Genomic DNA, 56,726 nt, shown 5'->3' with positions numbered 1-56,726 from the left:
ACTCGAGCACCGCGACACCGACGGAATCCGGCACCCCGACGCCGACGGATTCGGCCACCGCGACCCCAACCGAATCCGGCACCGCGACGCCCACCGAGACGAGCACGTCCACCAGCACCCGGACCCCGACACCCGTCGAGGACGGGACGCCGACCTCCGGGAGCTGACGCCGCTGTCGGCCGGGGCCTCGGCCGCGATTCTCCCGGAACCGCCGGACTGACGCTTCTCTCGCGATGGACGTGCCGAACACAAGACGTTTGCCGGGAGGTCCTGAACGACCGCTCATGGCCCCCGAACGACGCGATGTCCTCCGCGCGAGTGGCGGACTCGCAGCCCTCCTGACCGGCCTCGCCGGCTGTACCGAACAGCTCTCCGACGTGACCGACGGCGGTAGTGGCTCCGACGCCCCAGCGTACGCCACGGCCCTGTTCGACCCCGCTGCCGTCTTCGACGTGCAGACGCGGTCGTTCGTCTCGGTCGACGCCAGCGCGTACCGCCAGCAGAAGGCCGCGCTCCCCGAGTCCTTCCGGAAGGGTGTCGAGGACACCGCCGGCGACGTGGAGGGAGCGGCGCCGTCCGACGCCGACCGACTCAGCGGCGTCATCGGGACGGACCGCGGCGAGCCCAGGAAGTATCAGGACGACCGGAGCGTCTACGCCGGCTACCTGACCGGCGACTTCGATGCCGAACGCATCCGCTCGCAGCTCGCCGAGAACGAGCAGTTCACCGAGCGCGGCGAGTACGAGGGCTTCACGCTCTACGGCGGCGCGGCCGAGTACGACAAGACCCGGACGGTCGCCGCGGCGATATCGGCCGACGCGGTCGCCGGCGCGACGGTCGACGTGGCGTACCCCGGCGAGACCCCGACCTCCGGCGGCGACTACCGGGGCGGCGGCGAACTGACGGCCACCCCCTCGGGCGTGCCGACGGCACTGGACGCCGTCAAGACGCAGGTCGACACCGCAGGCGGTGGCGGCAGCCCGCTCGCGGACGACGACCTCGGGGGCGAGATACTGACCGACCTCGGCGACGAGCCGTTCCTCGCCGGCACGCTCGCCAGCGGCGAGACGGTCCGGTCGATGTACTTCGGCGACGGGCAGGGCGGCACCCGGGAGCCGGAGGACGAACTCGCGCGGGACGTGAAGGCGCTCACGCAGGGCATTGTCGGCGTCGGCGGGAGCGGCACGGCACCGGAGTCCACCTCCGGCGAGGTGACCGTCCGCCTCTACTACGACGACGAGGGCGTCGTGAGCGACCGGGCGGAGACGCTCCGCTCGGCCATCGAGACCGCCAAATCACGTTCCGAGGACGTGACCCCGCCGGAGACGGAGGTCACGGCCGACGGCCGGGCCGTGGTGCTCACCGTCACGGGCGACCCGCAGCGCCTGGCCGACGAGTTCGGCTTCGGCGAGGCCAGCGGGGGCGGGAGCGACCGCGGCACTCCCGCGGAGGCCCCGCAGGTCGCCTTCGGCTTCGAGCAGAACGCCGAGGGGACCGTGACCATCCAGCACGAGGGTGGCGACACGGTGAACGGAGACCTCCGGGTCCGGTACACGAGCGACGGCGAGACCAGGGTCGACACCTGGACCGCCGGCGAGGACGGCGTCGCCGCCGGCGACAGCTTCACGACGCGTGCGACGGTCGACTCCGGGAGCGAGGTGACGGTCATCTGGGAGGTCGACGGCGCGGCCGCGGTGCTGGCGCAGTTCGTGGCTCCCTGACCGGGCCACCACCCGGCTCGTTGCCGAACGTTTGATACCCCCTGCGGTCCCCGGTCCGGACATGCAGGTCGAACTCCTCGATTGCACGCCGACCCCCGAGGAACTCGTCTGTCGCGCGGCTCGCGGTGACTACTCCTCGGACTGGGTCGGGAGCGACGTACCGTTCGCCGAGGTGATGGAGCCGGTCGAGGGCGACACCATCGACGAGAAGAAACAGACACTGATGGACCATCTGATGCGCTCGGGTCACTGGGGCCCGTTCGAGCATCCGTCCGCAACGTTCGCGGTCCGCGGGGTCAGCCGCTCGTGTATGGCACAGATTACCCGCCACCGCCACGCCTCCTTCGACGTGATGAGCCTCCGATACGTCAAACTCTCCGGCGAGGAGGCCCTCGAAGAGCGGTTCACCTACCCGGAGACCTTCGAGTCCGACGAGGTCGTCTCCCGCGAGGGGGTCGAGGAGATCGAGATGTCGGCCGAGGAACGCGGCGAACTCGCGGACGAGGTCTACCAGAAGTGCATCGACGCGTACACGGACCTCGTCGAGGCCGGCGTCCCGAAGGAGGACGCCCGGATGCTCCTCCCCATCGGGACGAAGGTGAACATGACCTTCTCGATGAACGCGCGGGCGCTGATGCACCTGCTCAACATGCGGATGAAGGGGGATGCCCAGTGGGAAGTACGAGAACTCTCCGAGAAGGTACTCGCCGAGGCAAAGGAGTGGATGCCGTACACGTTCGAGCGGTACGAGGAGAAGCACCCGCAGCCGCTGTCGCCGTAGGGCGACGCGATTACCCGAGCACGCTCCCATCGGGCCACAGGAACACGGCACCCTCAATTCCCGCCACCGGCTCCGGGTGGTCCCACGCGAGGTAGTGGCGGAACCGCGGGCGATGTGGCGCGTCGAAGACGAGTTGCAGGCTGACCGACGCTCCCGGAGCCAGCCCGTCGTACCACGCGAGCGGCCGGATCCCCGGCCCGTCGTCGGGCCGCTCGACCCGGTCGAACGGGACCCCATCGAGGCTGTGGCGGTGCTGGTAGGTGCCGCCGGCCAGCTGGAGCCGGAAGACGGTGTCCGACACGGCCGGCAGTCGCTCGTCACCGGTGTTCTCGACGAGGAAGTCGTACGCGACGAAGCGGCCCCGCCGTGGTTCGGCCGTCGCCGTCCCGCCCTCGCGCTCGTAGTCGACCGACTCGAACGCCGTCCAGCGCCGGGCCGTGACGCGGGTGCCGTCCGCGGCGGTGGCGCTCGCGCCGAGGACCCGTTCAGACGGGGCCGGACCCGGACGGCGCGTGGGGCTGGGGGTGGCCGTCGGGCTCGCGGCCGGGGGGCCACCGGATTCCCGGGCGTCGGTCGAGCCATCGCCGCAGCCGGCGAGCGCGGTCGCGACTCCGGGCGCGAGCGTGCGAAGCACCCGACGGCGGCTGGGCATGTCGGTGCATATCGCCCGAACGACAGGAAGGTTCCGCCTCGGCCGACGCGGTCACCGCCCCATGATGTCGACCTCGCTGGCGGCGAACGAGCCACAGACGCCGCCGACAGTGCTGAGCACGAGGACGTAGGCCGCGAGCAGGACGCCACCGGCACCGAGCACGAGGCCGAGCGGATCCGGGAACTGGCCCGCATCGAGGGGGACGGGGAGCAGCGCGAGGACCCCGCTCGCGAGTCCCGCGAGCAGGAGTACCGTGACGAGGCCGGCGAGGCTCCCCGTCAGCGCGCCCGCTCGGGCGTCCCCGGCGCGGAGATACCCGGCTATCGCTCCACCGACGACCGGCGCGAGGGGGAGGAAGATCGTGACGAAGCTGACGAGGCCACCCGCCAGCGCCGAGAGCGGCGCGCCCCGGCCGTCGCGTCGGGTGGCCGCCTCGCCGGTGCCGTGGGACATGCGCGACCGTTGCGTCCGGGACGGCAAGAAATCCCCGGCGACTCCCACGGACCGACCGCGGCCGTTCGCCGGTCCCGCGCCTTCGGAAGCGCGGTTCGGCGCGGGGATTAAGGTGGGCGGCGGTCGGAGAGCGGGGTATGGCAACCGAGGAGTCGGACCCGGCGGCGGACCCGCGGGCCGACTACGATTACGCCGGCGGTGCGGTCCCCGAGGAGCACGCCGACCTCGTGGCGGGCCTCCGCGAGCGGGTGGCGGGCGAGGTCCGGTTCGACGAGTTCACGCGCTCGCTGTACGCGACGGACGCCTCCGCGTACGAGGTGACGCCCGTCGGCGTGGTGCTCCCGCGTGACACCGAGGACGTGGCGGCGACGGTCGAGTTCTGTGCCGAGCAGGGCGTGCCGGTTCTGCCGCGTGGCGGCGGCACGTCGCTCGCGGGGCAGTCGGTCAACGAGGCGGTCGTGCTGGATTTCACGGCCGAGATGGACGCCATCACCGACATCGACCCCGAGGGGCGGACGGCGACCGCCCAGCCCGGCTGTCTCCTGGGGGACCTGAACGCCGAACTGGCCGCACACGACCTGAAGTTCGCACCCGACCCCGCGTGGGGTGACAAGTCCGCCATCGGCGGCGCCGTCGGGAACAACTCGACCGGCGCGCACTCGCTGCAGTACGGCAAGACCGACGCCTACGTCGAGTCCTGCGAGGTGGTGCTCGCCGACGGGCGGGTCGAGACGTTCGGCGAGGCGACGCTCGGCGAACTCCGGCGCCGGGCCGAGAGCGACTGGTCGGTCCGGGCCCGCGTCGCGAAGCGCGTGCTCGAACTGCTGGAGGAGGACGCCGGCGTCGTCGAGGCGGCCTTCCCGGACCTGAAGCGGAACGTCTCCGGGTACAACCTCGATGCCGTCGTCGCGGACGCGTACGACGGTCTCGACAGGGAACCGGGCGACGGCGAGGGGCCGCTCCCCGACGACGCGACCGTGAACCTCGCGAAACTGCTGTGTGGCTCGGAAGGGACCCTCGCCGTGGTGACGGAGGTGACGGTGTCGCTCGAGCCCGTCCCGAAGACGAAGTCGGTCGCGCTGCTGGGGTACGACGACCTCGTGACGGCGATGGCCGATGTCGCGCCCATCCTCGAGCACGACCCGGCCGCCGTCGAGGTACTCGACGACGTGTTGCTCGACCTGGCGCGGGACACGACGGAGTTCGGCGACCTGGTGCGCGACCTCGCGCCAGGTGGCACGGGTGCGGTGCTGCTCGTCGAGTTCTACGCCGAGACCGACGCCGAGGGCCGCGAGCAGGTGGCCGATCTGTTCGCCGACCGCGCGCGCCATCTCGACGCCGACCCCGCGGCCGACCCGTCCGGCGACGCGCCCGTCAGCGACGACCGGGCGCGGGCGACGTTCGCGCGCGAGGCCCACGACGACGACGAGCGGGCACGGTTCTGGAAACTCCGGAAGTCGGGCCTGCCCATCCTGCTGGGGCGGACGAGCGACGCGAAGCACATCTCCTTCGTCGAGGACTGTGCGGTCCCGCCCGAGCGCCTGCCCGAGTACGTCACCGACTTCCGGGCGGTGCTGGAGGAACACGACACGTACGCCTCGTTCTATGCCCACGCCGGGCCGGGCTGTCTGCACGTCCGCCCGCTGGTGAATACGAAGACCGTCGAGGGCGTCGAGCGGATGCAGTCCATCGCCGACGACGTGACGGACCTCGTCGTCGAGTACGGCGGCGCGGTGTCGGGCGAGCACGGCGACGGCCGCGCCCGGAGCGGCTGGAACCGGAAGCTGTACGGCGACGAGGTGTTCGAGATATTCGGCGACCTGAAGGCCGAGTTCGACCCCGACGGCCTTCTCAATCCGGGACAGGTCTGCGGGGACGTGGACATGACCGAGAACCTCCGGTTCTCCCCCGAGTACGAGTACGCAGCCGACCGCGTTGTCGGGGGAGCGGCGGCCGGCGCTGACGGCGCTGACGGCGACGGCTTCGAGCCCGAACTCCGCTGGGAGAACGAGAACGGGTTCCAGGGGATGGTCGAACTCTGCCACGGCTGTGGGGGGTGTCGCGGGCCGCAGGAGACGACCGGCGGCGTGATGTGCCCGACGTATCGCGCGGCCGACGAGGAGATCCAGTCGACGCGGGGGCGCGCGAACTCGCTCCGGCGCGTTCTCTCGGGCGAACTCGACATGGAGGCGGCCGACCACGAGTTCCTGACCGAAGTGATGGACCTCTGTGTCGGCTGCAAGGGCTGTGCCCGCGACTGCCCGTCGCAGGTCGATATGGCGAAGCTGAAAGTCGAGGTGGAGCACGCCGCCCACGAACAGCGCGGGACACCACCGCGGCGCGACCGCCTGTTCGCCAACGTGTTCGACCTCTCCGAGAAGGGGTCGCGGTTCGCCCCGCTCGTCAACGCGCTCGGGTCGCTGCCGGGGAGCGGGTGGCTGGCGGAGAAGACCCTCGGCATCGCTCGCGAACGCGACCTCCCGTCGTTCGCGAGCGAGTCGTTCGTCGAGTGGTTCGACGCCCACGACCCTGCTATCGAGGCCGAGATGGCCGCCCACCGCGTCGTCCTCCTGCCGGACCCGTACTCGACGTACGTCACGCCGGAGGTGTCCCGAGCCGCGGTCGAGGTGCTGGAGGCGGCCGGCGCCCACGTCGAGCTGGCCGAGCCGCTCCCCTCCGGCCGGGCGGCCCACTCGAAGGGCTTCCTCGACACGGCCCGCGACCGCGCCCGCGACGTGGTGTCCGAACTCGCACCCCACGTCGAGGACGGCCGCGACGTGGTCGTCGTGGAGCCGACGGACGCCGTGATGGTCCAGTCGGACTACGGCGACCTGCTGTCGGGCACGGCCGTCGACATGGTCCGGGAGTACACCCACGGCGTCTGCGAGTACCTCGACCGCCACGACCTCGACCGGGACGTGGCATTCGATGCGGCCGGCGCCGTCGGGGCAGGCGAGTCCCACGGCCCGGTCGCCGAGTCGCTGGCCTACCACGGGCACTGCCACCAGAAGGCGACGAAGAAGGACCATCACGCCGTGGGCGTGCTCCGGCGGGCCGGGTTCGAGGTGGACCCACTGGACTCGACCTGCTGTGGGATGGCCGGTTCATTCGGCTACGAGGCCGAGCACTACTCGATGAGCAAGGCGGTCGGGGAACTGCTGTTCGAGCAGATCGAGGCGAGTCCGGCCGAAACCGTCGTCGCGCCGGGGGCGTCGTGTCGGACCCAGCTCGACGACTGGGAGGGGCTCGACGAGCGGCCACCCCATCCCGTGGAGGTGCTGGCTGCCGCGCTGGCGGAGTGAGCAGTCTGACTTTCAGAATGTCGCTTTGAGGCCATAATACCGAGATAATATCTGTGGAGTGAATATTGGGATATTGTTGTCGAAGTAGCATATTTGAGGGGGTTGGAAACGACGATACTCTCTATCCCGCCGCCACGGCACGCTCGGTGACGGTGGATTCCACATCGCCTATGCCGGCCGGCGGCCGACTCCCGGACCCCTCCGATGACACGAACACTCGGTCCCCTCGCGCGTGAGTTGTCGTTGCCGTACTACGAGGACGCCCTCCCGGCACACGACCGGTTCCACGCCAGGCGTGTCCACGATGTGGCGCTCCGGTTGGCCCGGGAGTGCGACGCGACCGTCGACGAAGATGTCCTCGCCGCGGCGGCGTGGCTCCACGATATCGGACGGCCCCGCGAGCGGGTCGGCGATATCGACGACCACGACGTGTGGGGGGCCACGAGGGCGGCGACCCTGCTCGGGAGCGAGGGGGTCGCGGCCGAGCGGGTCGAGGCGGTCGAACGCTGCATCCGGGCCCACAGCATCCGGTCGGGTTCACCGGAGCCGGAGACCATCGAGGCGAAACTGCTGTTCGACGCGGACAAACTGGACGCGGCCGGCGCACGCGGACTGGTGCGGCTGGCCTGTATCGTCGGCGAGCGGTCGGGCCGGGCCGGCGAACGCTACGCCGTCATCGACGACGCCTCGGTGTCGGACGCGACGGCGCCGGACCGACCGGATATCAGGCTCCTCCACGAGTGGGCCTCGGAGCGCCTGGCACGCTTGCACACCCGTCCGGCGCAGCGCCTCGGCGAGTCGCGGAAACAGTTCATGGACGAGTTCCTCGACCGGTTCGAGCGCGAGGCCGGCCTCGACGGCGATCGCTGACAGAGCGTGCGGTCGAGGTCCGGCGGCTATTCCGCCCCCGAGGCGGCCTCCAGCACCCGCTCGACGTAGAACTCCTGCAGGTCCTCGTCCGGAACGTCGATAGCCTCGCGCGGCGCGTCCAGCAGCACCTCACCGTCGTAGACGATGGTCAGGTGGTCGACGGCCTCGGCGAACTGGCCGAGGTTGTGGGTCGACACCACCACGCCGTGGCCCGCGTCCCGGTAGTCGCCGAGGAACTCCAGCAGCCGGAGCTTCGTCACGTCGTCGAGGTCGCCGAGCGGCTCGTCCAGCAGGAGGTACGCGGGCTCCTTCTGGAGCGCGAGCGCGAGGTCGAGCTTCCGGCTGTACCCTCCCGACAGCTCTCCGGCGATGCGGTCCCGGACCACGTCCAGCCCCAGCCGGTCCAGCACCGTCTCGGCCCAGTCCTCGTCGGCGTCCGCGAGCGCGCCGAACACGTCGAGGTTGTCCGCCACCGTCAGCTGGTCGTAATGCGAGGGGCGCTGGAACGCCGTCCCGAGGCGCACGTCCGGGACGGACACCTCACCGGCCGACGGCTCCACGAGGCCGAGCAACGTCCGCAGGAGCGTCGTCTTCCCGGAGCCGTTCGGCCCGACGAGACAGTGGACGGTGCCCGGTTCGACGGTCACGTCGACCCCGGCGAGCGCCATCACGCGGCCGTACCGCTTGCGCAGCCCCCTGACACGGATGGGGTCGATGGCGGCGGGGTCCGCCGTCGGCATCGGGGTGTCGGCGTCGGTGGTGTCGTCCTCGCTCATCTCAGGCCCTCCGTTCGTAGGCGAGCAGCGAGAGTTTCAGCGGCACGAGCATGGCGAGTGCGAACAGCGCGACGCCACCGAGCCACGGCCCGAACTCGGCGGCCGGGAGGTCACGGAGGCTGGCGCCACGGACCGTGAGCATCGCGTAGTGGGTGGGGACCCGGCGGATGATGTCCCGTCGGAGCGGCGAGAAGAAGCCGACCGGGTAGACCAGCCCCGAGAACCCGAGGAAGGCGAACAGCAGGAGCACGTTGAACAGCCGGCCCGTCGTCCCGAACCCGGAGGCGAACGTCACGGCCGTCGCGATGGCGCCGCACGCCAGGAAGGTCAGCGCGAGCGCGGCGACGGCGGCGGGCGCGAGCAGGCTCACGTCGTAGCCCATCGCCAGCCCGACGGCGTGGAACACGAGCAGCGGCACCGCGAGCAGGGCGGTGAAGAAGGCCAGTTTCCCCGCGACCACCGTATCGAGCGAGGTCTCGACCCGGAGGCGGTCGAGAACGGCCTCCTCGCGGGCGAGGTTGTACGGCAGGTACGCGAACGCGAAGGTGAGGACGATGATGGTGAGGAACGTGGGCAGCAGGTACGACGAGAGCTTGCGCTCCTCGCCGGCGATCTCGCGCTGGACCACCACACGCTTGTCCAGTTGCCGGTTCATCGTGGAGGCGACGACGCTCACGAGCGCCTGCGACGGCTCCCGGTACGGCGTCATGTCGCCGTCGATGGTGACGGTCATGTTCACCCGCTCGACCTCGGGGTCGCCGAGGTCGGGTGGGACGCTGACGACGGCGTAGACGGACTCGCGGTCGAGGTCCCGCATCGCCGCGGCCTCGGAGTCGTACTGGATGGGCTTCGAGAACAGGCGGAACGACGCCGCGACCACGTCGTACTCCTCCTCGGAGACGTCCTCACCGGCCACCACGGCCACGGGCGCGTCCTTCGGGAGGACGTGCTGGAAGAAGACCGACGCCCCGGCGAACGCACCCGGAAGAAGGACGAGCACGAACAGCAGCGCCAGTATCCGGTGGCGGCTCCACAGCAGTTCCTTCCGGAGGATGGTGCGCAGGCTCATGCAGGCTCCTGTCGGGCGGTGTCGATTTCGGGACTGGGCCGGGTGAGCGACTGGGGTTCGGGCTGGTTCCGGAAGAGTCCCCGAACGAGGACCCGGAGCCCTCCAGGGGAGGACTCGTAGTCCGCGAGGAGCGTTCGCCCCTCGACGGTGAAGGCGGCCTTCCGGAGTTCCACCTTCAGCGTTCGGTTCGAGGACTGGAGCAGGTAGAACGACTTCCCGGCACCCAGGATGTTGCGCACGTCGTCGGCACTCTCGGCGTCCTCACTCGTGATGCGGATACGTACGCGGATGTCGGGCGGCGCCGTCCCGTTGGCCGCGGCGGCCGTCTCGTTCAGCGTGTAGCTCGTCCCGACGTACTCGACGGTGCGGACCGCGGGGCCGACGAACGGGTAGTCCGGGACCGTCGCCGGTCGGAACCGGTAGGCGAACCGGACGTAGCCGTCGTCGGTGTCCGCGTAGCGCCGGCGTAGCTCGCCCCCGACCGTCTCGGGTGTGGCCTCCGGGTCGGACCGGGCGATGGCCACGTCGACGGCGTCCGAGACGGCGCTGCCGTTCCCGATGGCGAGGAGGCGTGGTCCCTCGCTCGGAATCGGGCCGCCCTCGCCGCCGTTGTCGAGGACGGCGACCGACGGGCCACGCTCGGAGCGGTAGATGGTGAACCCGCGGCGTGTCTCGGTCTCGAACTCGATGTCGCGGCGGGCGGCGAGCGCGTCGGTGGCGTCGCTCGCGGTCCAGTTCGCCACGACGAGCCGGGCGCCGTACGGCTCGCCGCTCCGGCCGAAGTAGGTGACGTGGCTCGCAGCCGACGCGTTCAGCGACGCGTTCTCCGGTGGGCTGAGCGCAAGCGCCCGGAGGTGCGGCGGGCCGTCGTAGAACTGCACGGCGCTCTGGAAGCGGAGCGAGGCGCGGGTGCCGTTGCTGACGGCGGGGTCCGAGCGGTACTCCGTCGCGTTCAGCGTCCCGACGTAGTCGGCCCCGGCCGGGACGTTCTCGGTCGGCTCGTAGGGCTCGGGGGGCGCCGGCTCGTCGACGAGGAGCACCGCGCCGGCACAGACGCCACCGAGGAGGAGCGTCACGGCGCCGGCGACCGTCAGGGCCAGCCGGTCGGGACTCATCGCGAGCCACCTCGTCGGGGTCGTTTCGGTGGAGAGGAGCGGGCGGCGGGCGGGGAACCTGCCATTGCCGGGCGGTCGTCGGGTCGCGGTTTATGCCTGTCGGGAACCACACCGCTGGAGCCGGGAGACACATACCGGAGCGCCGCGACGGACCGACGATGACGGCGCCCTCCACCCTCAGCCGCCGCGGCGCACTCGCCGCGGGCGGCGGGCTCCTCGCCAGCCTCGCCGCGGCGGGGCTCTCCCCCGACCGAGTCCGCCCGGAGATGCGGCTCGATTCGACCGTCCCCACCGGGTCGTGGCCGGGCCGCAAGCGCGACCCCCGACGGACCGGCTACCAGCCCGTACCGGGGCCACGAACCGGCGCGAGCGTTCGCTGGCGGTTCCTGACGCCACGCGACCCGACCGCCTCGCCGGGCGTGGTGGCGACGCCCGAGCATGTCCTCGCGGTCCGGCCCTCGTCCACGTTCGCACTGCGTCCCGGCGATGGGTCGCTCGCGTGGGAGACGGGCCACCGCGAGCGCGACCTCCTCGGCGACGGGACCAACGAGTTCGTCCAGTCCGGGCCCCAGCTGGCGGCCGGCCACGCGCTCACGGCCGCCGACATCTCCCTGTACGGGCTCGATACCGCGACCGGGAGCGGGGACTGGGCCTACGGGACGAACAGCAGTTTCCGGGAGGTGCTGGCGGTCGGCAACACCGTCTTCTTCGGGTCGCTGATCGGCGACGCCGACCGGCTCGTCGCGCTCTCGGCGGAGACGGGCCTGCCGTACTGGCGGACCGAGACCGTGGCGCGGCCCCTCGCGTATGCTCCCGATGACGGAATCCTCGTCACGGCCCGGAGTCCCGCCGGTGCCGACAACGGCGTCCTCCAGGGGCGCGATGCCCGTTCGGGAGCGGTGGAGTGGACGACCGCGCGCCTCGACCTGCCGTTGTTGGATGCCAGCGCCCCTGCCGTCGGGGACGGCCGCGTCTACGTCGCCAGTGGCCCGGTGTACGCGTTCGATACGGGCGACGGTTCGAAGCTGTGGCGGGCACCGTACGGTACCGACGCCTTCCGCGGTCCCGTCACCGACGGCGACCGCGTCTACGTCACCAGCGAGGGAGGTGTCGCCGCGTTCGACGCGGCCACGGGTGAGGAGCGGTGGACTGCAGACGTACCGGTACAGGGCTTCGCCACGCCCGCCATCGCCGCCGACCGGCTGTACGTCCCCGTCGATGATGGGGTGACCGCGCTGGTGACTGCGGACGGCTCACGGGCCTTCCGGGCGACGTTCCCCGGCGGTCGGCCGTCGGGGCTCGCGGTCGCGGACGGACGCCTGTACGTCCGGAACGAGCGCGGCGTCTTCGCGCTGGAGGGGGAACGATGACCGGCCCGACCGGCCCGACCGGCCCGACCGGCCCGACCGGCCCGACCGACGCTGCCGACCGGCCGGACGAGCCGCCCGGAACCGCCATGCGTATCGGGTACGCCGTTGCGTACTTCCTGTTGCTCGGGTTCTCCGTGGGCGAAGCGGTCAGGGCCGTCACGGAGGCGCTGTTGCTCTCGCCGGCGTTCGGTACCGCGACGGCGGTCGGGTCGGTCGCCACGGCGGCGGTCGCCGGACTCCTCTCGGGGGGACGCCACCCACCATCGACAGGCCGGGTGCTGGCCTTCTCTGCCGTCGCCGTCGTGCTCCGTCTCGGCCTCGGTGCGCTCGTCGGTCCGGCGGTCGGGGACCTCCGTGGCTCGCCGTACGTCGCCGCGGATGCCGGGCTGACCTGGCTCGCCGCCCTGCTGCTGGCGGCCACCGTCGTCTTCGGCGTCGACTGGTCCGGGCCGCGGGAACGGCTCCGTCGGCATCTCGACGGCGACCGTGGAGAGTGACCCGCCGGCGGCCGCGCTGATGGCTGCAACGGAGTCGAGGCTGCGCCGGGGCGGCGACGCGACACCGATTTCACGCCACCGCTCCCACCTTCGGGCATGACCGACACCGAACGCCGCTACGACGCCGTCTTCTGGGACATCGGCGGCGTCATCGTCGAACTCGCCTCGGTACGGGAGGGGTATGCCGCCTTCCTCGCGGAACTGGCCGACGAGTACGACCTCGACCCGGAGCCGACCCGCGAGCGCTGGAAGGCCGCGCTCGGCGAGCACTTCCGTGCCGGGGAGGGGACGGAGTACCGGACCGCCAGCGAGGGCTACCGCGTGGCGACCGAGGCCGTCTTCGAGGCCGCGGGGCGCGACGCGCCGCCCGAATCCGAGTGGCGCCCCATCCTCGACCGCTGCTCGAACGCCACGCTCCGCACGGAACCGGGCGCCGTCGAGACCATCCGCGCGCTCGACGAGGCCGGCGTCTACCAGGCCGTCATCAGCGACGTGGACGCGGCCGAGGCCGAGTCCATGTTCAGTCAGCTCGGCATCGACGAACACTTCGCGCACGTCACCACCTCCGAAGCGGTCGGCTACAAGAAGCCGGACCGCCGGATGTTCGAGACGGCGCTGTCGAAGGCCGCCGAGCACGGTATCGACCCCGAGCAGGGCGTGATGGTGGGTGACCGCTACGGCCACGACATCGAGGGGGCGAGCGCGCTCGGACTCTCGGCCATCGCCTACGGTGAGGACGCGGCCGGCGAGGCCGCAGACCACGTCATCACGGACCTCCGGGGGATCGCCGAGGTCGTCGGAATCGACGGATGATCACACTGCGTCGTCCGAGCCCTCGCACCCGTTCGAGAAAACATCGCTCGCGTGGTTGTCGAGTGACTGGCGCGTCGGTCCCCGGGCCCTCACGGCATAAACGGCCGCTGGTGTGCCGGATAAACGCTTAAGCGGCGCCCGGGGGATTCGCCGGTCGCAATGGACTTCGGAATCGAGGACAGGGTCGCCATCGTCACCGGTGGCGCCGGACGTATCGGAAGCGAGGACTGCCGCGTACTCGCCCAGGAGGGCGCCGACGTGGTCGTGCTCGACGTGGCCCAGGAGAAGGCCGAGAACGTCGCCGACGAGATCAACGAGGGCGAGGAGTACCGCGGCGACGCGCTCGCCGTCGAGTGTGACCTCACGGACCGCGACGACGTCGGGGCGACGGTCGAGGCCATCGAGGAGGAGATGGGGAGCACGGACATCCTCATCAACAACGCCGGGATGGTCGACGCCCGCGACAAGGTCGAGGACTTCGACGACGACATCTGGGACCGTGACATGGCGGTCAACCTCACCGGCGCGTACAACATCACGCGCGAGGTCTACCCCCGGATGAAGGAGCAGGAGTGGGGCCGCATCGTCAACATGTCCTCGATGGCCGGCTGGCAGGGCGGCTTCGGCCAGGCCTCCTACTCCGCGACGAAGGCGGCGCTCATCGGCTTCGCGAAGACGCTCGCGCTGGAGGGCGCCCAGCACGGCGTCACCTCCAACGCCATCGCCCCCTCCATCGTCGTCGGCGCGCTCGCGGACATGGATATCGAGATGCTCGAACAGACCGACGAGCATTTCGCCCGTATCGCGAAGGCCACGCCGATGCGCCAGCTCGGCAAGGAGGAGGACGTCGCGAACATGATCGCCTACCTCTGCTCCGAGCAGGCCAACTACATCACCGGCCAGGTCGTCGGTGTCACCGGCGGCATCGACCTCTTCTCCTTCTAACGCACCTTTTTTGCGCTCGGGTTCCGCGCCTGCGGCGCGGAACCACTCACGCAAAAAATCTGCACCAAAAAACCGGTACTCGGGCGCTTCGCGCCCTCGTACCGGGGAACCGCGCTCGCTGCGCTCGCGCGGATGCAACGGTCTGTTGTTGGTGTCCCGGGCAGTTCTCCGGCCGGCGACGACCGCACTGGAACGGAGGGTCGCTGTCCGACCCAGCCACTGCTGGTGGTCTTAAATCACCCGGCGATTGAATCCACAACGGTCAGGTGGTGGTAACCCGAGGAATGTATCGGATGAGCGAAGTTCCGTTCCCCAGCCAGGCGTGGTTCGACCAGTACAAGGAAGCGATCAACAACGACGAGGAGTACGCCGAGGCGGCGGCCGACTGGGGCGTCGGCTTCGACGGCGACTTCCTCTTCATCACCGAGGGGATGCCCATCGACGACATCGATATGGACGCGCTCCCCGATGAGCTCCGCGAGGAGATGGACCAGTACGTCGACGGCGACACCGGCTACACGCTCGTCGCGCTCGAGGGCGGCGAGTGTACGGACGCCCGCCTCATCGAGGACCCCGACGACGTCGAGGCCGGCTTCATTCTGCGCGCGGACTACGGCGTCTGGAAGGAACTCCTCCGTGGCAACATCGGCGCCATCGACGGCATGATGTCCGGCAAGTTCGAGCTGGAGGGCGACATGAACAAGGTCATGCAGTACTCGCAGGCCGCCGCGCAGCTGACCGACATCTCCGCCAGCATCGACTGCTACTTCGTCGACGAGAAGTACTCGGCGTAGCGACGGGAACTGCTCTCGACAGCGGTCGGCAGCTGTCCGGGAGCGTCTACTTGTACGCGGCAGTTCCGGTCAGCTCCTTCCCGACGATGAGCTTCTGGATCTCGGTGGTCCCGTCGGGGATGGTCATCACGCGGGCGTCGCGGTAGTAGCGCTCGAGCCGACGCTCGGTCTTCAGGCCCTCGCCGCCGAACACCTGGATGGCCTCGTCGGTGACGTCCTTCGAACGCTCACAGCAGTAGCCCTTCGCGAGCGAGGTGAGTCGCCGTGCCTCGGGAGCCCCCTCCTCCAGGGCCTCCGCGGCGCGCCGCGCGGTCTGCCGCGAGGAGACGAGCGCCGCATTCATGTCGTACAGTTTCTCCTGGACGAGCTGGTGGCCGGCGATGGACTTGCCGAAGGTCTCGCGCTCGTCGACGTACTCCAGGGCCTCCTCGAAGGCGGCCTGCATGATGCCGACCGCCATGAACGCCATCCCCGTCCGCATGAACGAGAACGTGGCGTTCAGCGGCTTCTGCCGGGCGAACAGGTCCGTCACGCTCTCCGGGAACGGGACGATGTCGGTCATCTCGTTGCCCTCGGCCATCGCGTTCCCGACGATGTTCATGAGCTTGTTCTCCGGCGGGACCTTGCAGCCGGTGAAGTCCATCCGCGCGTTGTTGACGCCCTTCCACCCGAGTTTCTGGATGGATTCTGCCTCCCAGGGCTGGTGCTCGTAGTCGACGAGGAACATGTCCGAGACGCCCGTCTGCTCGTCCTCTGCGACGACCAGCGCCACGTCGGCGATGCCGCCGTTGCCGACCCACGTCTTCTGCCCCCGCAGCGTGTACATGTCCTCCTCCTCCTCGTACTCGGCGACGACGTTGGGTCGGGCCGTGTCACTGCCGCCCTCGGGTTCGGTGACGGCGAGGCAGCCGATACACTGGCCGTCCTCGAGCCGGGGGAGCATCGTCTCGCGGGTCTGCTCGGACGCGTGCTCGACGAAGACCGCCGGGAACGACATCTGGAGCGCGACGTTCAGCGACGGCCACACACGCGAGATCTCCTCGCTCGCGATGGCGAACCGCCAGAGGTCGCCGAAGTACTCCTGGACCGTGTCGGGGTCGTGGCCGATGCCAAGCTCCCGGAGGTCGTCCATGTAGTCGAGCATCCGGTCGCGGCTCATCGGCCCGTTCCGGTCGAGCTCGTCGACGTCAGGTTCGACCTCGGTTTCGAGGTAGTCGCGCAGGTCCTGCTTGAAGGCCTGCTGGTCCTCGGTCAACTGCATCAGGTCCACCTCCGGACGCGGCGGCGGAGTCGGTTCAGCAGCGGTGCGGCGGTGAAGGTGATGTTCGGTGCCATCGGTGCGCTCACGGGCGGTGGCCCGTCTGATACCATCTAACGGTACCAGATGGATTGGTCCTGTCCCATCAGTTGCGCGGGTCTTTATATTCAACTCCCGGCCCGTTTCCGGGCCTCGGCTCCGATGCCGGTCCGGGGCTCAGCACCCACCGAGAGAATATGCCTGATTCTCGGAATATATCTAGAATATCTCGTCAGAGTGGCTGATTCGACCGAAATGGTGGGCCTAGGAGATGGATCTGGTAACAGGTAGAGAAACCGGGGAATCGTCGGCTACGGTGCCGACAGTGCTTCGGCGTTCGGATGCAGGATGCGATAGTCCCCGGCGTCGACGGCCACGACCGCCCAGTCGTAGTCCGGGGCGAGCGACACGAGCCGGTCCCGTACCGTCGCGGCGTGGTCCTCCTCGGCCACGAAACACCGGAGCCGACCGTGTGTCGGTGCTTCTGACGGGTCGGCGGTCGTCACGTAGACGGTCCGCCACTTGCGCTCCGCGCGCAGTTCCTCGCCCTCTTTCTCGACCTCGTACCCGAGATCGGAGAAGATACTCCGTGCCTCGTCCAGCAGTGGTGTGCTAACGACACCCATTCATTCGGGGGTAACGCTGCTGGTGTGATAAGCTTTTGCACGGGTTCAGCGAACTGGGAACGACTCCGAAGTAAAAGACCGTGCGCGTCGTCACAGCGGCGTCGTTCCCCGGCTAAACGGGGGCCGCGCCGCGGTCACGGCCGAGGTCAGAGATGGGGTCAGAGGTGTGGTGGCTCTATCTCCATCAGCTCGGCCGCCTCGGCAGGCGTCGCGGGTTCGCGTCCGACGTTGCGCGTCATCTCCGCGGCCTTCGCGACGAGTTCGGGATTGGTGGACATCTCCCCGTTCGGGAGGTAGAAGTTGTCCTCCAGCCCGACGCGGATGTTGCCGCCCATCGCCAGCGCCGCCGACACCAGCTGCCACTGTTCGCGAGAGATGCCGATGACCTGCCAGGTCGCGTCGTCGGGGAGCTGGCGGACCTGATGGGCCAGGTTCTCCACCGTCGGCGGGATGCCGCCCAGCACACCCATGACGAGCGAGAAGTTGACGGGCGACTCCAGTTCGCCGTTCTCCACGAACGGTCGGATGTTGCCGATGTGGCCCGTGTCGAAACACTCCAGTTCCGGCTTGACGTCGTTCTCCTTCATGGTGGTGAGGAACTCGCGGATCTCGTTGAACGGGTTCTCGAACACCATGTCGAAGACGAAGTCGTCGCGGTTCTCGCTGTACTTCGCGTAGTTCATCGAGCCCATGTTGAGCGCCGCGATATCGGGCTGGACCTCCTCGATGTACTCCGTCCGGGACTCGACCGGCTCGTGCATCGCGCCCGTCGAGAAGTTGATGAGGATGTCCGTCCGCTCGCGCACCTCGTCGTAGATCTGCTGGTAGATGTCGGTGTCGAACGTCGGTGAGCCGTTCTCGGTGCGGGCGTGGATATGTGCGACGGCAGCGCCGTTCTCGCGGGCGGCGGCGGCGTCCTCGGCGATCTCCTCGGGGGTGTAGGGAATCGCCTCGCACTGGTCGCGCGTGGTGAGCGCGCCGGTGAGCGACGCACTGATGATTGCCTTGTCCGGGTCGTTGCCTTTGACGGATTCCTGCTCGATTGCCATTGTGGTGTCGTGGGGGAGTCGTGGTGGTTAGCGGGCGATGCTTCGGCAGGGCGGTCTCAGCGACCCTTCCAGTCCGGCTCGCTGTCGGTGAGGAACGCGTTGATGCCCTCCTCGGTGTCGTCGCTCATCGCGATGAGCGAGATGATCTCGCGCATGTACGAGAGCGCTTCGTCGAACCCCATGTCGCGCTGGTTGTAGTAGGACTGTTTGCCAACCTCGATCATGACGGGCGAGGAGTTGGCCAGCGAGTCGACGAGGTCGTCCAGTTCCTCCTCGAAGTGGTCCGCTTCGACGACCTCCGTGACGAAGCCGATCTCGTAGGCCTTCTCCGGGTCGATGTGCTCGCCCGTAAACAGCAGGTGCAGCGCCTGCTTCTCGTTGACCGTGCGCATGATGGGGACGAGCGCCTGCGCCGGGAACAGACCGATGTCGACCTCCGGAGTGCCGAAGGTGGCGTCGTCGCTCGTGAGGATGACATCGCACGCGGCCGCGAGGCCCATCCCGCCGGCGAGACAGTACCCCTCGACGGCCGCCACGACGAGCACGTTCGCGTCGACGATGGCCTCGATGAGGTTCGCCATCCCGGAGAAGCCGTCGCGGTACGCCATCGGACCCTGACCCATGTTCGAGGCCATCCCCTTGATGTCGCCGCCGGCACAGAACGTGCCACCGGCACCGCGGATGACGACCACGCGGGTCCCGTCCTCGGAGGCCGCCGCGAGGGTGTCCTCCAGCCCGCCGATGACGGCGTCGTTCAGTGAGTTCCGGTCCTCGTACCGGTCGATGGTGGCGCGCGCCACCAGCCCGTCGTCGCTGACGGAGACGTCGAGGTCCTCGTTCGACAGTTCGTCGGCGTCTACCATGTGTCCGGGCTTGCGACGGGTTACCACTATACGATTTCGGAACACCGAAAATAGACCACTCGTTGAACCGTGAGTGGGTTGCTAGCCGTTTACTCGCCGGGCCACTTCGGGAAGTCGTCCGATTCGCCGCCGTCCGAGGCGGTTCGCTCCTCGGGCGGCTGGAACTGGTCGTGTCCGTCGCCGCTGGCGTCCACGACGCTCTGGTCGGGGTCCACGTCCTCCGTGCCCCGAGGCACGTCGGCCGGGTCGTCGTCCAGCGCCGCCGTGCTCGCGCCACCCGCCGACTCCTCGTCGGCCTGAACCGCCTCGGCGTCGATGAACTCCGCGTCGTCGTCCGGCGCGAGCACGTCGCCCGCCGATGCAGTGTTCTCGGCCGCGGATGCCGGGGAACGCGCGCCCTCTGTGCTCGTCGTCTCGTTCTCGGCCTGGCGCCCATCCGCACTCGGTGTGGATGCATCCTCCCGGCCATCATCACCGGCCCGTTCGGTACCAGCCCGTTCGGCACCGGTCGCGTCGGAGGGCTCACCTTCGTGCTCGTGGCTCTCGACGAACGCCGCCTCGACCGCCTCGATGGCCGCCGCGAGTTCCGCCTCCGAGAGCCGGTCGCCGTGTGCCTCACGGAGATGGGCGGCGAGCCGACAGCCGTACCGTCCCCGGCCCGCGTGTGCGACGAGGTCGGCCTGTCGGAGCGTCCGGTTCCGGCTGTACGCGCGGGTCCGGTTGCCGTCACCGCCCGCCGCGACGTGGGCGTCGACCGGGTCGGTGGCACCGTGTTCGCGATAGTGGGCCAGCATCCGCCGGGTCACCTCGTCGAACCCGCGGATGGTCGCTTTGACCTCGCGCACCACCTCGCGCTCGAAGCCGGGGTCGGAGGCCTCGACGACAGTCTCGACGGTCGACGACTCGTCTGTCGTGGTAGCTGACTCCGCGGCGTCCGCGCTGAACTCCGGCCAGCCGTCGTCACCGCCGTCCGCTCCCGGGACGCTGGTGCTGTTGCGTTGCGGAGCGTCGGGTGTCGATGCCGACTCGGACGACCACGACGAGGTGTCCGTGGTATCGGCCGCCGCCTCCCGTTCCGTGGCATCGGCCGCCGTCTCGTCGGTAGCGGTCCCTGCTTCGGTCAGCGCCTCGAATGCTGCGTCGATCTCGGCCGCGGTACTCCCGGCTGAGGCGTTGCCCGTATCGCTCGCCGCGCTACCGGACGGTTCACCTTCGTCGCTCGACGGCTCCTCGTCCTCCTCCGGCCATCCGGGTGGCGCCGTCGTCTCCGTCTGTGGCTCGTCCGGCGCCGGGCTGCCCTCGCCTGGGGCGGCGCTGTCCTGCTCCGGCGTAGATTCCGCGAGTGCCTCCGCCTCGGCCTCGAGGTACTCGTCGGTCGGGTTGGCCGGCCGCCGGGTCGCCTCCACGTGCTCGCCCCGGAGCGCCTGCTTGCGCCAGTCGTCCATCTCGGTCTGGGTGCCGACGGTCACGTCCGTCCGGAAGGCGCGGCCGGAGGCGTGCTCGATCATCGCCCGCGAGAACCGCTCGGCCATCTTCGAGAGGTCCTTCGCCTCGGCGAGCTGCTCTTCGAGCTCCTCGATTCGCTCGTCCCTGTCGGCGAGCTTGCGCTCGAGCTCCTGGATGCGGGACTCGCGGCGCTCCTCGGCCTCCGAGATGGCCTCGAGGTCCTGGACGAGGTCGCTGCTGACGGACTTGAGTTCCGGGCGCTCGAAGTCGTCGAGCCCGGGGGTCGCACCGGCGTCGAACGTCTCCTTGCGGTCGAACTGGACCCGCCGCACCCGCTCGGACCAGTCCGTCAGCACGAACGCCTCGCCGTCGTCCATGCCCTCGATGGCGTCGGCGTACTCCCGCCCGAGGATGCGGCTGACGACCTTGGTGTCGTTCTCCCAGGTGAGGCGGTGCCAGACGAGCCAGTCACACTGCGTGATGAAGTCCTTCTTCACGTCGGCCGGGCGCTGGGAGACGCCGACCACCCCCAGCCCGTGCTTGCGGCCGCGCTTGGCCGCCTTGATGAGCATCCGCCCGCACTCGTCGAGCCCACCGCCCTCCGGAATGTACTCGTGGACCTCCTCCACGACGAGCAGGAAGGGCTGCTTGAGCTTCTTCTCCTTCGCGAACAGGTTGCGCGCCACGGCGGTCAGCAGGTCCCGGGCGTCGGACTCGTCGAGGAACGAGGAGACGTCGAGGATGATGGGGACGTTCTGTTCGAGGGCGAGTTCGGACAGTTTCCCCGCGTGCTCCTCGTTGACCACGAGGTCGCACTCCTCGTCGGCGCCGACGTGAAGAATCTCGTATTCTTCCTTCAAACCATAATATTCGCCATCTATATCGACAATCATCACGGGTAACCCCCTATCAAGCAGCTTTTCGATGACAACGCTCGCTGTATTCGACTTGCCCCCGCCGCTCTTTCCGGTCACGAACCCGCGCCCGGTCATCAGCTCCACGACCGGGAGTTCGACGTTGTTCCCGGCTGGCGCGTCGGCCGCGACGCCCTCGCTCGTCTCGCCGACCCGAATCGCTTCGGTGTCCTCGTCGCCCATGTTGTTACGAGCGGGGTGCTCCGGGCACAAGAACCCGCGTCAGACGGACGACCGACGCGGCTCGAACTGGCGTGTCCCGGCTCTTCTCGTGTCGCGGGAAGTGGAACGAAGTTTAAGACATAGCCGGCAATACACGCCGCTGATGTCACAACAGGAGTCCCAGCCGAACCTTGCGAACTACGAGCAGGAGTACGAGTCGTTCGAGTGGGACCGGCTGTACGCCGAGGCCGACTGGTCCGCACCGGACGAACTGAACATCGCGCACGAGACCGTCGACCGCCACGCCGAGGCGACGCCCGAGCGGACAGCCCTCCAGTACGTCGGTGCCGATGGCGAGGAGGAGACCGTCACCTTCGCCGACCTCGCGGCGGAGTCGAACCGCTTCGCCAACGTCCTCGACGAGTACGTCGAGCGGGGCGACCGCGTGTTCTCGTACATGCCCCGGGTTCCCGAGCACTACGCCGCGCTCATCGGGACGCTGAAGACCGGCGCCGTCTGGGGCAGTGTCAACGAGCGGTTCGGTCCGGACGGTATCGCTTACCGGCTCGGCGACTGCGACGCGAAGGTGGTCGTCACGACGACGGGCAACCGCGACACCGTCGCCGAGGCGATGGAGCAGATTCCCAGCGTCGAGCAGGTCATCGTGGTCGACAGCGAGGAGGGTGAGGCCAGCGAGGGCGATATCGACTACCACGAGGCCGTCGACGCCGCGGACGACGAGTTCGAGACCGTCCGGACCAGCGGTGACGACGACGCGCTCCTCTACTACACCTCGGGCACGACCGGCCCCGCGAAGGGCGTCCGCCACAAGCACCGCTGGGTGGCCGGCGTCGCTGCCACACAGCAGTTCGCCGTCGACCTCGAACCGGGCGAGGATCTCTACTGGTCCACCGGGGACCTCGGGTGGCTCACCGGCCCCATCAACACGCTCGGCGCGTGGTTCTGGGGCACCTCGCTGTTCACCTACGAGGACGAGTTCGACCCCGAGGAGTGGGCTGCGCTGCTCGATGAGTACCCCATCACCGTCCTGTTCTCGGTCCCCACCGCGTACCGGATGCTCCGCGAGCACGAGTCCGTCCTGGGCGGGGTCGACCTCGACCTCCGGCACGCGCTCTCCATCGGGGAGCCCCTCTCCGCGGGTGTCGTCGAGTGGGGCGAGGAGACGATGGGCGTCACCATCCACGACACCTACGGACAGACGGAGACGGGGAACATGATAATCAACAACTACCCGTCGATGGAGCTGAAGCCGGGCAGCATGGGCCGCCCGCTGCCCGGCGTCGAGGCGGCCGTCGTCGACCCGGATACGGGTGAGGTACTGGACCCGGGCGAGACGGGTGAGATCGCCGAGCGCGGCGACTACCCCTGCTTCTTCGCCGGCTACTGGGAGAAGCCCGAGAAGACCGCCGACTGCTTCGTCGACGGCCCCGACGGGGAGTGGTACCTCTCCGGTGACCTCGGCCACGTCGACGAGGACGGCTACTTCTGGTTCGAGGGGCGCGCGGACGACGTCATCATCTCCTCGGGCTACCGCATCGGCCCGTTCGAGGTCGAGTCCGCACTCGGCGAGCACCCCTCGGTCGCCGAGGGGGCCGTCGTCCCCAAGCCGGACCGCCAGCGCGGGACCATCGTGAAGGCCTACATCCGGCTGGTCGAGGGCACCGAGGGAACCGACGAGCTGAAGGAGGATATCAAGGAGCACGTCCGGAACGAACTCGCCGCCCACGAGTACCCCCGCGAGATCGAGTTCGTCGACGAACTGCCGAAGACGGTCACCGGGAAGATCCGCCGGACGGAGCTGCGCGACCGGACCGAGGACCCGACCCAGGACTGAGCTGACTGGTGACGCGAGGCCGCACCTACTCGGCGGCCGGTTCGCTGTAGCGGCTGTAGAGGAGCGCGAACCCGACGAACACCAGCAGCGCGCCGAGACCGGCACCGACCCAGTCGCCATACGGGATGCCGGCCTCGCGGAGGGTCCAGCCGACCGCACCGCCGCCGGCGAACATCGCCGCGATCACGGCGAATCCAAGCAGGAACCGACCCAGGAACGTCTCTTCAGTGGAGGGCGTCGACATGGTTCGAGGCTCGTCGCTACCCGGCATATGTCTTTGGGGAGTGTCATCCCCGGGCAGTCTGTGAGCGGGACGCACCTCGAAGGGGGACCGGGGCCGTCGAAACGTGGTACCCTTCGGGCGCGGCACCGTGACGGTACACGCTGGCGACCCGACGCGCTCCGACGACGCTCACTCCGCCCGCACGACCCAGTGGTCCTCGTCCAGCCGTTCGAGCCGCGACTCCTCGCGCATCCGGACGATGTAACCGGTCGGCTGGCGCTCGGTCTCGTGGGCGGCGTCGACGCGGACCAGATTGCCGATGACCTGTGCGGAGGGTGGTTTCTGGGCCGCGCCACAGTCGTAGATGGTGAGGAACTCGTTCCCGTCGTCGGTCTCGTAGACGATGATGTGGGCGTGCCGCGGAAGCCGCCACGCGTCCTCGCCGGCCACGGGGAGTTTGTTCACACGGACTGTCGGTCGGCCGTCGCCGAAAGGCCGTCGGTCATCGAACCGATCGCCGACCCGTCACTCCTCACGGCTCCCTGCGGTCGCCGTTCGGTCGTGGGCCCTCGCTCCGCCCGGTCCCACTCACTCCTCCTCGGCGAACTCCGGGAGCCGGGTCTGTCCCCGACGGACGTGCCAGGTGGAGTCCTCCTCCGCGCCGTCGTCCGCCGTCCCGTGCTCCCAGCCGCCGATGGTCGCCTGCTCCGCCTCGGTCGGAACCTCCTCGTCCGGCGAGGCGTCCGCCGCTTCCGACTGGTCCGGCTGGCCGCGAGCGGCTGTCCCGGCTCCGTCCCAGCTATCGATGGTCGCCTGCTCGGCCGCCGTGAAGTCGAGGTTCGACACCCGGACGCCGAGCTTGCGGACCTCGGCGTCGTCGAACTCGTCGAGGAGGTCCAGCGCGACGGCTTCCACGAGGTCGTGGTCGTCGACCGGTCCCGAGAGCGACCGAGCGCGCGTGTTCACGTCGAACGGCGGCTGGACGACCTTGATGCCGATGGTGCGGTAGAGGGCGTCCTTCGCCCGGGCGCGCTCGCTCACGTCGGCCGCGAGCGAGCGCACGAGGTCGCGTTTCGTCTCGGGGTCGTCGGTCGCCTCCAGCGCGGACTCGCTGGAGAGGCTCTTTGGCCGTCCCCGTGGCTCGACCGCGCGGTCGTCGCGTCCCCGCGCACGGTCGTACAGCTCCCGGCCCCGCTCGCCGAACTCGCGCTCCAGCTCGACGGGGTCCGCCTCGGCCACGTCGCCCGCCGTCTCGATGCCGCGCTCGCGCAGCGTCCGGGCCGTCACCGGCCCCACGCCGTGCAGGTCGTCGACGGGGATGGGCGCGAGGAACTCACTGACTGCGTCGGGACGGACGACGACGAGGCCGTCGGGTTTGTCGTGGTCGGAGGCGATCTTCGCGGTCGACATGTTCGGCGCGACGCCGACGCTCGCGACGACGCCGACCTCCTCGCGGATGCGTTCGCGAAGGTGCTCGACGGCCTCGCGAGCGCCGTCCCAGCCCTCGGGTGTGAGATCGAGATACGCCTCGTCGATACTCACCTCGCGGACGGTCTCGGCCGCCTCGTGGAGGATGGCCTTCACCTCGGCCGCGGTCTCCTCGTAGAAGGTCATGTCCACGGGCCGGTAGAACCCCGACTCGTCGGAATCGGGCGCATCCTCGGCCTCGGGGTCGGCTTCGGCGCGCCGTGGCAGCCGTTCGAGCGCCTGCTCGATGGGCATCGCGCTCTCGACGCCGAACTCCCGGGCCTCGTAGGAGGCGGTGGCGACCGCGCCGATGGTGTCGCCCGGCTCGTAGCCCATCCCGACGACGACGGGCTCGCCTTCGAGTTCGGGCTCGCGGAGGCGCTCGCAGGCCGCGTAGAAGCAGTCCATGTCCACGTGCGCGACCACGCGGTCCTCGGGCTCGGGCGCCCCCGGGAGTTCCGCGCGTTCGGGCATCTATGCGGGTCCATGGGGGTCGGGGGGTCTGAAGCTTGGCACCCCGGAGTGGAAGTGGAACGGAATGGAGATTTCACTTTAGAATCCATTTCCTATACTTGTGGAGGCATTATCTTAGCAAAGTTTGATTTTCTTGTATTATGGGCCTTGTAATGATTGGATGTTCCCTGATGACTGGTCTGTCGACATCAGGAACACCTACGAAGCCCTCGCGCTCTCGACCACTCGCGGCGCCCTGCGGTCCTTACGTCGCCGGGGGCGGAGTCGAGAGCGCGAGGGCTTCGTAGGCGTCTCCATCACCGCTACCAACCCGTGAGAACGCGCGAGGGACCCGAACCCGACAGCCAGGTACACAACATCCAGCCACCCATCTGCCGGAAGGCCTTTGACCCGAACACGGCTATCGGATGTATGACGATTTTCGGCGCGATTCGTGCTGTCGCGGACGCTCCCCGGAGCGGCGACGGCCCGGTCGACTGGGATGGGGCTGCAGAGGCGGCCAAGGCGACGGTCAGCCCCGGCAACATCGAGCTGACGCCGGCCGAGCGCGAGGGGTACGCGACCGACGTGCGCGACGCACGTAACCGCGTCCGTGACGTGACGGGGCTGGGCTTCGACCTCCCCGAGACCGTCGAGGTCCAGCATCGTCACCACTGGATCGACGCCAACATCGCGACCTTCCGGCGCGTGATGGAGCCGCTGGCGGAACTGGAGACGGACGCCTTCGGCATCGCACGCACGACGAACACCGGGTCGATGGCCGTGATGCTGAGCTTCCTCGCGAACAACGTCCTCGGGCAGTACGACCCGCTGCTGCTCGCCGACGGGGACGACCACGCGCTCTACTTCGTCCATCCCAACATCGAACGCGTGGCCGAATCGCTCGACGTGGAGACCGAGCGGTTCCGCCGCTGGATCGCCTTCCACGAGGTGACCCACGCCGCCGAGTTCGGTGCCGCGCCGTGGCTGTCCGAGCATCTCGAGACGCGGATGGAGAGCGCCGTCGACGACCTCACGGAGGGGAGCCTCAACCGCGACGCTATCGGCGAACTCGACACCGTGATGACCTCCGTCGAGGGGTACGCCGAGCTCGTGATGGACCGCGCGTTCGACGACGAGTACGAGGACCTGCGCGCGAAGCTGGAGGCCCGGCGCTCCGGTCGCGGGCCGCTCTCGAAACTCCTCCGCCGCCTGCTCGGCCTCGGGATGAAGCGCCGGCAGTACGAGCGCGGCAAGGCGTTCTTCGACGCCGTCGCCGACGCCCGGAGCGTCGAGGCCGCCGGGGTCGTCTGGTCGGACCCGGACCTGCTGCCGACGGACGAGGAACTCGACAACCCCGAGCAGTGGCTGGCCCGGGTGCCCGAGGCCTGACCCGAGGCCTGACCCGGGGACACCCCCCGTTCGATAGTCTGGCGGGCACCGGCCCACTAATCCGCCGACAATGTCGGTGAGAACTCAGAAGCGGCCGCTCACGACTTCTCTCTGTTCCGCTCAGTCGTCGCCGGCAGCCGCCTCGGGTTCGGCGTCCGCGACGCCTAGCTCGCCCGCACGTTCCAGGTCCTCCAGGTAGCTGTCGGCGTCGATGGCGGCCTTGCAGCCCATCCCGGCGGCCGTGACAGCCTGCTGGTAGTGGTAGTCCACCACGTCGCCGGCGCCGAAGATACCCTCGACGGCGGTTCGGGTCTGCCCGCCGCCGTCACCGCCCAGCGTCTCCAGGTAGCCCTCGTCGTCCATCTCGACGCCCGTGCCTTCGAGGTAGTCGGTGTTCGGCGTGTGACCGATGGCGTAGAAGACTGCCCCCACGTCCATGTCGAACTGCTCGGTCCCGGGGTCGTCGAGGTTGTCCTTCGGGTGGCCGGCCTCGTTGCGCGCGAGCGTGACGTGGTCGACGCCCTCGGCCTGGGTGCCGTGGATCTCCAGAAGCTCGGTGTTGCGCATGATCTCGATGTCGCCGGCGTCGACCTTCTCCATCACCCGCTCGACCCAGTAGTCCTCGGCGCGGAACTCCTCGCGGCGGTGGGCGAGATAGACCGTGTCGGCGAACTTCGTGAGGAAGTGGGCCTCCTCCATCGCGGCGTCGCCGCCGCCCACGACGAGCATGTCCTCGTCGCGGAAGAACGCGCCGTCACACGTCGCACAGGTCGAGAGCCCGTAGCCCATCATCGTCTCCTCGCCGGGGACACCGAGGGTGCGCGCCGACGCGCCGGAGGCGGCGATGAACGCGTCCGCCGTGTAGACGGTGCCGTCCTTCAGCTCGACCAGGAACGTGTCGTCCGCGCGCTTCTCGACGTTCGTGACGATGCCGTGGTCGATCTCGGCGCCGAACTGCTCGGCCTGCTCCTTCGCGTTGTTGATGAGGTCCGGACCGGAGATGCCCTCCGGGAAGCCGGTGTAGTTGGCCACGTCGGTCGTCAGCGTGAGCTGCCCGCCGGGCTCGTCGCCCTCCAGCACCAGGGGCTCGTTGTTCGACCGGCCGGCGTAGATGGCCGCCGTCAGCCCGGCCATCCCCGTGCCGGCGATGATGAGCCGCCGGTGTCGAATCTCGTCGTCGCTCATACTGCCGGGTAGGCCGCGAAGGCGTAATAAATCACGCCCCTCCGGCACCGCCCGCGCACACGTACGGCATCGGAACCGCCTGACCGGGGGCCGACCCAGAGCGGTGGCACGGGCCGGTGGAACGTGGCACACGATTAAATCCCTACCCGTGCAAGCTTCGATTATCGCCATGTACGACGACATCCTGGTCCCAACCGACGGCTCCCCGGGCACAGACCGCATCGTGGAACACGCGGCAGCGCTGGCCGACCAGCACGGTTCGACGCTCCACCTTCTGTACGTCGTCAACACCGCGTCGTTCGCCAACCTCCCGATGGAGTCCTCGTACGAGGGGATCGCCTCGATGCTGGAGCAGGAAGGCGAAACCGCGCTGGACGACGCGGCGGAGACCATCGAACGCGTCGCCCCCGACGTGACGGTCGAGCGCGCCATCCGCGAGGGGTCGCCCGCGCCAGAGATCGTCTCGTACGCCACGGAGAGTGGGTGTGACCTCATCACGATGGGGACCCACGGTCGGGGCGGTATCAACCGCCTCCTGCTCGGGAGTGTCGCCGAGCGTGTCGTCCGGAAGTCGCCGGTTCCCGTGCTGACGGTCCGGGTCGGCGAGATTCCGGACGAGTCCGACGAGTAGCCGGCCAGGAGTCGTCGATGCGCCGTCGCACGTTCCTCGCCGCCGGTGCCGTGACGGTGACCGCCGGGTGCGGTCGGACCCTCCGCTACGCCGACGAGTTCGAGGGGACGCCGACCGACACCGGGACGCCGACCTACTCGCCGGGTGGGTCGTTCTGGGAGGGGCCGCTCTGGGTCCGCGCCATCAACGGCCGGCCCGACACCACCGCGACGTTCACCGTCACCGTCGAGCGGCTCTCCTGTGGGGCGCGGCCGACGGCCGACGGGTCGGCCTGCGACGGTCCCGGTGGGACGGTGTACGAGGGGTCGCTCCGTGCGCCGGGGTTCGACACCGGCGACGACGGCTCGTACTCCGGGATGAGCGTCTCGCTCGTCTTCGGTGACGGCGAGGACCGCACCGTCGTCCCGGGCCCCGAGTTCGCCGCCGCCGAGGATATCGTGACCGAGCAGGGCGACTACCGGGTCACCGTCGAGGCCGCCGACCAGCGCCGTGTACTCGGCGTCCGGGCACACGCCGGCGTCCGCGGCATCGAGACCGGACTCTCCATCGACGGGGAGCTGCTGCTGGAGGCCGAGACCGACCCGGCCAGCGGCGCCTTCTCCGACCCGGGGACGGTCACCGGGAGCGGGACCCCCGGCGACCGCGACCGGCCGACCTGACCTGCCACCCTCACGCCCGGCTCACTCCGCGGGGCGCAGGTGCTCGCAGTCGCCGGCGGAGACGCGCCGGGTCCCCTCGTCGGTCTCCACGACGAGCGTGCCCGGGAACTCGATGTCGACGGCCTCGCCGACCACCTCGCCGCCGGGCGTCTCCACGCGCACGCGCCGGCCGAGCGTGCTGGCGTACTCGCGCCACGCCGGCAGGACGCGCTCGGGGGCCGCGCGGAGCTCGTCGAACGTCTCCAGCAGCCGCTGGACGAACAGTCGCCGGGGAACGTCCGCCTCGTCGGCCCCGTGGCCGGCGCGCTCGCGAGCGGCCCGGAGGGTCGTCGCGTTCGCCTCGGGCGGCAGGTCGCTCTCGTCGAAGTTGACGTTCACGCCGATGCCGACGACCACCCACGAGACGCGGTCGGCCTCGCCCTCCATCTCCGTGAGGATACCACAGAGCTTGCGCTCCTCGGCGTCCTCGCCGTCGCCGACCGGTACGAGCACGTCGTTGGGCCACTTGATGCGCGCCTCGACGCCGGCCTCGCGGGCCGCCCGCGTGACGGCCACGGCGGCCGCGAGCGTGTAGACGGGCACCTGCGCGGGCGGCAGGTCCGGGCGGCAGAGGACCGAGAGCCAGACGCCGCCCGCCGGCGAGGACCACTCCCGGTCCAGTCGCCCCCGGCCGCCGGTCTGCTCGGCCGCGACGACGACGGTGTCCGTGGCCCCGTCGGCCGCCAGCTCGCGGGCCCGCTCGTTGGTCGACCCCAGTGAGTCGTGGAACTCGACCTCGAACGGGGCCTCGAGGCCGTACTCGATGGCAGCCCCCCCGTACTCCGGGATGGACTGGAGGACGTACCCCTCGTCGGTCCCCTCGACCTCGAAGTCGGCCTCGCGGAGCGCCTCGACGTGTTTCCAGACGGCGGCCCGCGAGACATCGAGTTGCTCGGCCAGCTCCGGCCCCGTCACCGGGCCGTCCGACAGTGCGTCCAGCACCCGCCTCCGTGTCTCCTGCATACGCGCCGCTACAGGGGGATGGGTTGTAATGGTAGCCCGCGCGACGAAGCAGCGCCGCGGGCCGTTCGCCGGCCCTCACTCGCCCGTGTCCGCCGTCTTCCGTCCACCGTCTACCGCCCGCCGTCTACCACCCGCTGCCTACTGTCCGCCGCCGGCGCTCTCCGGGGCGGAGTCGTTCGCGCTGTCCGCGTTCTGGAGCGCTCCGAGGAGCTGCTGGCGCAGGCCGCGTGCCTCCTCGACATCGGCCCGGAGCGCGTCCACGTCCTCGCGGAGTGCCGCACGCTCCTCGCTGGCTTCCTCGACCGACTCCCGCGCCGCCGCCACCTCCTCGCGAAGGTCCGCGACCTCGGCCTGGAGCTCCTCGGCGGCCTCGGCGGCCTCGGTCGCCGTCGCCGCCACCGACTCGACCGTTCCGGTGTCCTCGATGAAGTCGGCCAGCGCGTCCTCGTAGGCCTCGAACGCCGAGAGCCGCGACTCCAGCTGCTCCAGCCGGACCGTCACCGTCCCGCCGTGGCCGCCCTCACCATCGTCGTCCTCACCGCCACCGTCGAGCCCGAGCGCGCGCCGGACCGCACGCCGGTCGGCCTCGTCGGCGGTCGCGAGCCGGTCGGCCAGCTCGTCGACCCCCGCCCCGGCGGCTGCCGTGGTCCCGGTCGTCTCCTCGACGTGGGACGCGTCGACCGTCGAGCCGTCGGCGTCGGTCTCCTCGGTCGCCCCGCGTTCCTCGTCCGTCGTCCCCTCCCCCTCGCCCGCTTCCGTGGCATCCGGTTCGGGCGGCGACAGGTCCAGCTCCGGTGGCTCCTCGTCGGTGGTGTCGCCGTCCGCCGAGAGCGTATCGTCCGCCGCGCCGTCGAGCTCGGACTCCACGGCGGCGACGGCCGCTTCCAGTCCGGAGCCGGTGTCCTCGGGGGTACCCCGGGGTGCCGGAGTGCCCTCGGAACCGCCCGCCTCCACCGTTTCCGGGCCGCCGTCCGTCGCGGTCGCCCCGGGCGTACCGTCCCCGTCGTCGGAATCGTCCCCGATGACCTGCCGGACGGACTCCGCCAGCGCGCCGTCGGTGTTCCCGACGAGCGCGGGGCCGTCATCGTCCCCTTCGTCGGTCCCGTCGTCGGCCGGTGTCTCGCCGGCTGCTGTCGTCGGCTCCTCGGCCCCGGGGGTGGGCTCCGCGTCGCCGTTGTCCGATTCCGTCGCTGTCGCGTCCGGTTCCGGGACCGCCGTGGAATCGGCCGTCGCCATCGCGTCCGGCCCCGCCTCAGACGTGGTCTCGGCCGCCGCCGTCTCGGCGTCCGACAGCTCCGGCTCCGGGAACGTCGGCAGGCGGTCCGGTGCCTCGGGCAGTTTCAGCCCAAGGACGTACTCCACGGCCTCGTCGGTGGGGACCGTCCCGGTCCCGGTGACCGTCTCATCGTCGACCGACCACTCCCCCGGTGCCGCGTCGGTCCGGAAGCCGACATCGGCCACCGCCAGCTCATCCGGGAGGGTCTGTGTCAGGTCGATGGCGGCCGGCGCGCCGGTCTCGGTGGTCAGCTCGTAGGTGACCACGATACCGCGGTCCAGGCGCTCGACCGTCCGGTCGAGTGTCACCGGAAGCTCGTCGGTCCCGTCCCCCGCGTCCCGCTCTGTCGAGCCAGTCGCACTGGATGACATACCTCCGAACAGCCGTCCCAGGGTGATGTACCGTTGGCGTACCCCCGTGTGGCCGCGAGTCCCCGGAATCGGACGGGCGTTTATGTCAGACGCTCGTCTGCCGGAAGCAGCCGGACCGGCGGCACACGTTTTATGCGTCGGCGTGGCCAACCCCTGGTATGGTCCAGTGTGAGATGTGCGGGACCGAGACTGGCGCCCCGAAGACGGTGAAGGTCGAGGGTGCCGAACTCGATGTCTGTGCCGACTGCGCCGACTTCGGGACCGAGGTCCGCACCGAGAGCAGTTCCAGCGGGTCGACGAAGTACTCGACATCGTCGTCCTCGTCCTCGTCCAGTTCCGGCGGGGGCGGTTCGAGCTCCAGCTCGTCGTCCTCGGGTGGCGGCTCCTCGAAGGGGCGCCGCCGGGACATGTTCGACGACATGGACGAGGTCGTGCAGGATTACGACCAGCGTATCCGCTCGGCCCGGGAGTCCGAGGGGCTGAGCCAGGAGGAACTCGCGAACCAGCTCAACGAGAAAGCCAGCCTCATCCGCAAGCTGGAGCGCGGTGATGTCCTCCCCAGCGACTCCGTCCAGAACAAGCTCGAGCGCGCCCTCGACATCACGCTGACCGAGGGCGGCGACGACGGCGAGACGGAGTGGGAGGGGAGTTCCTCGGCCGGGACCACCACGCTCGGCGACGTGGTCAAACGCAAGGACTGACCCGGCTTCCCCACTCGTATCGAGCAGTCAATAGCCCTCCTAGCAGCGTTTTTCTCCCCCGCCCCGGGAGCCGCTGATGATGCCAGCGTCCCGCCGACAGGACCCGGAGGACCCGAGTGACCGGGCCCCCGCCGCGCCCCTCGCCTCCACCCTCGTGGCGTACTCGAGCCGCCCCGACCGCCGAACCATCTACCCGCCCGGAACGACGAGCGTCGCCCGGATGTCGACCTGGCTCACCGCCGACGCGGATGCCTTCGTCGACCTCGAGTCGATGCGATAGCACGACACGGTGCCGGCGTCCCGACGGTTTCCCCGTTCGCGGTGCCCCGTACGGCTACACCCGTTCGACCGTGTCCGCCCGCGCGAGGTACTGCTCCCGCCCGTCGGGGAGCGGTTCGTCGAGCGCCACCGCGACCAGCGGCTGCCCGTACTTCGCCGTGTACGTCGTCCGGAGGACCGTACCCGTCCGCTGCTGCCCATCCACGGTCACCGCGACCGTCGCCCCGTCGAGGTCGGTCATGGACGGGTATTCGCCCCGACCCGTAAATATCAAGCGCCAACGCCTTACCCGGCGGCCCGAACCTCCTACCAACTCGCGGTCGTGCGGGGAGCGACCCCACCCGACCGTGGGGGAAGGGACACGGGACGCATGTCGATGAACGAACCGAACGAGACGGGTGAACAGTGGACGAACGATGGAAGCGCCGCGAGCGAGGCGGGGGACGCGACCGGCGAGCCGGCGGCCGAGGAACTCCCCCAGCTCGCGAGTACCCTGGTACGGTACGACGGTGAACCCGACCAGGTGACGGTCTACCCGCCGGGGATGAGCAGCATCGAGCGGATGTCCACCTGGATCACGGTCGACGCCGACGACTGTCTGGAGCCGTCGGAGATGCGGTAACGGCTCCGGACGCGGTCGTGTCGGGGCCGCGGGGCGCTCCCCGCCGGTCCCGAAGCGGTATCTACTTGCGCCGAGCGGCCGGGCTGCCGGTATGTTCGTTCTGGTCAACCTCAAGACGTACCCGTGTGACCCCGTCGCGGTCGCCGAGGCCGCAGCCGGCGTCGCTACCGACACCGACGCGCGCATCGCCGTCGCGCCCGAGGCGGCCGACCTCCGCCGTGTCGCGGACGTGCTCGACGGCACGCCGGCCGATACGTTCGCTCAGCACGTCGACCCGGTCGAACCGGGGAGCAACACCGGCCACGCGCTCGCCGAGACGGTCGCCGACGCCGGTGCCGTCGGGACGCTCTGCAACCACTCCGAGCGTCGCCTCCGCCTCGACCGCATCGACGGTGCGGTCGACGCTGCCGACCGCGTGGGGCTCGAGACGGTCGTCTGCGGGAACACCCCCGAGCAGGTCGCGGCCGCCGCCGCCCTCGGCCCGGACGCCGTCGCGGTCGAACCGCCCGAACTCATCGGCACCGGCACGCCCGTCTCGGCTGCCGACCCCGACATCGTCGAGGACGCCGTCGCCGCGGTGGACGCCGTCGACGAGGGCGTCTCGGTCTTCTGCGGCGCCGGTATCTCTACCGGCGAGGACGTCGTGGCCGCGCGCGACCTCGGCGCGGAGGGGGTCCTGCTCGCCTCGGGTGTCGCGAAGGCCGACGACCCACGGGCGGCGCTGGCCGACCTCGTCGCCCCGCTGTAGCCCCCCGCCAGCCCCCAGCACGCTATGGCGCCCCACCGACCCCGCCGCCGTGTTGCGGTCGAACGACATTCCCCCGGAGTATGCCGCGTATGAGGGCGGACCCTCGTCTGGAGCGCTCGTTTATATCGTAACGCCCGAAACGCCCAGGTATGTACGTCTCTAGCGACGGGGCCGGTTCCGGGGTGGGGCCCGAGGGAGACGTTCGAGTTCTCCACGTGGACGACGATGCGGCGTTCGGCGAGCTGACGGCGAAGAGCCTCGAGCGGGCGGACGAGGCCCTGTCCGTCGAGACGGAGAACGACCCGGGGCGGGTTCCCGAGCGGCTCGCGGCCGAGCCGTTCGACGCGGTTGTCAGCGACTACGAGATGCCCGGGTGCGACGGGCTCGAACTGCTACGGAACGTCCGCGAAGGCCACGAGAGGCTCCCGTTCCTCCTGTTCACGGCGAGCGGGAGCGAGGCCGTCGCCAGCGAGGCCATCGCGGCCGGCGTGACCGACTACATCCGGAAGGGGCGCAAGCTCGAACAGTACGTGGTGCTCGCGAACCGCATCCGGAACGCCGTCGAGGGGGCCAGGGAGCGCGCCCGCGCGGAGGAACTGAAGCGCGTCAACCAGCTCATCCGTCGCCTCAACCGGCGGGTCGCCCGCCTCGACGACGCGGCGGCCATCGAGCGGACGGTCTGTGAGACCCTCGCCGGGGCCGAACCGTACCGGTTCGCCTGGCTCGGCGACGCGGACGGGCCGACCGACGAGGTGCACATCCGGGCCACCGGCGGGGACGCGGCCGCGTACGTGAAGGAGATCGACATCCGCACGGACGACTCACCGGAGGGCCACGGACCGGCCGGCAGGGCCGTCCGAGCCGGCGAGCCACAGGTCGCACAGGCGATACCGGAGGACCCGACGTTCGCCCCGTGGCGGGACGTGGCCGCGGAGTACGGGTTCCGGTCCGTCGCAGTGCTCCCGTTGCAGGGGCCGGCGTCGTGGCACGGCATCCTCGCGGTGTACGCCGACCGCCGCGACGCCTTCGACGAGAGCGAACTGACCGTGCTGGAGGAGCTAGCCGACACCATCGCCGGTGCCCTCGACGGCGCTGCGGCCCGTCGTCGTCTGGAACGACGCGAACGGGAACTGGAGCGGTACGAGAACATCGTCGAGGCCTCGGGCGACCCGGTGTACGTCATCGACGAGGAGGGCCGGTTCCGCTACGTGAACGACCGACTGGTCCAGATGACGGGACACGACGAGGCGACGCTCGTCGGCGAGACGGTCGACATCGTCCTCCCCCCGGGCGACGTGGCCCAGGGGGAGGCGCTCATCCGGTCGCTACTCGAGAGCGGGAGCCAGCGCGGCACCTACGAGATGACCATCGTGACGGCCGACGGCGAGCGCCGGGCCTGCGAGAACCACGTCTCCCTGCTCCCGTTCGAGGAGTCGTTCCGGGGGACGGTCGGCGTCGTCCGTGACATCTCGCGGCGGAAGGAACGCGAGCGGGAACTGGAACGACAGAACGAGCGGCTCGAGGCGTTCGCGTCCGTCGTGAGCCACGACCTGCGGAACCCGCTGAACGTGGTGCGGGGCTCGGTCGACCTCGCGCAGGCCACGGACGACGTGGACGAACTGGACCGGGCCCGCAGGGGGCTCGAACGGATGCGGACGCTCATCGACGACCTCCTGACGCTGGCACAGGAGGGCAAGGCGGTCTCGGAGTTCGAGCCGGTCGCGCTCGGCGAGGTGGCGACGGAGGCGGCCGGGCTGGTGGAGGCACCGGCCGCCGAGTTCCGTATCGACGCCGAGCAGACCGTGTTCGCCGACGCGGCGCGGCTCCGCCAGCTGTTCGAGAACCTGTTCGCCAACGCCGTCGACCACGGCCGGTCCCCGCGGGATACGGGCCAGCCGGCCCAGGAGGTCCCGGCGGGCGGCGGGTCGGGCGGGGGGGACTCGGTCGGCGAGCGTCTGGTCGTCACCGTCGAGCCACTCGGGGTGGGCCGCTCCGGGTTCTCCGTGGCCGACAACGGCACCGGCATCCCGCCGGAGCGCCGGGAGCTCGTCTTCCAGGAGGCCTACTCGACCAGCGACGACGGGACCGGGTTCGGGCTTCGCATCGTCCAGCGGATCGCGGAGGCCCACGGCTGGGACGTCACCGTGACCGACTCGGCTGCCGGCGGCGCCCGGTTCGAGTTCACGGGCGTCGATGTCATCGACTGACACCGGTCCGAACCGGAAACCGACAGACTCGTACCCGCGTCGGCCGGCAGGCCGACAATGCCCAAGCTTGCACGGATCGAGACGGACGAGGGTGTCGAGCGCGGCGAGTACGAGGACGGCGTCGTCACCGTCGACTCCGGGACGTACGACACGACGACCGACGAGGCCACGCTGCTGGCGCCCTGTGAGCCGTCGGTGTTCTACTGTGTCGGCCGGAACTTCGGCGAGAAGGTCGAGCAGATGGACTACGAGATCCCCGACGAGCCGGACTTCTTCATCAAACCGCCCGTCTCGCTCCACCCGCCCGAGCAGCCGATCCCGTACCCGACGTTCTCGAACGAACTCACCTACGCCGGCGAGCTGGCCGCGGTCATCGGCGAGCGCTGCAAGCACGTCGACGAGGACGAGGTCGACGACGTGGTCGAGGGGTACACCATCCTGAACGACCTGGACTGTCTGGACCAGGAGCGCCGGACCGCCCGGAAGGCGTTCGATTCGAGCGGCCCGCTCGGACCGGTCGTCGACACCGATGTCGACCCGGTGGGGCTGGAGATGGAGACCCACATCAACGGCGAGCGCCGCCAGTACGACAACACGGAGAACATGTTCATCAAGCCCCGCGAGGTGGTGGCGTTCATGTCCGAGCGGTTCACGCTGAAGCCGGGCGATGTCATCTCCTTCGGGTCGCCGGCCAACCCCGGGCTGGTCGAGCCGGGCGACGATATCGAGATCCGCTACGAGGGCATCGGGACGCTTCGGAACACGGTCGGCGAGCGGGACGACTGACCGGCCCATCTCGGACCAGACCCGACCGCCGTGGACGGGACAGTCTTTATCAACGCACCGTGTCGGTATCCCCCAATGAGTAACGAGGGCCCGGCGAGCGAGGCCAGTTCGCCGGACGGAAACGAGGTCGGAGCCGCTTCCCGGGACCGCCGGGACTCCTCGGATGTCGTCACCGACGGCGCCGGGGGACGCACCGATGGCGAGGGGAGGAGCACGGTCGGTGAGGGCTCACTGCCCGGTGTGGGTGATGCGGCGCTCGACACCGACGGGGACGTTCCCGACGAGGACGCCGAGATCGGTGGGCAGCGGGCTGCCCGCGTCCTCGGTGACGAGACGCCGGACGAACCCGACTCGCTCGACAGCGACCTCGAGGCGGTCCGCGAGGCGGTGCTGGCGGAGGTCCGCGAGTCCCTCCTCGAGGACCCCGAAATCGACGCCGAGTCGCTCGACATCTCCGAGTTCTTCGACTTCTCCTACCTCGAACGGTACGAGGAGGTCGAGCGGCGATGGGTGAACCGGCCGTACGCCTACGTCTCCGTGGTGTACGACCCGGAGGAGCGCGAGTACCGCTACCGGGTGACAGAGCCGGACCTGGACGAGTTCGAGAGCTACGTCCGGACGGACCTGGTGGAGTACCTCCGGAACACGCTGCTGTACAAGGATGTCGACTCCGTGGCCGACCGGCGGGAGGTGTTCGAGTCGGAGGTGACCGACATCGTCGCCGACCGGGCCCGTAGCGCGTCCCGGCTGGCGCGGCGGAAACTGCTCTACTACCTCCGCCGTGACTTCCTCGAGTTCGGCCCCATCGACCCCATCATGCGGGACCCCGCCATCGAGGACGTCTCCTGTGACGGTGCCGGCATCCCCGTCTTCGTCTACCACCGGGCCTACCGAGACCTCGATACGAACGTCGTCTTCGAGGCCCGGCGGCTCTCCTCGTACACGGTCCGGCTGGCCCAGCGGGCCGGCAAGACCATCAGTGTCTCCGACCCGCTGCTGGACGCGACGCTCCCGGATGGCTCGCGTCTGCAGCTCACGATGGGCGGCGAGGTCGCCACGCGAGGGGCGAACTTCACCATCCGGAAGTTCTCCGACGTGCCGTTCTCCCCGGTCGACATGATAAACTGGAACACGTTCTCGCTGGCGGAGATGGTCTACTTCTGGCTCGCCATCGAGAACAACAAGTCGCTCATCTTCGCGGGTGGCACGGGTTCGGGGAAGACCTCCTCGATGAACGCTATCTCCTTCTTCATCCCGCCCAACAGCAAGGTCATCTCCATCGAGGACACCCGCGAGGTGGACCTGCCCCACTCCAACTGGATCCAGTCGGTCACGCGCTCGTCGACGACACGGGAGGGCCGCGGCGAGGTCACGATGTACGACCTCCTGCAGGCCGCGCTCCGCCAGCGCCCCGAGTACCTGCTCGTCGGGGAGATACGGACCCAGGAGCGGGTCGCCCTGACCTTCTTCCAGGCGATGGGGACGGGCCACACCGCCTACACGACGATGCACGCCGACGGCATCGACACGGTGCTGAACCGGCTCCAGAACCCGCCGCTGTCGGTGCCGACGGCGATGATACAGGACCTCGACATCGTGAGCATCCAGAAGCAGTCGTTCCTGGGCGACGAGCGCGTCCGGCGCAACCAGACCATCGTGGAGGTGGTCGACGACCAGCCCGACCCGACGAGCGTGCGGACGCGCGACATCTTCGACTGGGACGCCCAGACCGACACGCACGACCGGGTCGGCGAGTCCGACGTGATGGCCCAGGTGGCCGACGAGCGCGGGTGGACCGACGCGGAACTCCGCCGGGAGATCGACCGCCGCGAGGCTGTTCTGGAGTTCCTCGTCGAGGAGGACATCACCGACTACCGCGACGTGGCCTCCGTCATCCACCTCTACCAGAAGGACCCTGACTACGTCCTCGAACAGGTGCGCAGCCGCGGCTACGAGGTCGCCTGATGACCGACGACGACACGCTCCCGGACGGTGATTCGGCGACAGACGACGACCACGAGCCAGCGCCGGACGACCCCGTCGACGACCGTCCCGGCGCGCCGACGGCGGACCCCGTTCCCGGTGACCCGGACGGGCTCTCGTCCCGCCACGCGAGCGCGGGGAGCCGTCGCCCGGACGGTGACCGGGAGGAGGACCCCCAGCTGGATGCCGAGTCGCCGCCATCGCCCCCGGACGAGGAGAACCCGGAGGAGATCATCGAGGGGCTCCCCGGCCCGGCCGGCCCGGACGAGTCCTTCCAGAAGCGGTACCGCTCCGACATCGGCTACCTCGAGACGTTCTTCCGGTCCCGGCATCGGGAGTTCGCCGACTACCAGCGCCTCCTCAATCAGGCCCGGATGGCCCGGTCCTACGACGAGTACCTCACCCGGGCGACGCTGGTCTCGCTGGCGGCGGGACTGGCCGGTGCGTTGTTGGGTGTGCTGCTGGCCGTCCTGCTCGCACGGACCGGCGTCCTCGCCGGTATCACGACGGGCCTGGGCGGCGAGTTCGGGGCGTTCGTCGGGCAGTACCGCCTCCCGTTCGCGGCCGTCGGCTTCGGTGCCATCCTGGCCGCGGTCCTCGGCGGGCTCACGTTCGCCGGCTTCTACTACGCGCCGGTGTTGACCGTCTCCGGACGCCGGCAGGAGATCGAGATAACCCTGCCACAGGCCATCGTCTTCATGTACGCGCTGTCGCACGGGGGGATGAACCTGACCGAGATCCTCCGGGCGGTCGCCGAGGCCGACGACACCTACGGGGAGGTCGCCGCGGAGTTCGACACCGTGTTGCGGGACCTCGAACTGTTCGGCAACGACACGTTCACCGCGCTCCAGAACCTCCGGAACAGCACGCCCAGCGACGGGCTGGAGGAGTTCCTCGACGACCTGCTGGGCCTGCTGGAGTCGGGGGGCGACGTGACGGTCTTCCTCGAAGATGCCGCCGCGGACTACCTCGAGGAGGCGCGCGACGAGCAGGCCGACTTCCTCGAGACGCTGGCCATCCTCAGCGAGGTGTTCATCGTCGGCTTCGTCGCCGCGCCCCTCTTTCTCATCGTCATCCTCGTCGTCATCAGTCTCGTCGGCGGGCAGACGCTCCTGCAGGTGGCCTCGCTGGTCTATCTGGTCATCCCGGTGGGGATGGCGTCGTTCATCGTCCTGGTCGACGTGCTCTCCTCGCCGTTCGTCCAGACGGGCCACGTGGAGGCGCCCGACAGGGGGGCGTTCGCCGGCGGGGCCGGCGCGGGGGAGTTCCAGCCCATCGGCGCGGCTGCCTGGGGTGGCGACGACGCGTCCCACCGGGGGCCGCTCTCGGGTTCACGGGCCCGGGATACCCCGCCGACGGCCGACACGGAACGGCTCGAACGGACCGCCGCGGACCAGCCGGCCATGCACGAGCAGTCGCTGCTGGAACGGACCACGGCTGCCGTGAGCGACGAGGGGTCGACGCCCACGATGCCCGCCGCGGCGGCCGAGGGGCCCGACACGGCGGCCGAAGGGTCCGCCGACGCGGCCGGGGACGGACGGCCGGACGGGTCGGACGCCGACGACGGGCCGCCCGACGAGCGCATCAGGTCCTACCAGCGCGCACGACAGCTGGACTCGTTCCGGAGCATCGCGTCGAACCCGCTGGGCCTGTTCCGGAAGCGCCCCAACGCGACGCTCCTGGTCTCGGTCCCGGCGGCGGCTCTGGTCGTCGTCGCGCTGGTCGTCGCGGGGGTGGTCGAGACGACCTACGCGGCACTGCTGGACGCCCCCGTCTTCACGACGACCGGGCTGGTGGTGCTCCCGCTGTTCCTCGCCACGCTCCCGCTGACCTACTACCACGAGCGCAAGACCCGGCGCGAGCGCAAGCTCGCCGAGCGGTTCCCGGACACGCTGAACATCCTCGCCTCCGCGAACAAGATGGGCATCGGGCTGACGGAGGGGCTGGGGCTGGTCGTCCGCTCCTCGTCCGGACTGGTCGCCGAGGAGCTCCGGAAGGTCCGCAACGACATCATCTGGAACGCCTCCACCGGGGAGGCGCTGCTGGCTTTCGGCTCCCGGCTGGAGGTGCCCCAGCTCGCCCGGACCACGCGCCTGCTGGCCGAGGGGCTCCGTTCGTCCGGCGACCTCGCGCGGGTGCTGTCGGTCGCCGCCGAGGACGCTCGCGGCCGCTACCGGCTCGAACGCGACCGCCAGCGCGAGATGGTCTCGTACATCGCCATCGTCGTCATCGGGTTCCTGGTCTACCTGCTCGTGGTGGTGGCGCTGGAGGCGAGCTACCTCGCGCCGGTCGCCGAGACCGCGGCCGAACAGGCCGAGTACATCGGCGAGCAGCGCGCTCCCATCTCGTTCAGCAACGTCCCCATCGAGGAGTACCAGCTCCTCTTCTTCCACTCGGCCATCATCCAGGGGTTCGGGAGCGGGCTCCTCGCGGGGAAGCTGGCCGACAACAGCATCCGGAGCGGGCTCAAGTACGGCCTCGGCCTGGTCGGGCTGTCGGTGGTCGTGTTCGCCTTCATCTGATAACCAACGAACATCGCTCACAACAATGAAATTCGGATATGAAATGGATGATCGGGCCGTCTCGGAGATAATCGGGGCCATACTGGTGTTCGGGCTGGTCGTCATCTCGCTGGTCATCTTCCAGACCAACGCCGTCCCCGCGGCCAACGAGGAGGTGGAGTTCGACCACAACCAGGAGGTCCAGGCGGACCTGCTGGGACTCGACGCGGCGCTGAGCGACGCGGCCGCCAGCGGCAACGGCGGCACCGCCGTCGTCACCGTCGGGATGGACTACCCGACGCGGTTCCTGTTCCGGAACCCGCCCCCGGTGTCCGGCACGCTGACGACGGAGACCTCGCGGTTCAGCATCGAGAACGCCGAGGCCGTCGGCGACGCGGAGACGGACGACTACTGGGACGGGGACGCCCTGCCCTACGAGTCCCGACAGCTCGTCTACCGCGTCGACTACAACATCTACGAGAACGCACCGACGACCGTCCTCTCGCACGGCGTCGTCTACGACGCGTTCGGCGACGGGACGACCCGCCGTATCGACGCCGGCGGGTTCATCGACGGGCGCTCAATCGAGCTGACGGCGCTGGCCGGCCGCCGGAACGAGTCCCGGGTCGGCGATGTCTCGGTTCCGGTCACCGCCCAGTCGGCGCCGACGGAGACCGTCCGCGTCCACGATGACCCCGCCGTCCCCGACGACAACATCACCCTCACCGTCCGGACGGGAGCGACGGCAGCCGAGTGGGAGGCGTTCCTCGAGGACGAGATGACCGAGGGGTACGTCGCGCGGGTCGACCCCGGGAGCGGGAACACGGTCAAGGTCGTGCTCGAGGAGGACACCACCTACCAACTCGAACTGGCGCGCGTCGCGGTCGGGTCGGCGCCGTACACCGCGACGCCGGCGTACGTCACCGCTGACGGGGCCACCGACCGCTCCGTCGTCGCCGGAACACCGACCGACCTCACGGTCGAGGTCCGCGACGAGTACAACGGCCCCGTCGCCGGCGAGGACGTGACGTTCACCATCGACGACGGGGACGGGGCCACCACGACGGAGACGGTGACCACGGACGGCGAGGGGCGTGCGACCCTCTCGCATACGCCGTCCGAGTCCGTGACCGTGACGGCGACCGTCGACGGCGGCACCGGTGCCGACGGTGACCCGCTGAGCGTCGTGTACGACCTGACCGCCAGCACCGGTCCGGGTGGCGGCGACGACGACTCCGGGTCGATCAATCGGGGGGATATCGGCGTCTACTACACCGATGCCGAGATCGGGTCCGGGAACAGACAGGACGAGATGACGGTGACGTTCCGGAGTCGGGACGACACGTACACGATGCGGGAAGCCCGCATCTCGTTCATCAGCGCGGAAGCCAGCGTGACCGGGGCCAGGGTGTTCTCGACGGACGCGGACGGGAACCGCCTCCAGAACATCGTCGACGAACCGCCGGGCGAGGACGACGTGCTCACGGTCACGGACGACTTCTCTCCCATCCGGTCGGGCGTGACCATCCAGCAGGGGGCGGCCAATCAGGAGACGTACGTCTTCGACTTCGACGCCCCGCTCCGCGGGGGGCAGTCCCGCCAGGAGTTCTTCGTCCTCAGTGTCGTCTTCGAGGACTCCAGCGGCAACCAGCGGACCCAGACGTTCTTCATCGGCGAGACTCCCTGACTGGGTCCGGCCGACACGGTCGCCCCCGTCCTCGTTCCTGCTCGTCAGTAACGCGGGTGGTCAGAATCGTCCACGGACGGCTCTGAAGGTTGAATATGTCCTCGTGTGGGGACATAGCACGCCGCAATCTTTACTACCTGCTAAGGCTTTAAAACAGCTATGTCTACTTCGCAAAATCTACGTGGAGAGGGGGGTATCGGCCGATGACGGCCCGGGAGGCCCCCATGCTGCTCGCCGACGGTGGGAGGGAGAACGTTCCACGGCCGGCCATCCGGCGGGTCGAGCCGGCCACGGAGGAGATCGTCGCCGAATCCGGGCCAGAACCAGAGGCCGAGCCGCTCCACCCGACCGTCGAGGCCGTTCTCGCGGACGTACGTGAGTACTTCGCCGGCGAGGGCGCCGAACCGTTCGGTGCGCCCGCCGACGAGTTCATCTCGGAGTCGTTCTTCGACTTCTCCTACCTCGAGGGGTACGAGGAGGTCGACCGCCGCTGGGTCAGGGAGCCGTTCGCCTACATCTCCGTGCTGTACGACGCGAACCGCAACGAGTACCGCTACCACGTCGTCGAGCCGATGCTCGACCAGTTCGAACAGTACGTCCGTGCGGACCTGGTGACCCTGCTCCGGAACGAGCTCATCTACATGGATTTCGCGCCCGGCGACCGGGAGGGCGCCTTCATGGCCCAGGCCCGCGACCTCATCGACGAGCACGCGGCCACGGTCGCCCCTGGAACGCTCCACAAGGTCCTCTACCACCTGCGGCGGACGTTCCTCGGTTTCGGCCCCATCGACCCCATCATGCGGGACCCGAACATCGAGGACATCTCCTGTGACGGGACCGGCGTCCCGGTGTACGTCTACCACCGCGAGTACCGCGACCTGCCGTCGAACGTCACGTTCACGGAGCGACGGCTCAACGCGTTCGTCGTCCAGCTGGCCCAGCGCTCCGGGCGGTCGGTGAGCATCGCGGACCCGCTCGTGGACGCCTCGCTCCCGGACGGCTCGCGGGTCCAGCTCACGCTGGGCGGCGATGTCTCCACCCGCGGCGCGAACTTCACCATCCGTAAGTTCGCCGACGTGCCGTACACGCCGGTCGACCTCGCGTCGTGGAACACGTTCAGTGTCGAGGAGATGGCGTACTTCTGGCTCGCCATCGAGAACAACAAGTCGCTCGTCTTCGCCGGCGGCACCGGCTCGGGGAAGACCACCTCGATGAACGGGGTGTCCTTCTTCATCCCGCAGCACTCGAAGGTCGTCTCCATCGAGGACACGCGCGAGATCGATCTCCCCCACCAGAACTGGGTCCAGTCCGTGACTCGCTCCTCGGCCAGCGGCGAGGGTCGCGGCGAGGTCACGATGTACAACCTCCTGCAGGCCGCGCTCCGCCAGCGCCCCGAGTACCTGCTCGTCGGCGAGATCCGGACCGAACAGAACGTCGCCCTGACCTTCTTCCAGGCGATGGGGACGGGCCACACCGCATACACGACCATCCACGCCGACAGCGTGGAGACGGCTATCTCGCGGCTCCAGAACCCGCCGCTGTCCGTGCCGACGCAGATGCTGCAGGACCTCGATGTCATCAGCATCCAGCGGCAGACGTTCCTCGGCGACCGTCGCGTTCGACGGAACGCCACCATCGCCGAGCTCAAGGCCGACGGGACCGACCGGGACCGCGTCGCCTGGAACGACATCTTCCGGTGGGACCCGGAGACCGACACGCACGACCGGGTCGGCGAGTCGGAGGTCCTCACCGAGATCGCCCGCGAACGCGGCTGGACCGACGCCGAACTCGACGCCGAGTTCGACGCGCGCCGCCGCGTCCTCCAGTACCTCGTCGACGAGGAGATCCGGGAGTACGAGGCAGTCGCGGCCGCGGTCCAGACCTATGCCCGCAGCCCCGACGAGGTGCTCGAGGCCGTGGTCGAGGGGACCTTCGATCCGACCGACTTCGACGTCCGGTCCCACGGTGGGGCTGGTGCCGCGGTCCACGACATGATCACGGGCGACGGAGCGGCTCCCCCCGGTGCCGGCACCGCGCCGGCGCTGGACGCCACGACCTACGAGGAACTGCTCCGGGCCACGACCGCGACTGCTTCCGGGGACCTCCCGGAAGCGGCGGTCGCAGAGCAGCCGCCCGACGGCGACGACCGTCCGTCACAGGATTCGCCGACCGACGGCGGCACTCCGGGGCCAGAATCGGCCGCGGATGGCTCCGGCGGGGCGGACGGCGGTAGCGACGACCCCGAGCGTGAGGAGCGATGAGCGGCGAATTCGAGGGGACGCCCCTGGAGGACACCGAGATGAACGAGATCGGGCTCGTCTCCCGACCCAGTGACCGCCCCGTCACGAACGAGGAGCGTCGCCGGATGCGTGCCGAGTACGGCCGCGTCCGCACGTACTTCAAGCTGCACCCGTCTCGCTACGCGGGCATCCAGCGCTCCCTCAACCAGGCCCGTATCGGGGCGACCTACGACGAGTACCTCGCGCACAGTCTCTGGTTCGCCCTCTTCGGCGGCCTCTTCGGCGCGGTGCTCGGCGTGCTCCTCACGGCCCTCCTCGTCCAGATCGGCGTGCTCTCGGACCTGCGAAGTCCCATCCAGTTCAGCGGTGGGCTCGCGCGCTACATCGAGGCCAACCGGTCGCTGTTCGCCGGCGGCGCCATCACCATCGTGCTGACCGGCCTCGTCGGAGCCGGCATCTGGTTCGGACGGTACTACTACCCGGCCAGTGTGGTCACCTCGCGGCGACAGGCCATCGACGTGACCCTGCCCCACGCCATCGTCTACATGTACGCACTGTCGTACGGGGGGCAGGACCTGCTCGGCGTCCTTCGGGACATCGCGGACGCCGAGGAGGTGTACGGCGAGGTCGCCAACGAGTTCGAGATGGTCGTCAACGACATCGACCTGTTCGGCAGCGACATGTACAGCGCACTCCAGAGCGCGCGTAACCTGACCCCCTCGGACCGCTTCGAGGGGTTCCTCGACGACATGCTCGGCGTGCTCGACGCGGGTGGTGATGTCACCACGTTCTTCGAGAGCGAGGCCGAGTCCTACCTCCGCGCCGCGGAGGAGGAGCAGTCGGACTTCCTCGAGACGCTGGCCATCATGGCCGAGGTGTTCGTCGTCGGCTTCGTCGCCGCGCCGCTGTTCCTCGTCGTGACGATGGTCGTCATCAGCCTCATCGGTGGGAGCACCATCAGCGCGATGAGCTCGCTCATCTACCTGGTGCTCCCCGTGGGCATGCTGGCGTTCCTCGTCTTCATCGACGTGCTCTCGGCGCCGTTCGAGACGCCCTCGACTACCAATCCCCCGGAACCCACCGAGGAACTGCCGTTCGACCTGGCGGAACTCGATGACGACCAGCGCTACGGTATCTACCAGAGCCGCGCCCGCCGGCTCGCGCTCCGGGAGCTGTTCTCGGACCCGGCCGGGACGTTCAAGGACGAACCCCTGAACACGCTGCTGGTGACGGTCCCACTGGCACTCGTCGCGCTGGTGGTCGCCGTGGCGGCCGGGCTCGCGGAGCCCTCGCTATCGGCGTTCAGCAGCGAACCCGTCCGGACGACCGGCTGGCTCGTCGTGGTCCCGTTCCTGCTGGTGACCGTACCGCTCTCGGTGTTCGTCGAGATGCGGGCGGCCCGACAGAAGGCCATCACGGAGCGCTTCCCGGATACGCTGAACATCCTCGCCTCCGCGAACAAGATGGGCATCCCGCTCCCGGACGCGCTGGAGCTGATCTCGCGGTACCAGACCGGCCCCGTCGCTCAGGAGCTCCGGAGCGTGAAGAACGACATCGCGTGGAACCACGACGTGAGTCGCGCGCTGCTGTCGTTCGGTGCCCGGCTCAAGACGCCACAGCTGTCCCGGAGCATGAAGCTCCTCTCGGACGGCCTCCGGTCGTCCGGTGACCTCGCGCGGGTCCTCAGCATCGCCGCCGAGGACGCTCGCGACCGCGCCCGTATCGAGCGTGCGCGCCGGCGCGAGCTGGCGGCCTACATCGCCGTCGTCGTCATCGGGTTCCTCGTCTACCTGATGGTCATCGTCATCCTCGACGCCAGCTACCTCCGACCCATCGCGACGCTGGACACGGGAGGCGCGAGCCAGGACCTGCCGCTCTCGTTCGACAACATCCCGGTGGACCTCTACCGGATGCTGTTCCTGCACTCGGCGCTCATCCAGGCCATCGGGAGCGGACTGCTGGCCGGCAAGCTCGCCGAGAACGACTCCCTCGTGGGCCTGAAATACGCCATCGGGTTGGTCGTGCTGACGATGGCCGTCTTCGTCCTCGTCTGAAACGAGGACGGCTACCGCGCTTCGGCCCTTCTGCAGTATTGTCCCCTACGGGGGCTATCTCGCCGATTCTGGTATTCATTTGGATAGCAAGTGCTATTAATACAGAAGGCGATAGTATCTCATGAATCTTCGATTCTCGACATTCGATGTCGATCAGAGTGACTTGCGAGGTGTATCCGAAGTCCTCGGTTCGATGCTGATCTTCGGCCTCGTCCTTGCAGTGCTTGCGATCGTGCAGCTCAGCGGAGTCCCGGCCGCGAACGAGGAGGTGGAGTTCGATCACAACCAGCGAGTGCAGAACGACTTCCTCGAGTTCCAGCAGGCGGCCGACGTGACCGCGACGCAGGGGTCCGCTCGGTCCGTGAACGTCGAGGCGGGCACCCGTTACCCGAACCGGTTCCTGCTCCGGAACCCGCCCGAGGCAGCTGGAAGCGTCACGACCGAGGTCTCGGGCTTCAGCATCGAGAACGCCCGGGCGGTCGATTCTGAGATCGCACAGTTCTGGACAGGTAGCCTCCGGGAGTACGACTCGAGTGTCGTCGTCTTCCGCCCGAACTACAACGTCTACGACAGTGCGCCCGAGACTGCCTACGAGCACGGCGTCGCCTACAACAGGCACCCGAACGGTGAGACGACGCTAATGGGGACTGCCGAGGTCATCGACGGGAACCGAATCACCCTCATCGCGGTGAACGGGTCCCTCTCAACGGCCAGCGCCTCGGCGCTGGCTCTGGAATCGGAACCGCTGAGTGCTCCTATGCAGAGTGTCAGCGTACGCGATAACCCGGACGTTACGGGCGACAATATCATCCTCACGTTACAGACGGGAATGACCCAGAAGGCCTGGTCCGAACTCCTCGATGACGAACCGAACAACATCGATAGCTGGACCCTCTCGGGTGGCGAGCTGACCATCGTTCTCGACGAGGACGTCATCTACGACATGCGGCTGGCGAAGATCGGCGTCGGGAGCGGCTACACCGACGAACAGCCGATCTATCTCGCGAACGGCGCGGTGGCACCGCGGTTCGTCGAACTCGGCGGGAACACCATCTCGGTCGAGGTCCGCGACCAGTTCAACACGGTCAAGCCCGGTGTCGACGTGACCTACAACCTCGACGACGGACAGGGGTACTTCATCGACAGCCAGGGAACCAACGTCGGCGGGACCCACGTCGTGACGAGCGACGAGAACGGGCTCGCGAAGGTCGTGTTCAAGCCGACCGGCGGCACCACCGCCACGATTTCCGCGACGGCCGACTTCGGCTACCCCGGGGCCAACCCCGACGACAACGAGATCATCATCTTCGAGGATATCGCAGTCATCGGCGGCGGCGGTGGTGACGGTGGGGGCGACTCGGAGATCAACCCGGCCGCCAGTGAGGCCTTCGAGCTCAAGTCCGCCACCCTGACCCAGGAGAAGGTCGGGAACAAGAACAACATCGGCGTCGCGTACGTGACGTTCGAGAACAAGGGGGACCAGGTGAGCATCGAGGCCGTCCGTATCAACTCGTTCGTCGACAACTCCCAGTCCGCGAGCAACAAGAAGCACCCCGACTACGCCGTCATCAACGGGACGCAGGTGTTCGTCGGGGGCGACTACATCAACAGTTTCGCCACCGGGTTCAAGATCGATTACCAGCCGGGCGAGGAGAAGACCTACCGCATGGAGTTCTGGGACGAGGACGGTAACCCGTTCGATGTCGATGAAGGCGACTTCTTCATCTACTCCATCGAGTTCGAGGACGGGTCCATCTCCCGGTACTTCGTGGTCCCGGACGGCCAGTCGTAGACCCGCCCCCGAACCTACTACCCCGATTCCTCCGTCTCCCGCACCACCAGCACCGGCCGGTCCGCCTGATTCACCACCCGCTCCGCCGTCGAGCCCATGTTCACCCGCTTCTCGCGCCCCTCGCGTCCGTGCGTGCCCACGACGACCAGTCCCACGCCCTCGGACTCGGCGTACGCCAGTATCTCGCGGAAGGGGACGCCGTCGGTGACGCTCGTCTCGACGTGGACGCCGGAACCGCTTGCCGCGTTCGCCGCCTCGTCCACGGCCTCCTGGGCGCGCTCGCGGAGGTCCTCGCGGGTCGCCTCGGTGTCGTCGGCCGCGAGCGCGAGGCGTTCGTCGGCCACGGAGAGCACGTGGAGCGTCGCGCCGTGCGCGTCGGCGGTGGTGATGGCGTGGTCGAGGGCGGTCGCGGCGGCCTCGCTCCCGTCGGTCGCGAACAGGATGGCGTCGTACATACCGGACGGCAGGCCGGGGGCGTACTTGAAACCGACTCTCGCTGCCGGCGGTCGGGAAACGGCTGCCGTCGGGCGGCACCGTGCTGGCCGTGGGAGAAAAGCCTTTGTCCGGCGCCACCCGACGGGTGCTCGTGGACGAGAACCGCAGTATCGAGGAGATACTGAACACCATCGGCGACGAGCACGCTAGGACGGTCCTCGCGGCCATCAGTCGTAACCCTCGGTCTGCGAAGGAGCTCGCAGAGGAGTGCGACCTCTCGCTTCCGACCATCTACCGGCGACTGGAGCTCCTCCAGGAGCACGACCTCATCACCGAGCGCACTGCGGTCGCGGAGGACGGGAACCACTACAACATCTACGAGTGCAACTTCGACTCCACCGTCATCACGCTGGAGGACGAGGAGTACAAGGTCCGAATCTACCGGAAGGAGAACCTCCCCGACCGGTTCGGCCAGCTCTGGGACGAGCTCGGCTCGGAGTCGGAGTGACCCCCCACCGGCTCTCTCACGACGAGTAACCGAACGGGGGTTTTTTGAGGTATTGCGCCGCCTACCCCGCAAGGATGGTCAATGTCTTGAATGCGGTGCTGGTGCTGATGCGGCTGATCCTGTTCGGCCTCTCACTCGGATTGACCGTCATCAGCTTCCAGTCCTACCAGCGCCGCCAGTCGCAGCGGCTCCAGTACGCCTTCATCGGCTTCGCATTCATCAGCATGGGCGTCGCGGTCACGAACCTCTCGACACAGATCGGAACCTCCGGGGCGGCCGCTGGGACGGAGCTGGTCCTGATCCAGATCTCCGAGACGATCCCCTTCATCATCGGATTCGCGATGATCTATCTCTCCCTGTATCGGTGAGCTAATCTTCCAGGCCGAGGAATTTCTGATATGGTCCGGGTATATGCTCGTAATATCTCGGAAAGCCTTCCAGATTGCACCTCTCGCACATAGTTGCGTCTCCACTCCGTGACATCTGGAGTCCGCACCGGCTGGTGCTGATAAACCGCCGGAGGCCTTCGGCGGTACGGTTTTGCTCGGTTGGGCCGGATCCGGGACCGATGGGTGGCACCGCGACCGGGACGGACGACCGCTGGGCGGCGGGGCTCGCGGTCGGTGGGCTCACGTCCTGTTACTGGCTGGTGGCCGCGCGGCCGCTGGTGGCGGTGCTGGTCGGGTCGCTCGTGGTCGTCGGGGAGCGAGCGCACGGGCCAAACGGGTTCGTCGGGACCGTACCGGTGCGTGCGGTGCCGGCGGTGGTGGCCGTCGAACTGGCCGTCGCGCTCCAGACGGCGCTCACGGGACGCTCGGCGCTCGGCGTCCTCGCTGGCGGCCTGTTCCTGCTGGCCGTCTGGCTCACCGGCCCGTCGCTGATGGACCGCCGGCCCACCTGGTGACTCCCGACCCCGGCCCGAATCGCCGCCGTCCGGGTGCTTTTGGTCCGTCCCGGCCCGAGACACTGTATGCCAGTCTCCGAGACGTTCGACCCCGACCGATGGGAGCCCGTCGCGGGCTTCGACTTCCGCGACCTGACCTACCACCGCGGCACGGACGTGCCCGCGGTCCGCATCGCCTTCGACCGCCCCGCGAAGCGCAACGCGTTCCGTCCGGAGACCGTCGACGAACTGTACACGGCGCTCGACCACGCGAAGCGACAGACCGACATCGGCTGTGTCATCCTCACCGGGAACGGCCCCTCCCCGAAGGACGGCGGCCGGTCGTTCTGCTCGGGCGGTGACCAGGCCATCCGCGGCGATGCGGGGTACGAGTACACCGCCGGTGAGGACCCGGACGCCGGGGGCGCACCGGCCGAGAGCCAGCAGCAGGCCCCGCGCCTCCACATCCTCGAGGTCCAGCGGCTCATCCGGCACATCCCGAAACCCGTCCTCTGCGTGGTGCCCGGGTGGGCCGTCGGCGGCGGCCACTCGCTGCACGTCGTCTGTGACATGACGCTCGCCTCCGAGGAGCACGCGAAGTTCCTCCAGACGGACCCCGACGTGGCGAGCTTCGACGCCGGCTTCGGGAGCGCCTACCTCGCCAACCAGGTCGGGCACAAGCGTGCCCGGGAGGTGTTCTTCCTCGGGAGGACCTACTCCGCGGAGGAGGCCGTCGACATGGGCATGGCCAACGCCGCCGTCCCGCACGATGAACTGGAGGAGGTGGCGCTGGAGTGGGCCGCCGAGATGACCAGCAAATCGCCGATGGCGATGCGGATGCTGAAGTACGCCTTCAACATGGACACGGACGGACTCGTCGGCCAGCAGGTGTTCGCGGGCGAAGCGACACGGCTGGGGTACATGACCGAGGAGGCCGCCGAGGGCCGGGACGCGTTCAACGAGGGCCGAGACCCCGACTTCTCCGGGTTCCCCTGGCACTACTGAACCACCGTCAGGCGGCCGTGTACCCGTCGTGTCGGCGGCCGCAGGTCTGAAGTGGTGTCAGAGAGTGGCTTCGACCGAATGGGAGCCAGCGTCGAGACGAACACGTCGCCCGACGATGTCGACCCGGAGGGGCCCATCGGGTCGGCTCAGGCGCGGTCCCCGTCGCTGACGGTCATCGCCTTCGGGCTCGGGGTACTGACCGTGACAGCGTGGAACTTCCTGCGCGAGCAACGGACGCTCTCCGCCGACCTGCCGCCGATAGCTGCGGCCGTCCTCGGGCTCTTGCTGTCGGTCGGGTTGCTGTACGCCGGCACCAGGCTGGCCCGGTCCGGGCTCGACCAGGACGAACGCTGGCTGGTCGCCCAGAGCACGCTCGGCGGAGGCGCCGTCTTCGCCGGCATCATCATCCTGACCATGCTCATCCGGGTTGCCGAGGGACGACCCGTTTCGGAGGCGCCGTTCGTCCTGCTCACGTCCACCGGTGGTGGTGGAATCGCGGGGAGCCTCGTTGGCGGCCTCTACGCACGAGCGCGCCGGGATGCTCGCGTCGCGGAGTTCGCGCGGGCCGAGGCCAGGCAGGCACAGGACCGCGCCGAGCGTGCCCGTGCCGACGCCGAGGAGAACCGGAAACAGCTCGAGGAGGCCCAGGCCGAGACCGAGCGCCTGCTCGAGGAGGCCCGCAACACCAGAGACGACCTCCGGCTCATCAACCGCGTGCTCCGTCACGACATCAAGAACAGTATCATGGTCATCGAGTCGCGGGCGGAGTTCCTCGGTGACGACCTCGAGAGCGCCACGGCCACCGACATCGACGACCGTGCCGGGGAGTTCCTCGACACCATCGTCGCACAGGCCGAGGAGATCGAGCACGAGGTCGAGCGGACGGGTGCGGTCATCGAGACCATCACCGACGAGGACCCGGACCTGCAGGCCACCGACCTCGGAGCCGCCATCGAGGAACAGGCGACGACCGTCCGGAGCTCGTTCGACGTGGACCTCCGGGTCGACGGCCTCGACGACGGGGACGGGCCGTTCGTCCTCGCCAATCAGGTTCTCCCGGACGTGCTCGGGAACGTCCTCACCAACGCCGTCGTCCACCACCGCGGGGCCGACCCGACCGTCGAGATAACCGTCACCGGGGACGAGGGGACGGTGACGGTCTGCATCGCCGACGACGGGCCGGGTATCGACGACGACCGGAAGTCGGAGGTGTTCCACCGCGGCGAGTCCAGCGGTGATGGCGGCTTCGGCCTCTTCTTCGTCGACCGGATGATGGAGCAGTACGGCGGCGATGTCCGGATCGAGGACGCCGACCTGGGTGGCGCGGCGTTCGTCTTCGAGTTCCAGCGTGCCGAGTGACGGCCCGGCACGGGCCACCGCCCCCCGCAGCGGCCTCCGTCGGGTTCAAACCTCCCGGTCCCGAACCGGCGCATCATCATGAAGCGCGGGATCCTCGACACGCTCGGCTCACCGCTGGTACAGGTCCGGTCGCCACCCGGGAGCGTCATCGCCGCCAAGGTGGAATCGAAGAACCCCGGCGGGAGCGCGAAGGACCGCCCGGCCGTGGCGATGGTCGAGGCCGCAGAGCGCGACGGGGAACTGGAACCCGGCGACCGTGTCGTCGAGCCGACCTCCGGGAACACGGGCATCGGCATCGCGCTGGTCGCGGCCGCGAAGGGGTACGACGCGACGCTCGTGATGCCCGGCTCGAAGTCGCCCGAGCGACGCAACATCATGCAGGCCTACGGCGCGGATCTCGAACTCGTCGACGGCGACATCTCCGCGGCGAAAGAGCGTGCCGACGAGATCGAGGAGGAGGAGGGGGCGGTCCAGCTGCGCCAGTTCGAGAACCCCGCCAACCCCGAGGCGCACTACCGGACGACCGGTCCGGAGATACTGGAGCAGGTCGGCGACGCCGAGATTGACGCGCTGGTCGCCGGCATCGGTACCGGGGGTACCATCACCGGTATCGGCCGGCGGCTCCGGGAGGAGTTCCCTGAGATGGATATCGTCGGCGTCGAACCGGCCGAGAACGCGGTCCTGACGGGCGGCGAACCGAGCGACGACGACTTCCAGGGGATGGGCCCCGGCTTCGTGAGCCCGAACCTGGATACGGACCTGCTGGACTACGTCGAGACGGTCGATATCGACAGCGCGGAGGCCGAGGTCCGACGACTCGCCCGCGAGGAGGGCATCCTCGTCGGCCAGTCGTCCGCGGCGTCGAACCTCGCCGCGAAGCGTGTCGCCCGGGGCCTCGTCGACATGGACCCGGCGGCCGGCGGCGACTGTCCCGAACCGGACAACGAGACGCACCTGCTGGACGATCAGCCGACGACCATCGGCGACGACGCCGGCCGGAGCATCCCGGACGACTGCCCGCTCGTCGTGACGGTCTTCTGGGACTCGGGCGAGCGCTACGTCTCGACGGGCCTGTTCGACCACGGGGACTGAGCCGAGTCCCGGTGGAGCATGTCGATTCCGGAACGGGTGGTCCCCGCCGGGAGCGCGGCATCTTTGGGCCGCTCTCCCCTTGGTTCTCGTATGTACACGGGGAAGACCCAGCAGCCGTGCTGTCTCTGTGGCCGCGAGGAGACAGCGGTCCGCATGGATATCCCGCCGCGTGCGGTCCAGCTGCTGGACAACTCGGGTCCTATCGCCTGGCGTGACATCGAGGGGGACGTCTCGTTGCACTTCTGTGACTCCGACTGGGAGACGGTCCGCGACGTGGTGCTGGATGCCGGCATGACGCCGCTGCCACGCTGTAACGCTGCCCGTGCGGACTTCGTCCTCAGGGAGGACTTCGAGGCCCTGCTGAACGACGTCCGTGACGAGCCGGACCAGACCCCGCTGGAGCGGGAGATGCTGGCCGATGCCGAGCGGGTCGTCGACGAGTACGACGACCCGGATGCGCTCCACTCCGAACGGGACCTCGTCGAGGCCCGGGTGGTCCAGTGGGCACTCGGCGAACTCGGCCACTGGCCGACCGCCTGAGGCCGCATTGATAATACCGGCCACGTTCCCGGACTGAAGCGGCCATTCTCATTTACATGAAAGATATAATATATTTGTCTGACGGAAGAACTATCCAGTCGCCGTGCAGGTGGTTCTCACAGGAACCTTCCGCCCATGTCCGATGGTGACCCTCCGACCGTCCTGATCGCAGATGACGAGCCCGCCATCGTCGATGGCCAGGCGTCACGGCTAGAGAGAAAGTACCGGATTCGACGGGCCTACGGGGGGCGTGAGGCACTCGAGCGGCTGGACGAGGCGGTCGATGTCGCCCTCCTCGACCGTCGGATGCCGGATCTCTCTGGTGACGAGGTACTGGAACGCCTCCGTTCGGAGGGATACAGCTGTCGGGTCGCCATGCTCACCGGGGTCGAGCCCTCGTTCGACATCGCCGAGATGGGGTTCGACGACTACATCAGGAAACCCGTCGACGAGGCCTCGCTGTTCGAAGTCGTGGAGAACCTCATCGCGCGGCAGGCCTACGACGCGGGGCTACGTGAGTTCTACTCCGTTGCGCGCCGTGTCGCGCTGCTGGAGGCCGACCACGACCCCCAGGAGCTCGACGGGAACGAGGCCTACCAGCGGCTTCTGGACCGACGGCAGGTGCTCCGGTCCCGTCTGGACGACACGCTGGAGGAACTCCGGGAGACCGAGGGCTACGCCGTCGCCGTCGACGATATCGTCACCGGAGAGCGAACGGGACGAGAGCCGTGCGCGGGCGGTGACTGAGTAGTCGCCACCGTCGGATAGCTCCTCTCCTTCACGGCGATTCTTCGGGTCCCAGCGCCACGCGCGCACCTCCTGCCGCGCTCTCTTCGACAGTGATGTCCCACCCGTGTCGCTCCGCCACGACACGGACCAGGCCGAGTCCGACGCCCGTGCTGTCGCCACTCGAGTACCCCCACTCCAGCACCCGGTCGCGCTCGGCCTCCGGGATGCCGGTGCCGTCGTCGGCCACGTAGAACCCCTCGTCGTCCCCGACGGGGCCGACCTCGACCCGGAGGTCCGTGGAGCTGTCGTCCTCGTCGTCGGTTCCGGTGTCCGCCCGCCCGTGTTCCACTGCGTTCCGCAGGAGGTTGATGGCTGCCAGGCGAACGAGCGGGGTATCGACGTTCAACGTGGCGTCCGCTACCTCCAGCGTCGCGTTCGGCGTCGAAATCGCCGTCCACGCCGATTCGACCACCGCCCCGAGGTCGGTCCATCCGAGGTCGGGCTCGGGTCGGGCCAGCGCCCGCGTCTCTTCGGTGAGTCCCTCCA

The 56,726-nt window shown here is 69.2% G+C and carries 53 protein-coding genes (2 of these 53 only partly in view); 34 read left to right on the top strand and 19 right to left on the bottom strand.

The window, feature by feature from the left end; all coding sequences use genetic code 11:
* From NL114_RS19660 to thyX, 3 genes are all read left to right on the top strand, one after another.
* Positions 1–167, top strand: the 3' end of a protein-coding gene (locus NL114_RS19660; protein WP_254822615.1) for a hypothetical protein. Its footprint begins 1,918 nt before the window's first position; only the last 167 of its 2,085 coding nucleotides appear in the window; its start codon lies off the left edge, out of view; it ends in the stop codon at positions 165–167.
* Positions 168–284: 117 nt separating this feature from the next.
* A complete protein-coding gene (locus tag NL114_RS19655; protein WP_254822614.1) occupies positions 285–1,721 on the top strand; it encodes a hypothetical protein in 1,437 nt (478 codons plus the stop codon).
* Positions 1,722–1,782: 61 nt separating this feature from the next.
* The gene (gene thyX / locus NL114_RS19650; protein ID WP_254822613.1) at positions 1,783–2,502 is read left to right on the top strand and encodes an FAD-dependent thymidylate synthase; all 720 of its coding nucleotides are present in this window, start codon (positions 1,783–1,785) and stop codon (positions 2,500–2,502) included.
* 10 nt (positions 2,503–2,512) lie between these two features.
* On the opposite strand, the gene NL114_RS19645 is transcribed toward thyX, so the two are convergent.
* Positions 2,513–3,154: a hypothetical protein gene (locus tag NL114_RS19645; RefSeq protein WP_254822612.1), complete on the bottom strand. Its 642-nt coding sequence runs from the start codon at positions 3,152–3,154 to the stop codon at positions 2,513–2,515.
* 51 nt (positions 3,155–3,205) lie between these two features.
* Entirely contained in the window at positions 3,206–3,607 is a 402-nt protein-coding gene (locus NL114_RS19640) for a DUF5518 domain-containing protein (protein WP_254822611.1), read from the bottom strand.
* Positions 3,608–3,744: 137 nt separating this feature from the next.
* Between NL114_RS19640 and NL114_RS19635 the strand changes: the two genes are divergently transcribed.
* Entirely contained in the window at positions 3,745–6,909 is a 3,165-nt protein-coding gene (locus tag NL114_RS19635; protein ID WP_254822610.1) for an FAD-binding and (Fe-S)-binding domain-containing protein, read from the top strand.
* Between the two features lie 204 nt (positions 6,910–7,113).
* On the top strand, positions 7,114–7,779 hold the full coding sequence (locus tag NL114_RS19630; RefSeq protein ID WP_254822609.1) for an HD domain-containing protein: 666 nt from the start codon (positions 7,114–7,116) through the stop codon (positions 7,777–7,779).
* 26 nt (positions 7,780–7,805) lie between these two features.
* Here the strand turns inward: NL114_RS19630 and NL114_RS19625 are convergent, their stop codons facing one another.
* The 3 genes from NL114_RS19625 to NL114_RS19615 are packed head-to-tail and all read right to left on the bottom strand — an operon-like array spanning position 7,806 to position 10,739.
* Positions 7,806–8,555, bottom strand: coding sequence for an ATP-binding cassette domain-containing protein (locus tag NL114_RS19625; protein ID WP_254822608.1), 750 nt, complete (start codon positions 8,553–8,555; stop codon positions 7,806–7,808).
* A 1-nt stretch (position 8,556) separates the two neighbouring features.
* A complete protein-coding gene (locus NL114_RS19620) occupies positions 8,557–9,624 on the bottom strand; it encodes an ABC transporter permease (RefSeq protein WP_254822607.1) in 1,068 nt (355 codons plus the stop codon).
* Positions 9,621–10,739 (bottom strand): hypothetical protein, encoded by a 1,119-nt coding sequence (locus NL114_RS19615; RefSeq protein ID WP_254822606.1) that lies wholly within the window; start codon positions 10,737–10,739, stop codon positions 9,621–9,623. Before NL114_RS19615 ends, NL114_RS19620 begins: the two co-directional genes overlap by 4 nt.
* Before the next feature lie 158 nt (positions 10,740–10,897).
* Between NL114_RS19615 and NL114_RS19610 the strand changes: the two genes are divergently transcribed.
* From NL114_RS19610 to NL114_RS19590, 5 genes are all read left to right on the top strand, one after another.
* Complete coding sequence (locus NL114_RS19610; RefSeq protein WP_254822605.1) at positions 10,898–12,109, top strand: PQQ-binding-like beta-propeller repeat protein; 1,212 nt, start codon at positions 10,898–10,900, stop codon at positions 12,107–12,109.
* Positions 12,106–12,606, top strand: a complete 501-nt coding sequence (locus NL114_RS19605; RefSeq protein WP_254822604.1) for a hypothetical protein — start codon at positions 12,106–12,108, stop codon at positions 12,604–12,606. The genes NL114_RS19610 and NL114_RS19605 overlap by 4 nt, the downstream gene beginning before the upstream one ends.
* Positions 12,607–12,702: 96 nt before the next feature.
* Complete coding sequence (locus NL114_RS19600) at positions 12,703–13,419, top strand: HAD family hydrolase (RefSeq protein ID WP_254822603.1); 717 nt, start codon at positions 12,703–12,705, stop codon at positions 13,417–13,419.
* Positions 13,420–13,578: 159 nt separating this feature from the next.
* Entirely contained in the window at positions 13,579–14,364 is a 786-nt protein-coding gene (locus NL114_RS19595; RefSeq protein ID WP_254822602.1) for an SDR family NAD(P)-dependent oxidoreductase, read from the top strand.
* A gap of 293 nt (positions 14,365–14,657) precedes the next feature.
* Positions 14,658–15,158, top strand: coding sequence for an SCP2 sterol-binding domain-containing protein (locus NL114_RS19590; RefSeq protein WP_254822601.1), 501 nt, complete (start codon positions 14,658–14,660; stop codon positions 15,156–15,158).
* A 46-nt stretch (positions 15,159–15,204) separates the two neighbouring features.
* Here NL114_RS19590 and NL114_RS19585 read toward each other — a convergent pair whose 3' ends face one another.
* From NL114_RS19585 to NL114_RS19565, 5 genes are all read right to left on the bottom strand, one after another.
* Positions 15,205–16,419 (bottom strand): acyl-CoA dehydrogenase family protein, encoded by a 1,215-nt coding sequence (locus NL114_RS19585; RefSeq protein WP_254822600.1) that lies wholly within the window; start codon positions 16,417–16,419, stop codon positions 15,205–15,207.
* A gap of 347 nt (positions 16,420–16,766) precedes the next feature.
* Positions 16,767–17,081: a DUF7116 family protein gene (locus NL114_RS19580; RefSeq protein ID WP_254822599.1), complete on the bottom strand. Its 315-nt coding sequence runs from the start codon at positions 17,079–17,081 to the stop codon at positions 16,767–16,769.
* A gap of 158 nt (positions 17,082–17,239) precedes the next feature.
* A complete protein-coding gene (locus tag NL114_RS19575) occupies positions 17,240–18,130 on the bottom strand; it encodes a beta-keto acid cleavage family enzyme (RefSeq protein WP_254822598.1) in 891 nt (296 codons plus the stop codon).
* 56 nt (positions 18,131–18,186) lie between these two features.
* A complete protein-coding gene (locus NL114_RS19570) occupies positions 18,187–18,993 on the bottom strand; it encodes an enoyl-CoA hydratase/isomerase family protein (protein WP_254822597.1) in 807 nt (268 codons plus the stop codon).
* Positions 18,994–19,082: 89 nt separating this feature from the next.
* Positions 19,083–21,536 (bottom strand): helicase HerA domain-containing protein, encoded by a 2,454-nt coding sequence (locus NL114_RS19565; RefSeq protein ID WP_254822596.1) that lies wholly within the window; start codon positions 21,534–21,536, stop codon positions 19,083–19,085.
* A 142-nt stretch (positions 21,537–21,678) separates the two neighbouring features.
* On the opposite strand from NL114_RS19565, the gene NL114_RS19560 reads away from it, so the two are divergent.
* Positions 21,679–23,370, top strand: coding sequence for an acetate--CoA ligase (locus NL114_RS19560; RefSeq protein WP_254822595.1), 1,692 nt, complete (start codon positions 21,679–21,681; stop codon positions 23,368–23,370).
* 25 nt (positions 23,371–23,395) lie between these two features.
* Here NL114_RS19560 and NL114_RS19555 read toward each other — a convergent pair whose 3' ends face one another.
* The 3 genes from NL114_RS19555 to dinB all read right to left on the bottom strand — a co-directional run bounded on the left by NL114_RS19555 (position 23,396) and on the right by dinB (position 25,534).
* Complete coding sequence (locus NL114_RS19555; protein ID WP_254822594.1) at positions 23,396–23,614, bottom strand: hypothetical protein; 219 nt, start codon at positions 23,612–23,614, stop codon at positions 23,396–23,398.
* A 168-nt stretch (positions 23,615–23,782) separates the two neighbouring features.
* Entirely contained in the window at positions 23,783–24,058 is a 276-nt protein-coding gene (locus tag NL114_RS19550; protein WP_254822593.1) for a hypothetical protein, read from the bottom strand.
* A gap of 123 nt (positions 24,059–24,181) precedes the next feature.
* Entirely contained in the window at positions 24,182–25,534 is a 1,353-nt protein-coding gene (gene dinB / locus NL114_RS19545) for a DNA polymerase IV (RefSeq protein ID WP_254822592.1), read from the bottom strand.
* 411 nt (positions 25,535–25,945) lie between these two features.
* Between dinB and NL114_RS19540 the strand changes: the two genes are divergently transcribed.
* Positions 25,946–26,905, top strand: coding sequence for a zinc-dependent metalloprotease (locus NL114_RS19540; protein ID WP_254822591.1), 960 nt, complete (start codon positions 25,946–25,948; stop codon positions 26,903–26,905).
* 120 nt (positions 26,906–27,025) lie between these two features.
* Here the strand turns inward: NL114_RS19540 and NL114_RS19535 are convergent, their stop codons facing one another.
* Positions 27,026–28,090 (bottom strand): NAD(P)/FAD-dependent oxidoreductase, encoded by a 1,065-nt coding sequence (locus tag NL114_RS19535; RefSeq protein ID WP_254822590.1) that lies wholly within the window; start codon positions 28,088–28,090, stop codon positions 27,026–27,028.
* Positions 28,091–28,259: 169 nt separating this feature from the next.
* Between NL114_RS19535 and NL114_RS19530 the strand changes: the two genes are divergently transcribed.
* Positions 28,260–28,721 (top strand): universal stress protein, encoded by a 462-nt coding sequence (locus NL114_RS19530; protein WP_254822589.1) that lies wholly within the window; start codon positions 28,260–28,262, stop codon positions 28,719–28,721.
* A gap of 17 nt (positions 28,722–28,738) precedes the next feature.
* A complete protein-coding gene (locus tag NL114_RS19525) occupies positions 28,739–29,380 on the top strand; it encodes a hypothetical protein (RefSeq protein ID WP_254822588.1) in 642 nt (213 codons plus the stop codon).
* A gap of 21 nt (positions 29,381–29,401) precedes the next feature.
* Here NL114_RS19525 and NL114_RS19520 read toward each other — a convergent pair whose 3' ends face one another.
* Positions 29,402–30,382, bottom strand: a complete 981-nt coding sequence (locus NL114_RS19520; protein WP_254822587.1) for a biotin--[acetyl-CoA-carboxylase] ligase — start codon at positions 30,380–30,382, stop codon at positions 29,402–29,404.
* Between the two features lie 138 nt (positions 30,383–30,520).
* The gene (locus NL114_RS19515) at positions 30,521–32,029 is read right to left on the bottom strand and encodes a hypothetical protein (RefSeq protein ID WP_254822586.1); all 1,509 of its coding nucleotides are present in this window, start codon (positions 32,027–32,029) and stop codon (positions 30,521–30,523) included.
* A 158-nt stretch (positions 32,030–32,187) separates the two neighbouring features.
* Here NL114_RS19515 and NL114_RS19510 point away from each other — a divergent pair, with 158 nt between their 5' ends.
* Both NL114_RS19510 and NL114_RS19505 read left to right on the top strand, forming a co-directional pair.
* Positions 32,188–32,730, top strand: coding sequence for a multiprotein bridging factor aMBF1 (locus NL114_RS19510; RefSeq protein WP_254822585.1), 543 nt, complete (start codon positions 32,188–32,190; stop codon positions 32,728–32,730).
* Positions 32,731–32,809: 79 nt separating this feature from the next.
* Entirely contained in the window at positions 32,810–33,010 is a 201-nt protein-coding gene (locus NL114_RS19505; RefSeq protein WP_254822584.1) for a DUF7511 domain-containing protein, read from the top strand.
* Between the two features lie 54 nt (positions 33,011–33,064).
* Here NL114_RS19505 and NL114_RS19500 read toward each other — a convergent pair whose 3' ends face one another.
* Entirely contained in the window at positions 33,065–33,250 is a 186-nt protein-coding gene (locus tag NL114_RS19500) for a hypothetical protein (RefSeq protein WP_254822583.1), read from the bottom strand.
* A gap of 135 nt (positions 33,251–33,385) precedes the next feature.
* On the opposite strand from NL114_RS19500, the gene NL114_RS19495 reads away from it, so the two are divergent.
* The 10 genes from NL114_RS19495 (at position 33,386) to NL114_RS19450 (ending at position 49,629) form a co-directional block, all read left to right on the top strand.
* Positions 33,386–33,631, top strand: coding sequence for a DUF7511 domain-containing protein (locus NL114_RS19495; protein WP_254822582.1), 246 nt, complete (start codon positions 33,386–33,388; stop codon positions 33,629–33,631).
* A 91-nt stretch (positions 33,632–33,722) separates the two neighbouring features.
* Entirely contained in the window at positions 33,723–34,379 is a 657-nt protein-coding gene (gene tpiA / locus NL114_RS19490; protein ID WP_254822581.1) for a triose-phosphate isomerase, read from the top strand.
* 149 nt (positions 34,380–34,528) lie between these two features.
* Positions 34,529–36,586 carry a hybrid sensor histidine kinase/response regulator gene (locus NL114_RS19485; RefSeq protein WP_254822580.1) on the top strand — a complete coding sequence of 686 codons (2,058 nt, stop codon included), beginning with the start codon at positions 34,529–34,531 and terminating at the stop codon, positions 36,584–36,586.
* Between the two features lie 57 nt (positions 36,587–36,643).
* Positions 36,644–37,372, top strand: a complete 729-nt coding sequence (locus NL114_RS19480; protein ID WP_254822579.1) for a fumarylacetoacetate hydrolase family protein — start codon at positions 36,644–36,646, stop codon at positions 37,370–37,372.
* A 75-nt stretch (positions 37,373–37,447) separates the two neighbouring features.
* On the top strand, positions 37,448–39,337 hold the full coding sequence (locus tag NL114_RS19475; protein WP_254822578.1) for a type II/IV secretion system ATPase subunit: 1,890 nt from the start codon (positions 37,448–37,450) through the stop codon (positions 39,335–39,337).
* Positions 39,337–41,877: a type II secretion system F family protein gene (locus tag NL114_RS19470; RefSeq protein ID WP_254822577.1), complete on the top strand. Its 2,541-nt coding sequence runs from the start codon at positions 39,337–39,339 to the stop codon at positions 41,875–41,877. The genes NL114_RS19475 and NL114_RS19470 overlap by 1 nt, the downstream gene beginning before the upstream one ends.
* A gap of 43 nt (positions 41,878–41,920) precedes the next feature.
* Entirely contained in the window at positions 41,921–43,543 is a 1,623-nt protein-coding gene (locus tag NL114_RS19465; RefSeq protein WP_254822576.1) for an Ig-like domain-containing protein, read from the top strand.
* Between the two features lie 203 nt (positions 43,544–43,746).
* Positions 43,747–45,804, top strand: coding sequence for a type II/IV secretion system ATPase subunit (locus tag NL114_RS19460; protein WP_254822575.1), 2,058 nt, complete (start codon positions 43,747–43,749; stop codon positions 45,802–45,804).
* The gene (locus NL114_RS19455) at positions 45,801–47,837 is read left to right on the top strand and encodes a type II secretion system F family protein (protein WP_254822574.1); all 2,037 of its coding nucleotides are present in this window, start codon (positions 45,801–45,803) and stop codon (positions 47,835–47,837) included. The genes NL114_RS19460 and NL114_RS19455 overlap by 4 nt, the downstream gene beginning before the upstream one ends.
* Before the next feature lie 232 nt (positions 47,838–48,069).
* Complete coding sequence (locus NL114_RS19450) at positions 48,070–49,629, top strand: Ig-like domain-containing protein (RefSeq protein WP_254822573.1); 1,560 nt, start codon at positions 48,070–48,072, stop codon at positions 49,627–49,629.
* A 17-nt stretch (positions 49,630–49,646) separates the two neighbouring features.
* Here NL114_RS19450 and NL114_RS19445 read toward each other — a convergent pair whose 3' ends face one another.
* Positions 49,647–50,084, bottom strand: coding sequence for a universal stress protein (locus tag NL114_RS19445; RefSeq protein WP_254822572.1), 438 nt, complete (start codon positions 50,082–50,084; stop codon positions 49,647–49,649).
* Between the two features lie 131 nt (positions 50,085–50,215).
* Between NL114_RS19445 and NL114_RS19440 the strand changes: the two genes are divergently transcribed.
* From NL114_RS19440 to NL114_RS19405, 8 genes are all read left to right on the top strand, one after another.
* Complete coding sequence (locus NL114_RS19440) at positions 50,216–50,572, top strand: winged helix-turn-helix domain-containing protein (protein ID WP_254822571.1); 357 nt, start codon at positions 50,216–50,218, stop codon at positions 50,570–50,572.
* Between the two features lie 74 nt (positions 50,573–50,646).
* A complete protein-coding gene (locus tag NL114_RS19435) occupies positions 50,647–50,940 on the top strand; it encodes a DUF7521 family protein (protein ID WP_254822570.1) in 294 nt (97 codons plus the stop codon).
* Between the two features lie 200 nt (positions 50,941–51,140).
* Positions 51,141–51,476, top strand: a complete 336-nt coding sequence (locus tag NL114_RS19430; protein WP_254822569.1) for a hypothetical protein — start codon at positions 51,141–51,143, stop codon at positions 51,474–51,476.
* A gap of 66 nt (positions 51,477–51,542) precedes the next feature.
* Positions 51,543–52,460 (top strand): 1,4-dihydroxy-2-naphthoyl-CoA synthase, encoded by a 918-nt coding sequence (locus NL114_RS19425; RefSeq protein ID WP_254822568.1) that lies wholly within the window; start codon positions 51,543–51,545, stop codon positions 52,458–52,460.
* A 78-nt stretch (positions 52,461–52,538) separates the two neighbouring features.
* Complete coding sequence (locus NL114_RS19420) at positions 52,539–53,819, top strand: sensor histidine kinase (RefSeq protein ID WP_254822567.1); 1,281 nt, start codon at positions 52,539–52,541, stop codon at positions 53,817–53,819.
* Positions 53,820–53,897: 78 nt separating this feature from the next.
* On the top strand, positions 53,898–54,911 hold the full coding sequence (locus NL114_RS19415; protein ID WP_254822566.1) for a PLP-dependent cysteine synthase family protein: 1,014 nt from the start codon (positions 53,898–53,900) through the stop codon (positions 54,909–54,911).
* A gap of 90 nt (positions 54,912–55,001) precedes the next feature.
* Positions 55,002–55,451, top strand: coding sequence for a DUF7960 family protein (locus NL114_RS19410; protein WP_254822565.1), 450 nt, complete (start codon positions 55,002–55,004; stop codon positions 55,449–55,451).
* A gap of 135 nt (positions 55,452–55,586) precedes the next feature.
* Positions 55,587–56,198 carry a response regulator gene (locus tag NL114_RS19405; RefSeq protein ID WP_254822564.1) on the top strand — a complete coding sequence of 204 codons (612 nt, stop codon included), beginning with the start codon at positions 55,587–55,589 and terminating at the stop codon, positions 56,196–56,198.
* 31 nt (positions 56,199–56,229) lie between these two features.
* Here NL114_RS19405 and NL114_RS19400 read toward each other — a convergent pair whose 3' ends face one another.
* Positions 56,230–56,726, bottom strand: partial view of a sensor histidine kinase gene (locus NL114_RS19400; protein WP_254822563.1) — the 3' end only. Its footprint extends 1,051 nt past the window's final position; 497 of the gene's 1,548 nt are visible here — the last part of the coding sequence; its start codon lies off the right edge, out of view; its stop codon occupies positions 56,230–56,232.

It is taken from the genome of Haloglomus halophilum (assembly GCF_024298885.1).
Taxonomy (GTDB): Archaea; Halobacteriota; Halobacteria; order Halobacteriales; family Haloarculaceae; genus Haloglomus; species Haloglomus halophilum.
Note: the sequence above shows the minus strand (reverse complement) of the source record. Positions and strands in the feature narration are given on the sequence as shown.

Bases quoted from the DNA above. Each gene is read 5' to 3' on its own strand.
- NL114_RS19655 (WP_254822614.1), top strand. From the start codon at position 285: ATGGCCCCCGAACGACGCGATGTCCTCCGCGCGAGTGGCGGACTCGCA.
- NL114_RS19605 (WP_254822604.1), top strand. From the start codon at position 12,106: ATGACCGGCCCGACCGGCCCGACCGGCCCGACCGGCCCGACCGGCCCG.
- NL114_RS19635 (WP_254822610.1), top strand. From the start codon at position 3,745: ATGGCAACCGAGGAGTCGGACCCGGCGGCGGACCCGCGGGCCGACTAC.
- NL114_RS19475 (WP_254822578.1), top strand. From the start codon at position 37,448: ATGAGTAACGAGGGCCCGGCGAGCGAGGCCAGTTCGCCGGACGGAAAC.
- NL114_RS19515 (WP_254822586.1), bottom strand. From the start codon at position 32,029: ATGTCATCCAGTGCGACTGGCTCGACAGAGCGGGACGCGGGGGACGGG.
- NL114_RS19610 (WP_254822605.1), top strand. From the start codon at position 10,898: ATGACGGCGCCCTCCACCCTCAGCCGCCGCGGCGCACTCGCCGCGGGC.
- NL114_RS19615 (WP_254822606.1), bottom strand. From the start codon at position 10,739: ATGAGTCCCGACCGGCTGGCCCTGACGGTCGCCGGCGCCGTGACGCTC.
- NL114_RS19570 (WP_254822597.1), bottom strand. From the start codon at position 18,993: ATGGTAGACGCCGACGAACTGTCGAACGAGGACCTCGACGTCTCCGTC.
- NL114_RS19630 (WP_254822609.1), top strand. From the start codon at position 7,114: ATGACACGAACACTCGGTCCCCTCGCGCGTGAGTTGTCGTTGCCGTAC.
- NL114_RS19455 (WP_254822574.1), top strand. From the start codon at position 45,801: ATGAGCGGCGAATTCGAGGGGACGCCCCTGGAGGACACCGAGATGAAC.
- tpiA (WP_254822581.1), top strand. From the start codon at position 33,723: ATGTTCGTTCTGGTCAACCTCAAGACGTACCCGTGTGACCCCGTCGCG.
- NL114_RS19425 (WP_254822568.1), top strand. From the start codon at position 51,543: ATGCCAGTCTCCGAGACGTTCGACCCCGACCGATGGGAGCCCGTCGCG.
- thyX (WP_254822613.1), top strand. From the start codon at position 1,783: ATGCAGGTCGAACTCCTCGATTGCACGCCGACCCCCGAGGAACTCGTC.
- NL114_RS19590 (WP_254822601.1), top strand. From the start codon at position 14,658: ATGAGCGAAGTTCCGTTCCCCAGCCAGGCGTGGTTCGACCAGTACAAG.
- NL114_RS19645 (WP_254822612.1), bottom strand. From the start codon at position 3,154: ATGCCCAGCCGCCGTCGGGTGCTTCGCACGCTCGCGCCCGGAGTCGCG.
- NL114_RS19640 (WP_254822611.1), bottom strand. From the start codon at position 3,607: ATGTCCCACGGCACCGGCGAGGCGGCCACCCGACGCGACGGCCGGGGC.
- NL114_RS19435 (WP_254822570.1), top strand. From the start codon at position 50,647: ATGGTCAATGTCTTGAATGCGGTGCTGGTGCTGATGCGGCTGATCCTG.
- NL114_RS19555 (WP_254822594.1), bottom strand. From the start codon at position 23,614: ATGTCGACGCCCTCCACTGAAGAGACGTTCCTGGGTCGGTTCCTGCTT.
- NL114_RS19600 (WP_254822603.1), top strand. From the start codon at position 12,703: ATGACCGACACCGAACGCCGCTACGACGCCGTCTTCTGGGACATCGGC.
- NL114_RS19415 (WP_254822566.1), top strand. From the start codon at position 53,898: ATGAAGCGCGGGATCCTCGACACGCTCGGCTCACCGCTGGTACAGGTC.
- NL114_RS19585 (WP_254822600.1), bottom strand. From the start codon at position 16,419: ATGCAGTTGACCGAGGACCAGCAGGCCTTCAAGCAGGACCTGCGCGAC.
- NL114_RS19530 (WP_254822589.1), top strand. From the start codon at position 28,260: ATGTACGACGACATCCTGGTCCCAACCGACGGCTCCCCGGGCACAGAC.
- NL114_RS19410 (WP_254822565.1), top strand. From the start codon at position 55,002: ATGTACACGGGGAAGACCCAGCAGCCGTGCTGTCTCTGTGGCCGCGAG.
- NL114_RS19560 (WP_254822595.1), top strand. From the start codon at position 21,679: ATGTCACAACAGGAGTCCCAGCCGAACCTTGCGAACTACGAGCAGGAG.
- NL114_RS19520 (WP_254822587.1), bottom strand. From the start codon at position 30,382: ATGCAGGAGACACGGAGGCGGGTGCTGGACGCACTGTCGGACGGCCCG.
- NL114_RS19575 (WP_254822598.1), bottom strand. From the start codon at position 18,130: ATGGCAATCGAGCAGGAATCCGTCAAAGGCAACGACCCGGACAAGGCA.
- NL114_RS19430 (WP_254822569.1), top strand. From the start codon at position 51,141: ATGGGTGGCACCGCGACCGGGACGGACGACCGCTGGGCGGCGGGGCTC.
- NL114_RS19625 (WP_254822608.1), bottom strand. From the start codon at position 8,555: ATGAGCGAGGACGACACCACCGACGCCGACACCCCGATGCCGACGGCG.
- NL114_RS19465 (WP_254822576.1), top strand. From the start codon at position 41,921: ATGGATGATCGGGCCGTCTCGGAGATAATCGGGGCCATACTGGTGTTC.
- NL114_RS19540 (WP_254822591.1), top strand. From the start codon at position 25,946: ATGACGATTTTCGGCGCGATTCGTGCTGTCGCGGACGCTCCCCGGAGC.
- NL114_RS19565 (WP_254822596.1), bottom strand. From the start codon at position 21,536: ATGGGCGACGAGGACACCGAAGCGATTCGGGTCGGCGAGACGAGCGAG.
- NL114_RS19405 (WP_254822564.1), top strand. From the start codon at position 55,587: ATGTCCGATGGTGACCCTCCGACCGTCCTGATCGCAGATGACGAGCCC.
- NL114_RS19500 (WP_254822583.1), bottom strand. From the start codon at position 33,250: ATGACCGACCTCGACGGGGCGACGGTCGCGGTGACCGTGGATGGGCAG.
- NL114_RS19495 (WP_254822582.1), top strand. From the start codon at position 33,386: ATGAACGAACCGAACGAGACGGGTGAACAGTGGACGAACGATGGAAGC.
- NL114_RS19510 (WP_254822585.1), top strand. From the start codon at position 32,188: ATGGTCCAGTGTGAGATGTGCGGGACCGAGACTGGCGCCCCGAAGACG.
- NL114_RS19470 (WP_254822577.1), top strand. From the start codon at position 39,337: ATGACCGACGACGACACGCTCCCGGACGGTGATTCGGCGACAGACGAC.
- NL114_RS19525 (WP_254822588.1), top strand. From the start codon at position 28,739: ATGCGCCGTCGCACGTTCCTCGCCGCCGGTGCCGTGACGGTGACCGCC.
- NL114_RS19620 (WP_254822607.1), bottom strand. From the start codon at position 9,624: ATGAGCCTGCGCACCATCCTCCGGAAGGAACTGCTGTGGAGCCGCCAC.
- NL114_RS19420 (WP_254822567.1), top strand. From the start codon at position 52,539: ATGGGAGCCAGCGTCGAGACGAACACGTCGCCCGACGATGTCGACCCG.
- NL114_RS19480 (WP_254822579.1), top strand. From the start codon at position 36,644: ATGCCCAAGCTTGCACGGATCGAGACGGACGAGGGTGTCGAGCGCGGC.
- NL114_RS19595 (WP_254822602.1), top strand. From the start codon at position 13,579: ATGGACTTCGGAATCGAGGACAGGGTCGCCATCGTCACCGGTGGCGCC.
- NL114_RS19505 (WP_254822584.1), top strand. From the start codon at position 32,810: ATGCCAGCGTCCCGCCGACAGGACCCGGAGGACCCGAGTGACCGGGCC.
- NL114_RS19485 (WP_254822580.1), top strand. From the start codon at position 34,529: ATGTACGTCTCTAGCGACGGGGCCGGTTCCGGGGTGGGGCCCGAGGGA.
- NL114_RS19460 (WP_254822575.1), top strand. From the start codon at position 43,747: ATGACGGCCCGGGAGGCCCCCATGCTGCTCGCCGACGGTGGGAGGGAG.
- NL114_RS19535 (WP_254822590.1), bottom strand. From the start codon at position 28,090: ATGAGCGACGACGAGATTCGACACCGGCGGCTCATCATCGCCGGCACG.
- NL114_RS19445 (WP_254822572.1), bottom strand. From the start codon at position 50,084: ATGTACGACGCCATCCTGTTCGCGACCGACGGGAGCGAGGCCGCCGCG.
- dinB (WP_254822592.1), bottom strand. From the start codon at position 25,534: ATGCCCGAACGCGCGGAACTCCCGGGGGCGCCCGAGCCCGAGGACCGC.
- NL114_RS19580 (WP_254822599.1), bottom strand. From the start codon at position 17,081: ATGGGTGTCGTTAGCACACCACTGCTGGACGAGGCACGGAGTATCTTC.